Source organism: Cellulophaga baltica 18, from assembly GCF_000468615.2.
GTDB lineage: Bacteria > Bacteroidota > Bacteroidia > Flavobacteriales > Flavobacteriaceae > Cellulophaga > Cellulophaga baltica.
In genome coordinates this window covers 2883571-2941241 of record NZ_CP009976.1, presented here as the reverse complement: position 1 = coordinate 2941241, position 57671 = coordinate 2883571, and the positions used below count along the sequence as shown (strand labels likewise).

Genomic DNA, 57671 nt, shown 5'->3' with positions numbered 1-57671 from the left:
TATAACATGAACAAATTTGTTCACGAACTTTTAAATAGTGAGGACAGGGAAGAACAAATAAAAAAAATAATGGCTGACTTTATTTCACTTACAGATAAGTATGAAATAAAGAGAAATATAGATGCAGAAGAGTGGTTTGACCTAGTATATAATGAGCAATCTGTTGTTAGAAATATTATTTTCGGTACAGACCCTAATAGTACTGATGCTTTAATGACTTATGGAACAGCCGGCTATAGCAAAAAAGTAGAAGATAAAAATCCTTATATAGATGTTTTTTCCTTGACGAGTATATTCCACCCTATTAATAATAGCCTAAAAGGCAATCTATTAAAGAAAATACGATCCAATTGGAATTACTATTTATATTTAGCATTTATTTATTCTATAATAGTATTTGTATTCCGAATTTCGAATATTAAAATCTTTATTACCTCGTTAATTCTAACTGCTGTCGTTTTTATCATTTCCATTGGTCCAATAGATCACAGTAAAACTTATTTTGAAGAAGTATATGTTCAAATCATTTGCTTATTAGTTTTATATACGAGTTTTATTGTCCTGCCCTATATACTCTACAAAAAAAACAAATTTATTTTTGGTGTACTATTTAATCTAGGACTCATCTGTTTTCTTCCTCTAGTCTACACATTACTCTTTTGTGTTTCCTCTCTTCAGGTACTTTCAACAAAAACGGGTAGTGAATATTTTCCAAGATATGTATACAATGATATATTAACAAAACTTGGCGATAACCTGCATCCAATTCTCCTTATTTCTGGTTTTATATTTTTATATTATTCAATTCCATTAATCAAAAAAGCAATTACTAAATAAAAAAAATGTGGTCTTGACCACTCAGTAAACAGCTATGTAAAATCAATCCTTAACAAACCCTGTATTAATTCTAATAATAAAAGCATAGCAACTGCCTATAAATTTTACTAAAACATGAAAGAAAATAGCTTTAAAAAGTACTTAAGAGGCTTACTCATTATAATATCCTATCTTTTTATTTCTCAACATACGTATGCGCAATCCAAAATTTACTTTGATAAAGACTGGAAGACAACAACGAAAGAAAAAGCGGAATTTTACAGGCTTCTAACTAAAAAAAACGACTCCCTATTTCATATAAAAGATTTTTATATCAATGGGAAGCTACAAATGGAAGGGCATATTTCTGAGCTAGAAAATGAAACCCTAGAAGATAAGATAGTTTGGTATACTGCTGAGGGAAAAATAACAAATTCTGCAACCTATAAAAAGGGCATATTACACGGACCGTCTATAACCTATCTAGAAAATGGTAAAATAGATTATACGACCGAGTATAAACACGGAGAAATTTATGATGGTATCTATTCTAGCAGATATTCTGATGCCTATTTTAAGCAGTATTATGCGCATGGAAAACTACTTAAACAAGTAGAATTTAAAGCAAGAAATGACTTCCACAACCTTAAAACACGCGTATTTGGTATGGAAAAAGATACCGTATACTGGAGGAATACGAAAGGAGACAAACTAATAGGTATAGGCATTTACCCAAGTTCTAGTACTGAAATTATAGAAGGATTAAAAATTGAGAATAATTCTTCAATAGCTGTGCATACCCATTATAAAGACAGTAAAAGAGAAGGTATTCAACAAGTTTTTTATAAAGATACACTGCTAGCAGAACAAACCTTTGTAAATGATGTCGTGGTTTTAGAAAGATCTAAAAACCCATTAAATGGTAAAACCGTAGAGATTAATTTTAAAGAGGGTGAACCCTACACCGGTCACCTTTTTCAATTTGATCAGGTCTATGAATATTACTATGAGTTTATTTATGAAGAAGGTATCGTCCTCATCAAAAACCATTATGAATTGCTTGATGGCGTCTTAAAATTAAATCCAGACAAGTCCTATAAAAGATAATGCCTTGATTAAAACTATTGTTAAAAAGGACAATAAACATAAAGGGTTCGGCCTTAAGTGAAAGTCAATACTTCTCCCGTGCTCTATAATTTATTATCCTGAACATTAAAAAAAATAACGTTTCTAATAAAAATACAAACAACAAGCTTTTGCTATGTGCGTAAACGGAAGTAAAAAACTTTCGTATGCTCCACAATACACTTGGCTCCAGCTTAAGTAACAATTACCTAATGAATAAAATACTACCACTATTACTGGTTTTAGCAACAATTTTATCTTGTAAGACAGAAAAAACAACCGAAATAATTGTTATTGGAACACTTCATAAACCAGAACCTAATTTCAACCCTGAGATTCTCTTCCATATATTAGAAAATATTCAACCAGATTTTATATTAGAGGAACTAGACACTTCTTTTTTTACTTCAGATTTTAAACACAAAAGTGTTTCAAATAGTAATGAGCGTATGGCCTCTGAAAAATATATTGCAAAATACCCAAGCACTAAATTGAGACCCTATGAATTTGAAGGAAGAAATGAATATAGGATAAATACTGGCTCACGACCAACAGATGGGTTAACAACAAAACTAATAGATAGTTTAAATAACGTTGATTTATTATCCGAAACAGAAGCCAAAATTCATAATAAATATAAAGCGCTCATAGAACCATTAATCATAGTAGCATCTAAATCTCCTGAAAATTTCAATAACCCATCAACAGACAGCATTTGCGCAGAAAGACAATATTATCAGTATACAATGCTATCCAAAATAACGAATAAAAGAAATGAATTTGCAACACGCTTTCACACGAAACCAAATGGTGAAAAAATAAGTTATCGAGATGGATATCAGTTGGCCGGTGATTTCTGGGATTTGAGAAATCAAACAATGGCCAAAAATATAATGCAGATTTCTGAACAGCATCAAGGCAAAAAAATTGTTGTACTCTGTGGGTTTATGCACCGATATTATATTTTAAGTGAATTGAAAAAATTAACAGCTGACAAAAATATTATCATAAAAGAGTTTTACGAAGAATGAAAGCTTTTACCAATAAAGAGCTAAGCTAAAAACCTACTAATTCTTAAAGACCTTACTTTTCAAAATAGAAATTTTATAATACCGTGCTACCTATAAATTTTAAAACTTTTCAAATTCTGCGGATTTCCGCAAGGTTTCAAATACTATTATGTTTTATATTAGCAACGTAATACTCCCCCCACAAAAATTTACATAGTTTACGGTATGTTTTAATGTGTATTTAGAAACAAGACCAGGAAACATGACTAAGAGAATTAGACGTCCTGTAATTTTATAGGATGATGCTACAGATGCATCATTAGGTGAACGTCATAGTGACAGCTAAGCATTGGTTTGATAGAGCGATTAATTTAAGGCACCTGTTCTTGATATAAAAACTAATCTTAGTGTTGTAAATTTATAATAGCTATAATGAACATATGTTGAATATATAATAGTTGGCTTTAATTTAAAAAAACACACCAAAGTAAATAATGATATATTTTTTAAAGGCAAATAATAGAATAAAAATTGGATATGCAAATGATCCGACTCATAGAATTCCATCTATTCAGACATCCAGTCCATTTGAATTAGAAGTTTTATTAATAATTGACGGGAATTATGATAGAGAAAGAGAACTTCATCAAAAATTTGAAGCATTCAGGAAAAGTGGAGAATGGTTCGAATACTCTGAACCTATTAGGAATTTTATAAGCCAAAATAGTTCTGAAGACAGAAAATACGAGTTCGGATTTGTAAATGAAGCTTTTGCAGGAAACGAACAAATTTTAACAATAAGAAAAAGACATAAGATATCGCTGGAATCACTTGGGTCTAAACTTGATATGACAAGGCAAGGAGTTTACAAAATACAACAAAGTGAGAAATCAGGAGCAATATCAATTAATAGTTTAAAAAAAGTTGCGGAAGCTTTAGATTATACATTTGAATATCGTTTTGTAAAATCTAATGATGAGAATGAAAAAATATAGCCAATAATGTATAACCAAAACGGAGGTATCTACGAATCGCTAACTTTGATTTTAGCAAACTAACTTTAATAAGCATATTTATCCATGCACTTTTTATTTAAAAATAATATATATATGTATCTTTTATTTACATTTTTTATACATATTTGTATACTTTTGTAAATATTATTATATACATATGTATGTTTTCTAAAAAATTATGAGAAACAAAAAACAACTTCTAATTGAACAACTAGACAAAAAATTAGAGAAATTTAAAGATTCAGCAATGGTCCAGATTCCAACAAAAGGATGGATAAACACTATCCGGACCACACTTAATATGACTAGGGACCAGTTAGGGACCAAACTTGAAATGACTAAAGGAGCTATACAAAAGATAGAAGAACGAGAGGCTTTAGGTCAAATAACCATTAACAAATTAAGAGATGTAGGTCAAGCACTGGATATGAAATTTGTATATGGATTTGTCCCAAATAATGGGACCATCGACGACTTAATCCAAATCGAAGCAGAAAAACTGGCCCAAAAAATAGTGTTGCGGACCAATCAAAATATGAAACTAGAGGACCAAGGAATTGGAGATGAAAAAATAGCCAGAACTATAAAGGAACTTGCTAGTGAAATCAAACGAGAGATGAGAAAGTCATTATGGGATTAGAATTCGATTATGAGGATGGACAAACAGCACTAGACGAGGAAGAAAAGGAAGGTCTTAAAATAAAGTCAATTACAACTCAAGGAGAGTTGGATGAATTTGAGCAATTAAACATTGAAAAAGTAGTCGAGTGGACTATTCACACAAAATTTAAACCTGAAAATATATTGACAGAAAAGTTTATTAAAAACTTACACAAAAGAATGTATGGTGATGTATGGAAATGGGCAGGTGAATTTAGAAGAAGTGAAAAAAACATCGGAATATCTTGGACACAAATTGGAATTGAATTAAAGAATTTATTGGACGACACAAAGTATTGGATTGAGAACAAAACCTATTTACCAGAAGAAGTTGCAATTAGATTTAAACATCGAATAGTATCTATTCATTGTTTTCCTAATGGAAATGGAAGACATTCTAGAATGATGGCGGACATCATAATAGAATCAATATTTCATAAAGAAATATTCTCGTGGCATCAATCAAATATGGTTAAATCTGACGAAATAAGAAAAGAATATATTAACGCTTTAAAAAAAGCTGACGATGGAAACGTTGCACCATTAATTAAATTTGCAAAAAACTAAAGCCAACACTAGCAACCATTGTACAACTCCATATTTTATAATACAAAGACATTTATAACCACCTTTTAAGGCAGTTTCATATTTCAATTAGTTAAGTAATTGGTTATTTTTGAGGTGCATAAACATATTAGTATTAACTATGAACATTATTATTTTCGGACCACCCCTTGCTGGAAAAGGAACACAAAGTAAAAAGATTATTAATGATTTTGGGGTAACCCACCTCTCTACGGGAGATGTGTTAAGACAAGAAAAAGCTCAAAAATCAGAATTAGGAATTAAGGCATCTGAATATAGCAGCAAAGGATTATTGGCACCTGATGATTTAGTAGCTCAAATAGTCGAAAAATTCTATCTCAATAACAAGTCTGAAAAAGGAATTTTATTTGATGGATATCCTCGTAATATTGAACAGGCAAAGCATTTGATAAATGTAATTAAGAACGATGGTAGCCATATTGACCGGGTTATATTTTTAAAAGTCCCTAAGGAAGAACTCTTAAAGCGGGCTATAAAAAGAGCTGAAGAAGAAAATAGAACTGATGATAAGGATCGTGAAATTGTAATGACAAGAATTAATGAGTTTAGCAACGCTACAATTCCTGCAATAAATTTCCTTAAAGAATCTGGAGTTGAAACTATTGAGATTAATGGAAACCAATCTATAGAGAATATTTTTGAAACTATAAAAGAGGGTTTACAATAAAACGAAACATCGATAAGTTATACATGAATAGTTAAGTTCGGACCAAAAAGAAAAATTTCTTAAAACTATTCTATGCCCAGCTTTTGTGTGAAAAAAAAATTCTCTTTATAGTAATTTTAAACAATTGATAAGCAATAAATTGTTATTAAAAACCGCTACTACACATGTATAAAAAGCTTAGCAAACATATAAAACATTTACCATGATTATAGATGACTTATTAAAATTTTATAAGAATGAGCTGACTATGAGTTCACAAATATATAAACACAACTTTGCACTAAAAAATCTTTGTATTGTATTAGGTTTTTCTTCATATATATATTTTTGGCATCTATTTATATCTCGTGAAAATATTGGATATATGTTTGCTGCTTTTGGATGTTTTATGAGTTTTCTTTTTCTTAATTTAATATTGAATTCGTTAACTGTTAAAAAAAGACATAGTGATAAATATATTTCCCTTATAACATGGGATATTGCCATGTTTAAAATAGAGTTTGAAAAAAAACTATCTGAAAATATTAACAATTATAGTGATGAAAAACTTATTTTAATACAGGGCGAATTAGAAAAAAAATCGAGTGAATTGAAAACACCATATTTAATAACTTTATCATTTATAACAATATTATTTACTCCTTTATGGGCTTTTTATATTGATAAAACATTAAGCCTTTTTGATGAGAGTTTTATCAAGTTAAGTCTGACTAGTTTAGGATTTTTTATTTTTATCATTTTTATAGCATTTATCCGTTTTACTATGTTTGACTTTAAGGATGTAATTATTAAAAATGATTACTACAACTGTAAAAGACTAAATAATATGATATCCGACTACAGAATTAAAAATAACGTCGGCTAACAAAGAACTGGGTTAAAAAACAAGTAAATTCTTCTTTAACCTGAGACACTAGTATTCCAGGCTCATAGATTCAAAAAACTGATTCTTTGAGCTTTTTTTTGTTTTTAATATGCACCAAAAAATATCCACAAAGACTACTTAGAACGTATTATGAAAAAAATACTTAGCTTTAAAAGCTAATAACCCGTTAACATACCTCTTCTTACATCAAGCAAATTTTTGATCACTTTAATAATGAAAAAGAGTATCCTATTCATTTTAGTTCTAGTTGGTGCCCTACACGCATTAATAGCCCAGCAACACAAAACACATACCACGGTTATAGATTTTAATAAGGATACCGTATTAGATACTCTTATCCACTTTAATGAATATGGAAGTTATTGTGGTGGTAGCGACCTTACCATCATTAATGGTAAAACCAAAGAAAAATTCTTCTTAACAGATCAAGGCTGTTACTCTAGCTTTACGAGATTCATAAGAGTACCCACTGCTCTAAACTCAAAAGCAAATGCTGCTTTTTTAAAAGTAGTAAAAGACACCTTACTGCCTAAAGAAAGAGATAGCTTAGATAGTTCCCTAAAATGGATATGGAGTGGTTCCTTATCCTTACAACAACCCAAAGAACATCCTTTTTTTGACCGCATAGCCACTCCTAAGACTCTTTGGATACCCAACCCACTTACCGTACCAGAACCGTATTACATCACGATTACTGGTGATAGTTTGCAAAAAATAGCGCCAATATTCGGGCCTTCTTATGATGAGAAATTCAATACTGCCTTTTTGGTCTACTACCCATCAATGCTATCTAAAGAGAAATTAGCACATAACACACCTATCCTAAAAAATAATACCTATGAAATTTACAACACACCCCATTCCGTTTACGTAAAAAAAGGAACTAGCTATAAATGGTTGTTTATCTCTGATAATGGTGTTATGGGGGCACCGGGCAAACTTAGATGGGAAGCTATTGAACAAATTCAATTAATAGATAACTACCTCATCATTCATCAAAATTTACCCCCAGATCCTATTTATAATATTTTAATTGTAAATATCGAGACACAGCATGTGGCGCGTTTAAAATTTGAACCTTGCCACGAAACTATGACCAATAAAAGAGGTATGGACACTTTTGAAATTAGAAATAAAAAGCTAATATTCACAGCGTATGGCGATCCTAAGGTGAGAAAAATACCCCTAAAAAAACTCTTCAAAGCTTTAGACCAATTTTAACGAAGGGCCTAAGTGTAGTAATTTATCAAAGGCTTGAGCTTTACCATGCACCTACCCTCTATCTATAGCATACAGCTCGATAGCTTATTGTAGTGCTAATCATTTTATTTAATACAGCTTCATAATATACACTACAACAGCGGCAACTATTCTTCTGAAAAAATTTCTTTTTTGCGTATTCCCAATTTCTTGATTTTTGAATTTAAAGTGGATGTGGGTAAATTTAATAGTTCTGCCGCTCCCCCTTTACCTGAAATTTTTCCATGGCTGCTTTTCAATGTTTTTAAAATAAATTCTCTTTCCATTTCTTCTAAAGAAAGTGTTTGCGCACCCTCAATTACATTGAAATTAGCTGTTTTTTTAGTTAAAGGCGCATATAGATCATCGATAATTTCATGCGGAGACATTAGTATACTGCGTTCAATGTAGTTTTCTAATTCACGAATATTTCCTGGCCATTGGTAATTCATCATTTTCTTCAAAACTCGAGAGGAGAATCTCATTTGTTTTGAGGTAAACTTAGAAATAAAAAAATCTACCAATAGTGGGATGTCTTCTGGGCGCTCTTTTAAAGATGGAATATTAATAGGAAAAACATGTAATCTATAATATAAATCTAACCTAAAACGGCCCGCCTCTACCTCTTCCTCTAAATTTCTATTTGTAGCTGCTATTATCCGGACGTCTAAAGGAATTGTTACATTACTTCCTATTTTTTCAATTTCTTTCTCTTGAAGTACTCGCAATAGTTTTACTTGCGATGCCAGTGACATTTCTCCTATTTCATCTAAAAAAAGAGTTCCGCCATTTGCTTGTTCAAACTTTCCAATTCTTTTTTCCGTAGCCCCCGTGAATGAGCCTTTTTCATGACCGAAAAGAATAGATTCTATTAAATCACTAGGAATAGCTGCACAGTTGACCGTTACAAGCGGATGATGATCTCTGCCTGAATGTTTATGGATGCTTTTGGCGATTAATTCTTTTCCTGTACCACTTTCACCCATCACCAATACAGATGTTCTCATAGGCGCAACATTTTTAATAGCTTCAAAAACGTTTAATAGCGCTGAACTTTTACCTATAATTTCGTTAAACTCTTCTGATTGTTTTTTCTTTAAGATAGGCTTACACTTCTCTGGTACAACTGCCTGGAAATTCTCTTCTATAAGTTTGGACTCCGTTAAATGCAAGACTATAGTTCTTAATCTATTAGATAAATTAGTCAACACCCATAACAATTCGCTTGCGAAAACTTTTTCTTTTTTATTATAGAAGGAGAGTGTCAAGAGATGATCAGTATCTACAACTATAGGAATTTCCAACAAAGATTGAACATGAAAAGAATCAACTATCAATTTTACTAAGCTATTTTTTACTATTAAATCTTCTAACAATTCTTTCTCATAAATAGCAGTTGTGTGTGAACTCTCATGTTCTTTAAAGACTTTCTCTAAATCATTTTTTGTTAGATTAGAAATATTTTTTAATTCATTGATTCCTATAATCTGAAATTCCTTATGACCAATTCTATAAAAACCTAGTATTTTATTTTCTTTGGTTTTTAATGATCTTAGAGCTATTTGCAAATAATCAAAAGGAATAGTCACTTGAAATGCTTTGGCAACATCAAGAAAAACGTCCTCCCATCGGGTACCGTTCAATGTAATTAGAGAAAGTTCTTTCTCAATTTTAGATTGTAACTGATGTTGATAATCAAAACTATGCTTATGGTGGTAGGCTGCTATTTCTAAAGCTACAAGCACATCTTTAGCCCTAAAAGGCTTTACTAAAAAACCATATGGCTTTGTCTTTTTAGCTTCATCAAGTATTGTTTTATTAGAATTTGCAGAAAGGTAAATAAACGGAATTCCTATTTTCTGAAGTTTTTTAGCTAAATCAATTCCAGATAACTTACCTCTTAATCTAATATCAAGTAATACAATGTTAGGTCTTTTTTTTTCAATAGATATCATAGCCATCTCTACAGAAGGCGCGGTTCCTGTAACCAAATACCCTTTTTTCTGTAAAGTTTTAGAAAGATCATTGGCAACTATAAATTCATCCTCTACAATTAATATTTCCAAGTTCATAATCCTAACTTTTCAGTATTGTTTCTCAAATTTACAAGTTTTTAATTTCTGTAGTAAAATTAATCTCAATAGCTACACCATCACAATTTTTAATAATGCAAGTGCCTCCCAATTGTTCTGATAATCCCTTAATTAAAGACATACCTAAGGAAGTAGTATTTCTAAAATCAAAATCTTTGGGCAAACCAATACCAGAATCTTTAATTAAAATAAAACAAGTATTCTCTATTGTTTTCAATCCAATTTCTATAATTCCTTCTCCTTTATGAGGAAAGGCGTATTTAATGGCGTTAGTTATCGCTTCATTCAAAATTAGCCCTACAGGCACAGATTGTTGTTCATCCAATAAAGTATCATCCATATTAAATATAAATTCTACGGAATCTAAAAGGTCAAAACTATCTACCAAATATGCTATAAGATCTTCAATATATGAACTCATTAAAATTTGAGTTATATTTTCATTCTTGTACAATTTTTGATGAATTAAAGATATGGCATATAACCTATTTTGACTATTCCGTATGGCAATTAAAGCTTCTTCACTATTAATATAATCAGATTGCGTGTTCAGCAAGCTCATTACTATTTGAAGATTATTTTTCACACGGTGATGTACTTCTTTAAGCAACCATTCTTTTTCATTTAAAAGCTTTTGTAAAGATGCATTTTGTTGGGCAATTTCTCCCTTTTGACTCGTTAATTTTCGGTTACTTTTTTGTTTATGACTATAACTTTTATATAATAAAATGCTGACTATTACAAACAATATAAGACCTCCAAAAATATAGTTTTTAGTTATCGTTGTTTTCCTCAACTTACTAGATTGTAACAAACCTTCATTAGTCAGTTGCTTAATTTCATTTTCTTTTTTTTCTGTTTCATATTGAATTTGTATTTCTTCAATTTGCCTACTTTTTGTTTCATTAAAAATGAGATCATTTAGTTGTTTATAATTTTGATAACGCTTAATTGCCTCTAAAAAACTGCCCTGTGCAGAATCTATTTTGAATAATAATAAATTTGCCTCTTTAATTTTAGATTTTGCGGCTATTCCACTAGGAACATTTAAAGATTCTAGTAGGTATGTTTTGGCTTTTTCATATTGGCGTCTATCTAAATAAAATGCTCCTACTTCTAGATTAGCTTCTGAGACAAGCACCAAGTACACATCGTCTTTGATTTTTTTAAAAAAATCCATCATGGTCAAATACTCAATCTCCGCATTTTCATAATCGTTTATGGCGCAGAAATACTTTGCATTTACACTGGCATAAATAGCCCTATCATAAAATGTTTTTGGAGGTCTATTTTTATAGACCTCATGCATTAAAAGCCTAGCTTCTTCATTTTTATGAACTGTTATAAGCTCAGAGCACAAATAATTAAGATACCTATACAAATCATTAGTTCCTAAATAGGTATTAGTATCATAATTTTTTAACGCCTTACGATACCACAAAATACTTTTTTCATGCACTCCTAATTCTCTATAATTATCTGCTACAATGCTATAAAAATAGGATTCAAACCTAATATCATTAGTTTCAATCATCCCATCAACACCTTTTAATGCATAGAATAGAGCCTTGTTAAAATCGCCCTGTAATCTATTAATTACAGTTAATAAATTATACGTATGATGCACTCCTATAAACCCAATTTTTTCATATTCATCTACAACATGAATTAATTCATTTTCTGCTTCATCTAATTTCCCCTCATTTAAATGTACATCTGCAATATTTTTAATTGTAGTAATTTCCTTTTCCTTTAATCCTAGAATTTTGTAAAGTTTCAATGCTCTAGTAAAATAATCGACGTTCCGTTCTTTTAGGGGGTTTTTTAAATTTAATATACTATGTATCCTAATCCCTAATTCACTCAAAGTTTCTGCTTCTTTCTTAAGTTGTTTGGTCCTATGATAATATGCTATGGCTTTATGATAATATAACTCGGCTTTTTGAAAATCTTTTTCCTCAAAACCAATTTCTCCATAAAAAAAATAAGTTTCATGAATATATTTGTCATTGCCTATTTTATTACTCAGCTTTAACGCTTTTTCAAAGTAATAATTAGCACTATCTAAATCTACTTTATAGCTGAAAGGTTTATATAAATAGTTACGTCCACTAGCTAATAAATCTTCAATACTATCAATATCTGCCTTTACCCTAGGATGTTGAAAATCTAGAGCTTCTTCTTGTCTTTGCGTTTTTTTTTGACATGCAAGAATCAAAAAAAGTAACAGCGGTAATAGGAATCTGTAGTTTTTTCCCATAAAAGTAAAATGAAGTATATGCCCTCTGTAAAGTTAATTAAAAAATACTCTTAGCATACCTTCAAAAACACTGCCATTATCTAAATAGCTCAAAAACAAAATAGTACAGTCTCTTCTCAAAATCACATAATTGATATGCAACAAAATTCGTCGCTAATTATTGAAATTTCGCTAATTAAAATGAATCAAAAAAATACAATCTATTGTATTACAATTAACTAACCAAAAGGCACGCCATTTGATTTACAATCCGAAAGTTCTAAACTAAAACTTTCTTGTCTTAGTTCAATGCATAGCAGCACCATATAAACCACTTTTGAAAAAAAAATATTTTAATCGTAATCAAAAAAAAGGAACATTATGAAATCAATTTTAAAAACTATAGTACTCACGGGTATTATAAGTGCCCAGAGCATTCAATTGCATGCTCAAGTAACAGATTATAAAACCGACACACATTTAGCTACGGGTGTCAAAGAATTTTTAGAAGTATTGAATGCTCCTGGTGGCACACCTCTTGAGTTATGTTCTAAAGAAGATGCCAGGCAAGTATTATTAGGCGCACAAGCTGGAGTAAAGGTTGATCTTTCTGGTATTGAAGAATCTATAAAAACAATTTCACAAGATGGCTATACCCTTAAATTAAATCTAGTACGCCCTAAAGGGGTTAAAGAAAAACTTCCCGTATTCATTTTCATTCATGGCGGCGGATGGATACTAGGCGATTACCCAACACACCAAAGATTTGTACGAGATTTGGTGGTTGAAACAGGTATTGAAGCGGTTTTTGTTAATTATACCCCTTCCCCAGAAGCCAAATATCCTACAGCAATAAATGAAATTTACGCTGCCACAAAATGGGTAGCTGCTCATGGAAATGAAATTAATGTTGATGGAAATAACCTGGCCGTTGTAGGCAATAGTGTTGGCGGTAATATGACTGCAGTAACGGCATTAAAAGCCCTTGAAAATAAGGGCCCTAAAATAAAGGCTTTAGTCATGTTTTGGCCCATAGTAGCTGCAAATTTTGATACAGAATCTTACAGGTTATATGGTAAAGATAGATTTTTAACTACCTCGGTTATGAAATGGATGTATGACCAATATACGACTGATTTAAAACAAAGACAAGAAGTATATGCATCTCCATTAAATGCTTCTATAGCGCAATTAAAAGATTTTCCTCCAACCCTAATTCAAGTAGCAGAAAATGATATTTTGAGAGATGAAGGAGAAGCCTTTGGCCGTAAGCTAAATGAAGCCGGAGTAAAGGTATCTACTATAAGGTATAATGGTATGATTCACGATTTTGGTTTATTAAATGCTTTAGCAGATTTACCTAGCACTAAAACAATGATATCACAAGCTGCGACGGAATTAAAAAAACATCTTAAAAATTAAGTTTATTAATATTAAAACGATAAAAATGGGAACACTTAAATTAAAAGACGGAACAGAAATCTACTATAAAGATTGGGGAACAGGGCAACCCCTTGTTTTTCATCATGGCTGGCCCTTATCTAGCGATGACTGGGATGCACAAATGCTATTTTTCGTCAATAAAGGATATAGAGTTATTGCCCATGACCGAAGAGGACATGGTAGATCTAGTCAAACTGCTTTTGGCAATAATATGGATACGTATGCCTCGGATGTGGATGAATTGGTTACTGCTTTAAATTTAAAAAATGCTGTCCATATTGGTCATTCTACAGGGGGTGGTGAAGTAATTAGATATGCCGCTAAATATGGAAAAGGAAGAATTGCCAAAGCGGTACTTATAAGTGCCGTAACGCCTATTATGGTAAAGACGAAAGACTATCCAAACAATGTTCCTATGGAAGTTTTTGATGAAATTAGGTTCAACACTGCAACCAATAGAAATCAATATTTTCAAGACTTTACTCTTCCTTTTTTTGGTTTTAACCGAGAAGGAGCAAAAGTATCTCAGGGGGTTAGAGACAATTGGTGGCGCCAAGGTATGATGGGAGGAATAAAAGCACACTATGATTGTATCGCAGCATTTTCGGAAACAGACTTTACCGAAGATTTAAAAAGCGTTGAAATCCCCGTACTTGTAATGCATGGGGAAGATGATCAAATAGTTCCGATAGACTTGACAGCTAAATTGGCTATTGGTCTTTTAAAAAATGGTTCTCTAATCACTTATCCCGGATTTCCACATGGTATGCCTACCACTGAAGCTGCTACGATTAATAAAGACCTCTTAGCTTTCATTTCTGCTTAATAAAAATAAAAAAGTAGTAGTCTTAGCCGTAATTATTATGTACGGCTAAGACTTTTTATTTATAATAAATTTTAACTTTAACACATGTATTCAGAAATAGACCATAATATATCAAAACATGTTTCATTCACTTCCGAAGAATTAAAAATCTTCCATGCTCTTCTAGAGGAAAAATCCGTTTCTAAAAAAGAATTTTTACTAAAAGAAGGTGATTTTTGCGATTTTGAAGGCTTTGTTCTCAAAGGCTGCCTAAGAAAATATTATATTAATGAAAATGGCATGGAAGTTATTGTCCAATTTGCTATTGAAGACAGTTGGATAAGCGATATCGCCAGTTTTTCAGAACACAAACCTAGCCACTTTTTTATTGAGGCACTAGAGGAGTGTAAACTCTTGATACTAAATCCTAGCAAAAAAGAAGAATTACTTTCTAAAATACCAAAATTTGAACGTGTTTTTCGCATACTTGTACAACGTAACCTTTCCGTTACCCAAGACCGTTTGGTTAATACCATTGCTAAAACGGCGCCAGAAAAGTATTTAGAATTTTTAGAGCACTACCCTTCTATTCCCCAAAGAGTCGCACAACATTATATTGCTTCCTATTTAGGCATCTCCGCAGAATTTTTAAGCAAAGTTAGGACAAGACTTTCAAAATCTTAGTGCAAATAAGCCCCAAAAGTTTTTAAAATTTCAAAAGAAATTATTCATATACCGCCATTCATTACTTCGATTAGCGAAATAAAACCACACACCAAACTTAAACAAAATACAAAGTATTAATTACCAGATAATTAGCTATTTGGCATTTATTTTGACCTATAAAAATGAGTTTTTATCTCTAAAATATTGGTTGATTTATGCGTTCAAAAGGCAAGGTTTTTTTCATCACTGGTGCATTTGTAAATACCTCGTGCTGGGATAATTGGAAACTATTTTTTCATAAACATGGCTATACGATTCAGATTCCTATTTGGCCCCACAAAGATGAAAGTAATCAAGTGCTTTTAAAGCGACATCCAGATTTGGTATTAGGACAATTATCCTTAGAGGAACTGTTTCAGTATTTCGTAGCGATAATTGAAAAAGAACAAGAAAAGCCCATCGTTATTGGTCATTCATTAGGTGGGCTTATCGTACAATATTTGCTGCAAGAGAATCTAGCTTCTTTAGGTGTGGCTATTCATTCTATTCCTCCAAAAGGCATATATACACTTCATTTTTCTTTATATAAATCACTATGGAACCCTTTAGGTTTTTTTAAATATAAAAACACAACACACTTAATGTCATTTAAAGATTGGCAATATGCCTATACCAACGGAATGACGCTGAAGGAACAAAAGGATAGTTATGAAAAGTATATTATTCCAGAATCAAGAAGAGTGCTTAGAGATTTATTAACTGTAACCGCTAAGATAGCGTACAAAAAAAAGTTAGCACCATTACTTTTCATTGCCGGAGAAAAAGATCATATGATGCCCGCATCCTTGAATTATTTAAATTATAAAAAATACCGCAAAAATACATCTATAACCAATTATAAAGAGTTTGAAGAAATTAATCATTTCGTATTAGGCCAACAAAAATGGCAAGAAATAGCAGCCTATTGTCTTAACTGGATAGAACAAAATAATACACTTTAAATGCTATGAAATATTTCTTTCTTGTCCTAGTTCAATGCACACGATTTGGATAAGCTGCAATTTTGTAATGTAATATTAAGGCATTCGATAGCGATGCTAAAATGAAAATCATTCAAATAATAAAACTTTAAAAATTAAAATTATGACAACTACAAAATGGTCAATTGACCCAACTCATTCAGAAATCGGATTTAAAGTAAAACATATGATGTTTACCAATGTATCTGGAAAATTTGAAAAATTTGAGGCAACCGCAGAAACAGAAGATGGTTTTTTTACAAATACAAACTTTGAATTTACTGCAGAAACAAATTCTATAACCACTGGTAATGTAGACAGAGACAAACATTTATTAAGTGCTGACTTCTTTGATGTTGAAAATTACCCAGAAATTAGGTTCAAATCTACTTCATACTCAAAAATTTCTGAAGGTAATTATACCCTAAAAGGAGATTTAACACTCAGAGGAATCACAAAGCCTGTACGCTTAGACGCTGAATTTCATGGAACTGCAAACGATCCTTGGGGAAATAAAAAAGCTGGCTTTGGACTTACTGGAAAGATCAATAGAAAAGACTGGGGATTAAACTGGAATTCTGCTCTTGAAGCTGGAGGAGTTCTGGTTGGTGAAGAAATTAAATTAAACATTGAATTACAATTTATTAAAGCATAACCCACAATTAAATAATAATAATAATAATAATACCTAAAACTAAAAATTATGAGAACATTTAAATTAACATTCTTAACTATTGTTGCATTAACAGTAAATGCTTTTGGACAGCAACCTAGTCCTGAATTACTAAGTCCAACAAACCATGCCTTGGTTTTAATAGATCATGAAGGTCAAATGGCCTTTGCTACTTCTAGTATTTCTATTACTGAATTGAGAAATAACACCGCAATTGTAGCTGGAGCATCAAAAATATTTAAGGTACCAACTGTTGTAACAACCGTTGCTGAAGAGTCTTTTAGTGGTCCTGTATTTCCAGAAATTGAAGTGTTTTATCCTCAAGCTACTTCAAATTATATTGATAGAACTACTATGAATACTTGGGAAGATGTAAATGCTCACAAAGCCATTACAGGAAAAGGGAAGAAAAAATTGGTTTTAGCTGGCTTATGGACCAGTGTATGTATTGTTGGTCCTGCATTATCTGCTATTGCTGAAGGTTATGACGTGTATGTAATTACAGATGCTAGTGGAGATGTTTCTAAAGAAGCACATGAGCAAGCAATTACTCGTATGGTACAGGCAGGGGTTAAACCAATGACCTCTATTCAATACTTATTAGAGTTACAAAGAGATTGGTCACGTGGAGAAACATATGGTCCTGTTACAGATTTGGTTAAGAAATATGGTGGTGCTTACGGTTTTGGAATTGTATATGCTCAAAAAATGGTGAAACATTAATATTAATTTAAACAGCCTTGAAAACTCAAGGCTGTTTAACTCTATATACCTATGAAAACAAGCTATAACTTAATAGTTGTCTTTGCTCTTGTATTTATTACAGCCTGCAAAAACAAAACAGAACGACCCGTAGATACTAAAGTAGATTTAATCGTATATAATGCCAAGGTCACTACAGATAAAGAAGGGATATTCTCTGAAGCATTTGCTATAAAAGACGGAAACTTTTATAGAATTGGAACTTCTGATGAAATTTTGAAACTTAAAGGAGATAGTACTCACATACTAGATGCCAAAGGGAAAACGATTATTCCTGGTCTAAATGATTCGCACACCCATCTTATTAGAGAAGGTATTAATTACAACAATGAACTACGTTGGGATGGTGTTACTTCTATTGACGTTGCACTACAAATGTTAAAGGAGCAAGCTGCTAGAACACCCGAAGGCCAATGGATTCGAGTAATTGGCGGTTGGGGAGCTTATCAATTTGAAGAAAAACGTTTACCCACACTTGAAGAAATAAATGAGGCCGTTCCTGACAAACCTGTGTACATTATGTATTTGTATTCCCTAGGATATCTTAATCAAAAAGGCATTGAAACCTTGGGTTATAATGCTTCTACCCAATATCCGGGTGGTGAAATAGAATTAAAAAATGGCCAACCTACAGGGCTTTTAGCAGCAAAACCTAGTGCTTTAATCTTATATAAAACACTCACAAAATTACCAAAATTATCTCCTGAAGAACAAGAAAATGCCACACAACACTATTATAGAGAATTAAATAGATTAGGTGTAACTAGTGCCATTGATGCAGGTGGTGGTGGACAGTATTATCCTAATAATTATAGTATTTCTAAAAAATTAGCTGCTGAAGGAAAATTAAATGTAAGAACAGCCTACTATCTATTTGCTGTTGACAAAGGGACCGAGTTAGATTTTTTTAAAACGTGGACAAGCCAGCTCACTCCAGGAACTAACGACGATATGTTTAAACCAAATGGCTATACTTACCACGGTGCTGGTGAAAACTTAACTTGGGAAGCTGCAGATTTTGAAAATTTTTTAGAGCCCAGACCAGAATTACATGAAAATATGGAAGAAGAGCTTGATTCTATAGTGACCGTAATTGCAAAAAATCAAACCTCTTTTAGAATACATGCTACTTACAATGAATCTATTGAGCGTTTTTTAAATGTGTTTGAAAAAGTAGATAAAATACATCCCTTTTTACATAAGGTTAGATGGACTATTGATCATGCAGAAACAATAAATGAAGCCAATTTAAAAAGAATAAAAGAAATGGGTGGCGGTATTGCTATTCAGGATAGAATGCTTTTTCAAGGGGAATACTTTGTAGAACGTTATGGAGCGGAAGCTGCTAAACACACCCCTCCTATTTCAAAAATAATAGCGATGGGGATTCCTATAGGCTTTGGTACTGATGGTACTCGGGTATCTAGTTATAATCCTATGCTGACTTTGTATTGGGCGGTTTCCGGAAAAACATGGGGTGGTTTGCAATTATATGATGAAAGCAATAAGATTTCAAGATATAAAGCCTTGGAAATTTTAACAAACGGCAGTGCATGGTTTTCTAACGAAGAAACCTTAAAAGGGTTTATTAAAGAGGGCATGTATGCCGATTTTGTAATTCTTGCTGATGATTATTTTACAATTCCTGAGGAAAACATTAAAAATCTAACCTCAGACCTTACAGTTGTTAACGGAAAAGTGGTTTTTGCGAAAAATGATTTTAAGGGATTAGATCCCGAAGTACCAGTTATCATTCCAGAATGGTCTCCTGTAAAATACTATGGTGGATATCAAAATAAAAAATAATGGATACGTACGACACTTTATCTGAAGCAATAAAAGAAAAGCAAGAAGAAGGCTATACGTATGATTTTAATCTTAAAAATTCCTACTTAGAATGCCTTTTGCTACAAGAAAAATATAATGTGACAGATTTTAACGTGGATGCTTTTTATAGGTTTGAAGGTGATTCTAATCCAGACGATTCTTCCATACTATATGCGATTCAAACCAATTCAGGTATCAAAGGCTTATTGGTAGATGCCTATAGTATGTATAGTGAAGCACTATCTTCTGAAATGATTCAAAAACTGACAATACGGTAATTTTATATAATTATGAAGAAGTTAATTAAAATATGCGTTACAACAAATTTAGAGGGGAAACCTGCACATGTTGCCCTGCTATTCTTTAGGGTTTTTATAGCGCTAGAATTAATGATTGTTCATGGTTTTAAAAAAATAGGTATCGGAGTGAATAGCCCTGAAGTGGTGCCAAACCTTTTAGGGCTTCCCGAAAATAGTAATGAATTGATCGCAATACTTGCCAATCTTGGGTTTCCCATATTTATTATTTTTGGCTTCTGTACTAGGGTAGCAACCCTACCCATCTTGTCCGTTACTTTAATAGGCTTTTTTGTAGTACATGTACATGATTCTTTGCTCATTAAAGATGTGCCATTTATGTATTCCGTAGTATTTCTTTTTCTTCTTGTCGTAGGCCCTGGTAATTACTCAATTGATGCTATTATTTACAAAAAATATTCGAAATGAAAACACAATTAATTCCCATTCTCTTGGCTATTATTGCAGGAGCCGTTTTACCTTTTCAAGCAGTTTTAAATATTCAATTAGGCAAAACGGTTCAACAACCTGTATTCGCTGCTTTCGCTTCTTTTGTTCTAGGAGCCATAGGATTGTTTATTTATTTAATCATTATAAAATTTGATTTTTCAACAATAATTCTAACCAGAAATGCTTCTCCTGTGGTTTGGCTTGCTGGTATTTTGGGTGCGTTTTATGTAGCTGCAGTAATTATTTTAGCACCAAAATTAGGAACCGCACTTACCTTTGGATTAGTGGTTGCGGGCCAAATGACCATTTCATTAATTCTTGACCATCATGGTTTGTTAGGACTGCCTGTAAAGCAAATAAACTGGCAACGTATTTTGGGAATTATCATGCTTCTATTAGGGGTTATCATCATTAGAAAATACTAATTTTATGAATCTCTCTTGGTCACTTTTCATCTCATTTCTTTTATTTTCTTGTCTAATTTATTCTCAAGAAAATAAACAAATCCAATTTAAACTGCTAGGGCAGGATGATGAGGTGTCATTTTTAAGTGAAAAGGAAAGCAAATCAGTGTATGAAAAATTAAAATGGATTGATTTAAAAAACAATAATTCACTCTCCTTTGGTGGTAGTTATCGGTTTCAGGCAGAAAGCTTTATCAACGAAAATTTTAATCATCAAGGCGCTCAAGATAATATTTGGTATTTAAATAGAATACTTCTCCATGCGCTTTTTAAAATAAATCAAAAATTTGATGCCTACATAGAATTAAGTTCAAGCACTGCAATTGGCAAAACGAATGTTTCACCCGTAGATAAAGATCTTTTGGCCGTAAACCAGGCATTTGCTGCCTATCATTTTAATAGTAATTGGAGTTTACTACTAGGAAGAGAAAACCTAGGGTTTGGTAGTAGAAGACTTGTAGATGTTCGTGAAGGACCTAATGTTAGACGCTCTTTTGATTTGGCACGCATAGACTATAAAAATGAAACAACAAAACTCACCACATTTTTTGCTATACCTGTAAAAAATAAAGAAGGCGCTTTTGATAATGATTATGTAAAGTCTTCTGAAACTTTTTCTGGAGTTTATCTAAGCAAAAATTTCCATAAGTATATAAATTTTGATATATATGGCTTCTATCAAAAAGATGATGATGTCACCTATGCCATTGGTACTGCAGATGAACGGCGTTATACTTTTGGCGGCCGATATTTTGGATCCTACAAAAACGTCACTTTCAATAACGAAGCTGCCTATCAATTAGGGCTCTTTGGTAATAATAAGATTAATGCTTACACGCTATCTTTAAACGCCGAATATGCCACCAAATTTATCGGTGACAAAACTACAATCGGACTTAAAACAGAGTTGATTAGCGGAGATAAGAATAGGAATGATAATCGTCTAAATACTTTTGACGCGTTGTACCCTAGAGGTGCTTATTTTGGTAGAGTTGCACGTTTTGGTCCGTCTAATTTAATAGATATACATCCGTATATCAATACAATTTACTCCAAATATTATGTAGAGATAGATTATGATGTGTTTTGGAGGTATTCTAAAAACGATGGAGTTTATGATGCTGCATTGTTTTTACAATATCCTTCAACAAATACTAGTGCATTTATTGGGCACCAAATTGGTACCGTGACTGGCTGTAATTTCACGAATCGTTTAAATATTGAGCTAGAAACTAATATAATTATTCCTGGTAATTTTTTAAAACAAAATGGGGCAACAGCCTCACTCTTTCACTCCGTATTAACGGCAGAATATAAATTTTAAAACTAATGCTTACTTGTCCTAGTTCAATGCACACGGTTTAGAATTCTAGTAATTTTGAATAACAAATTAAAATAAAGAAATCATGGATAATAAAATACAGGGATTACACCACATTACTGCCATAGCAGGTGATGCCAAAAAAAATTTTAAATTTTATACAGAAATATTAGGTCTTAGATTTATTAAAAAGACCGTAAATTTTGATGACCCTAAAACCTACCATTTCTATTTTGGAGATGAAATAGGGAGTGCAGGTACCATACTTACATTTTTCCCTTGGGGTACTGGCATTCCTCAAGGAAGAAGAGGATCTGGTATGGCTACTGAAATTGGTTATTCTATACCTAAAGGAAGTATTAATTTTTGGGTAGATCGCTTTGAAAAACACAATGTTATCTATAACAAACCTGCCGTTAAATTTGGAGAAAAATACCTGACCTTTTTAGATCCAGATGGCTTAAAATTTGAGCTTATAGAAACTGATGATTCTAGAAAACCATGGACAACAAATGAAGTTACTTTTGAAAACGCAACCCGAGGTTTTCATAACATTACACTTACTCTAAATGATATTAAGGGAACAGCTAAGGTACTCACTTCTATCTTTGGATATACGCTAGTTTCTCAAGAATCTAACCGATATAGATATGCTATCGATAGTGTTGATAATGCTGCTATTGTTGATTTAGTACAGATCCCAACAGAAAAAAGAGGACATGTAGCAAACGGGACTGTGCACCACGTAGCTTTTAGAGTAAAAGATGACGAAACTTTAATGATGTTTCGTGAGAAAGTAGAAGCCGCTGGTTTAAATATTACCCCACAAATTGATAGAAATTATTTCCATTCGCTTTATTTCAGAGAACCAGGAGGTGTTTTATTTGAAATAGCTACAGATAATCCTGGATTTATGGTAGATGAACCTGTTGAAGAATTAGGTAAAAATTTAAAACTCCCTGCTCAGTATGAATATCGTAGAGATGAAATAGAAAATCATTTAGTAAAATTAAACTAAGATATTATGAAATATCAACCGTTAAAATATATTTATAAAGCTACCGAAAACCCTGAAGCAAGTACATTGTTACTGCTTCATGGTACTGGTGGAGATGAAAATGATTTACTTCCATTAGCAAAGAATTTTGGTTCTCACTTTAATATTTTGAGTGTTAGAGGTAATGTTTTAGAGCATGGAATGCCTCGTTTTTTTAGACGCTTAGGAATGGGGGTTTTTGATGAGAAAGATGTAGAATTTAGAACCCATGAATTAGTATCCTTTTTAAAAGATACTGCAAAAAATGAAGGTTTTGATACCACTAAAATAATTGCTCTAGGATATTCTAATGGTGCAAATATCGCAGGCGCTATTTTAGTACACTATCCCAATTTTTTACATGGAGCCATACTTTTTAGACCTATGCTTCCATACCAACAAATGCCATTTTTTAAAACAGATAAAAATGTAAATGTATTTATTAGTTCTGGAAAGTTAGACACAATGGTAAGCAATTCTGAAATTGATATGTATACCTCCCTTTTAAAAAAAGGAAACTTTATTGTTGAACATCACAGACTAAATACAGGCCACAATTTAAAGGAAGAAGATATATCCTTAGCTGTAAAATGGACACAAAAATTATTCTAAATGAATTTTGTTATTACACCAGTATATGAGAGCAAAAAAGAGGCATCTCATTTTGAAAACCTTAAAATTCTTTTAAAAACGCAAGGTAAAATAGGTTTCTTATTTGGAGCAATAAAAAGTGAATTTGTAGGCTTTATGCCTATTCAAAATAATAAAATTGCCAATTATTTACTAAAATATAATCCTGTGATATCTTATAATTAAGAAGATATCATAATCTCATTTTTAAAACTAATGTTATGCTAGAGCCACAAAATAATGTTCCAAAACTAAGCGAAAAGCAACTACTTGTATTAGCAAATTACGGAACCAAAATAAAAGTAAAAGCAAACGCTGTTTTAATAAATGAAGGGGTTAAAAATTTTGACTTTTATGTAATCCTCAAAGGAAAAGTGGCTATATATGACTCTTTTAATCCAAAGGAGCCCGTGGCAATACATAAAAAAAATGGATTTACGGGAGATAGTGACATGCTCTCTGATAGGGCTTCAATATTTAGAGCAGTTGCACTAACCGATATAGAAGTACTCAAAATAACACAGACAGCACTAAAAAAAATTCTTCTCGAAGACGCTAGTCTAAACACCTTGCTAATATCTGCCTTTTTATTACGAAGAGAAAATATTTCTAAAAACGAAGGAGGAGTCATATTGATAGGTTCAAAATTCTCTTCAAAAAGTTTTGAAGCACGAGATTTTTTAACTAAAAATCATATTAGGCATATCTGGGTAGAGCTCGAAAAAGACGATAATACCAAAAAAATTACTAAAAATTTCAACCTCAAAATAGAAGATATCCCAATACTTATCAGTACAAATTTAGAGGTCCTTAAAAACGTAACTATAGAAGATATTGCTTTTAAAATGGGCTTAAGTTCTCCTATTCAAAATAGAATATATCAAGTAATGGTTGTTGGAGCAGGTCCTGCTGGCTTAGCAGCTAGTGTATACGGAGCATCAGAAGGTTTAGATACTATTGCTTTAGATAAATTAGGCCCTGGAGGCCAAGCAGGTACAACCTCTAAAATTGAAAATTACTTAGGTTTTCCAACCGGAATTTCTGGGAGTGAATTAGCAAATAAGGCCTATTTACAAGCTCAAAAATTTGGTTGCACCATATCCATACCCTGCGAGGCAAAAAAGCTTAGCATCTACCCTACTTATTTTGAACTCACTTTGAGTGATAACTCTACTATTAGATCCAAATCGGTTATTGCAGCTACCGGTGCAAAATACAGAGATCTTGCAATTGAAAATATTTCTTATTTCAAAGGAAGAGGCGTTTACCATAGCGCTACGGCTATGGAAGCAAGTAATTGCAAAAAAGAAGACATTATCGTAATTGTAGGAGGAGGCAACTCTGCAGGACAAGCTGCTATTTATATGGCCGATTATGCCACAGAAATTCATATCCTGATCCGTGGAAAAAACCTATCTAAAAGCATGTCTTCATACCTGATTAATAGGATTGATAGTAATCCTAAAATAAAAATTCACCCACACACAGAAATTTTCAAATTAGAAGGTGATAATTATTTGGAACGCATTCACTTAAAAAATAATTTATCGAAGGAAGTTAAATCCATGGATGTAAACCATTTATTTCTATTTCTTGGAGCAATCCCAACGAATAATTGGTTGCCTTCTGCTGTTTGTAAAGATTCTAAAGGGTTTATTATTACAGGAAATGATTTAACAAAAGAACAATTGGAAGATTCTAAATGGCTTTCAGAAAGAAGTCCTTTTCCTTTAGAAACTTGTATTCCAGGACTCTTTGCTACAGGAGATTTAAGAAGCGGATCTACTAAAAGAGTGGCATCTTCTGTTGGAGAAGGTGCTATGGCCATAAGTTATATTCACAGTTATCTTAAAAATAATTAAAATGACAACAACTAGATTAGAAGCTTTTAGTGATGGGGTTTTAGCCATAATCATTACTATAATGGTATTAGAATTAAAGATTCCTGAAGGACACGATTTCAGCAGTCTAAAACCCTTATTCCCCACTATAATAACCTATGTACTTAGTTTTATTTATATTGGGATTTATTGGAATAACCACCACCACTTATTACATCTAACCAAAGAAGTTAATGGGAAAATATTATGGGCCAATTTACACCTCTTATTTTGGCTTTCGCTATTGCCATTTGCTACTGGGTATATGGGCGAAAATCATTTTGAAAAAATACCCACGGCTATTTATGGTTTTATATTATTGATGGCTAGTTTAGCATGGACTATATTGCTCCTAACCATCAAATATTCCGATAAGAAAAAATCCAACCCCTTTACCCTTTTAAATTTTAAAAAAATTATTATTTCAAATATTTTTTATGCCATCGCAACCCTTATCAGTTTCTTTTTTCCTCTAATTGCAGGTATTATTTATATTGGGATTGCTGTTTTATGGTTTATTCCAAATAAAAAAATAGAAGAGAGCAGCTAAATATATTCGAAAACTTACGCCAATTCTAGAAACTTGGGTATTTCTTTGGCCAAAATATCCTCCATAAAAATACTATTAGCTGTAGCAACAAAGCTTACCTGTTTTACGCTCCCTTTGTGTAAGTTCCAATACATAAGCGTATAGCCCGTAACTGGAGAAACCCAAACGCCTAGTTGTTGTTGTTGTTGTTGTTGTTGTTGTTGTTCTGCTTCCTTCTTTGTTTTCTTAGCTTCTGTAAATTCAATATACAGTAGTTTAGAAAAATCATGAGGGTTCACATACGTGTCAAAATGATCATACAGTTGCTGCGTAGGATAACTCTTTTCTAAATAGGTCTGTAGCTCTTTGGTGAGTCCCTCTCTTACCGTTTCAAAGTCTGTAGCTCTCTTATATAGCTTTAGGGTTTTAAAGCGCCAATTCCCGTCTTCTTGTACTAACTCTCGCACTAAGGGAATCGCATTTTTATGTGGATATCTTATAACCAGTGGTAGTTCATGATAATAGCCTAAGAATTCAGAATCTTCGGCTTTAAACAAGCTTAAAAAATAATCCGATTTCTCTAAAACCTCAGCTTCCGTAAATGGCGCTTCAAGCTTAAAAAACACCTCATTATAATCCCACAAGAGCGCTACGCCTAGAGGTTTCATTTTGGCTGAAATAACATCGTGAATTTCTACCAGCTTAATGCGGGCTACGTACCGTTCCTGAAAAGTGAATCCATCTGGATAATCCGGAGGAAGATCTGTTTGTGTTGCCACAGTCTTCGCATCAAACTTAATAAAAAGTTCTACCCTAGGCTCTTTTTTCTGATATACGCTTACGCTAAAACAATTAGGGTTCATGTTGCCCGTATTAAAAAATCGCCTTAAATCAGTATACGCTAAAAGGTCTCCATAATTGGCTGCTAAAAAGGTTTCGAAGTTTTTAGCAGCAACCTTTTCCGATACCATATATTTTGCTTTCAAGCGATAAAAAACCACGACCAATAAAATAACGATGCCTAATAACACCTCTTTAAATCCTATCTCCATAAAGTCAAATGTACTCTATCATTTTCTAATGGCAATCACGGAATTCCGTGAGGAGATACTACCTAAAAATCGGCCACTGTATCTTATAGACAATCATTCTTTAGTATTTACAAACCCAACTATAGTAAAGTTTATACATCATGAATGTTCATACGGAACATAATTTTGAAACGAAACCATAACCTTTCCAATTAAAATAAAACACGGTAAAATTTAGCCATCATGAGGTAATTCCGTGATCATAGTATGCATGTATAGCTTTTACATTTGATACATTATTAACCCTTCAAATTTTACTAGTATGAATTTTAAAAATTTCACCAAAAGAACCAGCGTACGTACCGCTTTGGTTTTACTTATTACAACATTTAATGTAGCTTTAGTGGCTGCACAAAGTAATCAACCTAATAAATTACCCTCGCAAAGAGCTGAGAGCGATTTTTTTACAGACAATTCTAGGAGCGTTCCGGATGCTCGTAAAAAAACACTGACGAATAGTTCTGGAGACGACTCTGCTACCTTGCAGAATTTAATAAACACCCTCTCTCAACAAGGTAGTGGGCAAATTACCATTCCTGCGGGAACTTGGCAATTGGGAGAAATTGAAATGAAGTCTAACATTCATTTATTCATTCATCCGGATGCTATCATTAAACCAACGCTTACCGCTGGTTTACCTAATTACTCTATTTTTAGAATAGGATACACCAATACAAAATCTACAAATGTTAGTATTAGAGCTATTAGTGGAGTATTCACCATAGATTTAACAGGACTTGCTCCTGAAACCAGGATTACACCTTTTAATGTTAAGGAAGCCGAAAATTTTATGGTAGCAGGCTGTAAAGTAAAAGACAGACAAACCATACATGCTACTTTAAATTGTTCTGCTAGTCAACGTGCGGGTATTTGGAGGGGACCAAAAAATGGTCTTATCAAGAATATTACCGTGCAAAATGCCCATGGAGGTTATGGTGCTATACAAGTTAGAACGGGAGAAAACTTGTTCTTTAAAAATATTAATTCACTATCTGGTGGGGCAACGTTACGTATAGAAACCGATGATGTATCTGCCTCTGGAGGAAGAATTCCTCAAACGACAGCTATAGTAAACGACATATCTGGATATAATATTAGATGTAAAGATGGTAATGCGGCCGTTATGATACAACCTTGGGGAGCAAAAAACGGATGGTTTGATGTAGAGAAAATTGAGGCGATTGGCTGCATGGCTGCTGTACGAATAGATAAAGCTTATGTGGAACTTAATGCGCCTAGTATAGGTACTTTTAGTAACAAATCTCGTATCACAGATATTTCTAAAGTTACCTATGGCATTAAAGCACAAGTAAAACAAGGTGTTTTTCCTTGGGTTCCCTGTACCCTTAGAACCAATAGTTCTATCTTAAAGCCTAATCCTATTCCTAATATGGAAACCTATCATCAGGGACCTAGTATTGCTCCCATCTTATATAGAGCCTCTAGTGCCACAGCAAACGATCCTAGATTTTACAGTGTAAACATACCAACGGAAAACGCAATAAGATCGGTAACTACTGGGTTTCCTAATAATTCTTTAATTATATCAAGAGAAAACAATCAAGTTGGGTCTTGCCCTAGTTCCAACCAAGCAAATACTACGGTTGAGGAAGATGTAAATGTATACCCAAATCCTGTTTCAGGAAATACGGTTACCATTAGTGTCAAATTAAAAAATAAGGGTCGGTTAAATTTACGCGTGTTTGATTTTAGTGGTACGGTTGTTTATACAAACCAACTAGGAGAATTTAATGCCGGAGCACATGAATTTACATACACAAAACAAGCTTTAAACATCAAAGAAAAAGGAATGTATATTGTTGAAATAAGTAACAACAGTAACATTTTAAAAAAGCATAAAGTTTTAGTTCAAGACTAATACTTTAGGTCTGTAAAAATTTAAAAGTATCATGAGGCGTACTTACTCGCTTCAGGTATTTTAAATACCTACAAATAAAAAGCAGTTTATCCTATTTAGCGGGATAAGCTGTTTTTCTTTTTTTCATTATCATGAAAAATAAAGCAGTCAGCAAGCAAGTAAGTATCAGCCCTATCCAATTAGAGGTCGTAGGACTCATATTAAAACCAATGGTTGGATCATAAAATATATATGAAAATATTACTGAAGTAATAAAGAATGCAGGTACTAAGGCAATGATGTACTGCTTCTTGTTTTCGTATAGATAAACGGTTCCTATCCATAAGGCGATAGCGGCAGTCACTTGGTTAGACCAAGAGAAATAACGCCATAACAGTTGAAAATCCATATTGGTAAGGATAAAAGAAATAGCAAATAGAGGGATGGCTACAGCAAACCTATTGCGCAACACTTTTTGATCTATGTTTAAGTAATCTGCAATGATCATACGGGCGGCTCTAAAAGAAGTATCTCCTGACGTAATAGGCAATACAATTACCCCAATAATAGCCACCGTACCTCCAACGGTCCCTAATAATATAATGGCAATTTTATTAACAACCGCAGCAGGGCCACCTTCTGCCAATAAAGCACTAAGCTCTTCTGTATCTAATAAACTCATAGAAGCCGCTGCCCATATCATAGCAATAAAAGCTTCCAGAATCATCATCCCATAAAACACTTTTCTACCGTCCTTTTCATTGTCTATCGTACGTGAAATTATAGGCGACTGTGTGGCATGAAAACCAGATAAGGCGCCACAAGAGATGGTTAGAAAGATAACTGGATAATACGGTATTTTTTTAGGATGTAAATTTTCCAGCGTTAATTCTGGCAATGGATTCCCATACATAAACATCCCAATACAAATCCCGATGGCACTAAGAATTAATAACACGCCTAACACAGGATATATTTTTCCTATTATTTTATCTATAGGCAAAACCGTAGCAACAATATAGTAGACGAAAATTCCTAAAATGATCACTTTTAAATAATCAGAATCACCTAGTAAGGCATTAATCATTTCGGCAGGTGCCGTAACAAAAACGGTCCCTACCAACACTAAAAGTAATAGCGTAAATAAGTTTACCACATGGCTAAAGGCTTTACCTAAGAACCGTGATGCCATAGCTGGCAAATGTGCTCCTCCATAGCGTATGGAAATCATTCCTGTAAGGTAATCATGAACTCCCCCTGCAAAGATAGACCCAAATACAATCCATAAAAAAGCAGAAGGTCCGTACAATGCCCCCAAGATTGGACCAAATATGGGTCCGACTCCCGCAATATTCAAAATTTGAATAAAAGAGTTTTTGTTGCTATTCATAGGAACAAAATCTACCCCATCTTGTAAAGTATGTGCTGGTGTAGTTTTGTTGGCATCAGATTTAAAAGTTTTGTCTACGAATTTACCATAGGTGAAATAGCCTAGTATCAATAGAATAAAAGCCGTTATAAATGTGATCATATTTTGTGTTATTGGTCTCCAAAAAACAGACCGCAAGGAACGTTCTAGTCTTTTATGGTATTCATCAAAAAATTTATACAGGGGACTAAAATAGCCCATGCCCTAAATTAGGCGCGCTAACTTACAAAAGTTTCCGTTTTTAATACGATAAGTGTTAAAGTGTTGTGACAAGTATTTTTAGATAATAGAATCAATAGATCATAGTTGCTATGCAGCGCCACAATTCTAGTTTTTTTTACGATAGGTTTAGAAAGTACTTACTACAGGTAGATCATCTTTAGAGAATTTCTTGAATACTCTATTAAATCTAGGTCTCGTATTTTCATTAAAAAAACAAAATATCCCTTTTTTCAGGGATGTAGAAACAAGGCATTCCTTCTAAATTGCAAAAGAATTTAGGCGGGTATAAAATAAGATAAAACAGAATCTGTTTATAACATATGCACACACCACACCACATAAGAATTAAAAACATTAACTACCTACTCCTCCTCCTACTCGTTGGTATTACTCCTCTTTGTGCGCAACTAAAAAACACACCACAAGACTCCCTCCTATTTGAACAAAACAATTTTAAAATAACCACCACAAAAGCAAGCTATAAGGATGTTGTTATCTATGATACCAAAATAGATAGTCGCAACTTTTTTACGAATAACATAACCGAGCCTACGGGATGTGAAGTGTTTTATGCTTCTTACTACCACCCGCTTTCTTTAGTGGGACCTTATTATAGTTACGAATATGGTGAGGCTACGCAAGAAGCTTGTGGCCCTATGGGCAATATCCTAGGCATTACAACGGTAGACGTACGTACCCAACAAAAAGTACCACTACAGGACCTTTTTACAGAAAAATCGGTTTTAAAAGCCCTAAAAAATGATTCTTGGATCAAAGAACTAGCGCAACTAAATAACATTCAGATTTCAAAAATTAAAACCTATAAAGCATTCCTCTATTTCTTAAGCGAAACGGCTTCTATGCAATTTCTAACACCCAGTTTTACGGTCTTAGATTATAATAGCGCTACCAATACAGCACAAGTACGTTTTGTGGCACAAGAATACATGGGATATGACCACCACAAACATTTTCAATTAGGCCTTACACTACGCCCTAAAAAACACCTAAAAGCTATTTTTAAAAATCAACTAGCTTTTACACTAGGGGCCTATAAAAACGGACTAATAAAATAAAAAACACATCAAAAGAATAGCACCACTATGATTCCATTTGAAAAAGCACAAGCATACATTAAGAAACACAAAAAAGAGAAACTAACAGACACCGATTTTAAAAAATTTTCTCGCCCTTATGAAATATTAGGATTAATTATTGCCGATTTATTGAAACCTAGGCAGCAGCATGAAACCATAGCTATTTTCTCTAATGTTTTTGATGATGCTACGACGGTAAACCCGTGGACAACCGAAGAAGGGATGCGTTTAGGCTTAGTGTTATACGGAGAAGTGCAAACCCCCTATTTAGCAGCTATGTGGAGTGTGTTTGATTATCTTCCTTATCAAACGGGTTACAATAGAAGGGCTTTTAGAGCCAAAGTAAATACCCAGCACCTGTATAACAAATTAAATTATTTCAGAAGCTTTTTAGCTTTTAGCCGTAAAGGTTTTGGGGCCTTATCGCTAGTAGAGCAGTTTCAGTACAGCACCTACTATGATCATAAGAACAGTTACTTTTTTGGAACGGTATTACAACATAAACCAGAATTAGTCCTAGAGGTGGTTAAAGATATTTTACAAGCCGAAGATGAAATTGGCGGGGTAAGCAGGGATATCATCAAAGGTTTATTGCTCACCCAGAAAGAAGAGCATTGGGAATTGGTTTCTAAATTACTATTGGCTGCACAGCGCCAAGAAGGCCTAAGACAAACCATACTAGAATCTTTAGATGAAACGAGTCATGGTGCCTTAAAGCATATTATCGGGGTTATTTTAGAGCATGATTTAACGCGTTTTAGTAGTGTGGTAAGAGCTGTAGATACCTGGTTTGGTTTTGGTTGGGAAGCTCCTAAAAAGGCCACCATAAAAAGAATTCTAGAACTAAGTCAGCAGTATATTTTAAACCTAAAAGACATTGACACCCTTTTAAAAAGCGATGACAATATAGAAATCTATGTGGGTCTATGGGCGATAGCCTTAATTGATGTAGATGTGGCCAATCAAAAGGCATTAGAATTAGTCTATACTACAGATACGTTAGAGAAAAAATTACTAGGTCTTTACTTTGTGAGTCAGACGCAACGTACCAATAAATCTATTGTAGATTATTACAAAAAAGAGCTAGGGAAAAACCCTGCTTTAGATTATTGGCTTACCGTAAATTTACCAGCCTTAGAAATAGACGAAGAACTGTTTACCCGCATACAAAAGGTAGCAGAAGGGCTCCCCAAAGAAGGCAAAGTGTATGATGGCAAAGTATTCTCTTGGCTGAGCTTTACGGTACAACCTAATTTCTTCTTCAATTTTATGATCAGAAATGCCAAAGAGGACCAATTATCTTTACTCGCCGCGAACATAAGCAACTTACCTTCAGAGGTACGTGAAAGCTACATCAGAAAAATATTCCCTGATCATTACACCTATTCATTTGGATACAATTATGGGAATACCACACCCAAACAATTAGCCTTATCTCCGGATGCTTGGCAACGAAATTTAGCACACCAAGCCATTAGAGATAGGAATGAATCGGTCATGGCTACCGGCATACAGGTATTTCATTACATGCCCTTATACCAAGAAGATTTAGCCATTGTAGAAGACCTATTAGGTCGGAAAAACAAAAGCCTCCGTGCTGGTTTAATCAAATTACTCATTAAACAACCTGAAAAAACCTTTAAAGAAAGTACACAACATTTAATCACTGCCAAGAGCGTAGACCAACGTTTGGCAGCACTAGAAATGCTAACCCTTGTAGCAGAAGAAGAAAAATATCCAATATTTGTACAAGAACAGATAGCCTTATTCAAAGAGCGTCCAAAACATAGTAAAAATGAAAGTGTTCTTTTAGGGAAGTTCTCTAAGACAAAAAATGGATACGGGTATAGCAATGGTTTTGGCGCTGTAGATTATCACAATCTCTCTCCTCTATATACGCCACAACGTAAGTTTGATGATAAAAAAAGCTTTTTTAATAAGCTTGGGATTACTACAGCTAATTTTAAGTTTAGAGCTTTTATAGACGAGCCTAAAATAGTTACAGCCGTTAATAATTTAATCGCCTTAGTACAGGAGCATAGAAATCACGAATATCAATTTGAAGCGTATGACGGCGAAACCAGCACCACTTTAATCGGCAATAGTATTCAAGAAATTAAAAGAATTAAAGACGAGGTTGGCCCTGAAGTACATTTACAAAACATTCCCTTAGCAGCGGTTTGGATAAAATGGTATGAGGAAAGCAATCTTAATGATTTTGAGATGTTTTCCGCCATTCGATACATCAATAGAATTAATGCGCCCTATGGTAATTATAAAGCTTTAGAAGAATACACCAAACAATATGTACCAGACTTAACGCAAATTAATTTAACGATTCCTGAACGTAGCTATTACAGTACAAATTCTAGGTATACAAAAATATTAAAGCGCTTATTTAATGCCTATGCAGATAGGGCCGCTGTACTAAGTTTTAAATTAGATTTATGGGAAGATACGATTGCCAATTTCCCTGAAGACCTAAAAACAAGTAAGTTCTCCTATGGCAATAGGTACGGACATGACAACTACCATTGGATTGATGTTATTGACGGATTGGTATGTGTTATAAATGAAGAAGAATTAAAAAAGTTTGCCGATGAGGCGCAGTTAAAACGATTCTGGGATATAAAAATGTTTTTGGTAGCGCAATACATTGGATATCCAAAACCCATTACAAATATAATTGACGCCACAGAAAAAAGAAATACCAGTAGAGGTCTTGTATTACCATTTACAACAATCTCTTTACTACTTTTTCAAAAGAATTTAATTACTGAAGACGATTTACTTTTTCAAGCACTAAACTCCGCTGAGCTAATGGCTATGCTAGATGGTGCTCAGAATTACAGAATCCGGAACGGTAATTTAGATATAAGCTTAATTCCAAAAGGCATTTTTAAGGATTTAAAAACAAATATACTTTCGGTAGAATTAGAACGTGGAGATCTAGCTACAGAAGCATCAGAATACATTTCTAGCCTTAGCAAAGTAGAAGGTGTGGCGTATGTGTTTAAAATACTACAGCGTATGGGCAAGGATACTTTTGAGCGTGGCTATAGTTATTATGGCGATACGAAAAAATCTAAGTTCAGTGCTATCTTAAAAAAGAGTGTACTTAAAGAAACAGAAAGCTATGCCGATTTTGCTACGCTTGCAGACGAAGCCAACATTCCTAAAAAACGTTTGGTAGAACTTGCCTGTTATGCTACGCAATGGGCCGGTTTTGTGGGCGAATATCTAGGGTTAGAAAAATTAGAAGACGCCGTTTGGTGGTTCCAAGCGCACGCATCTGATTATATGAGTAGCGAAAAAGAAACCATTATTTCTAGGTACTCTAACATTCCAAAATCGGACTTCTCTATTGGTGCCATAGATATAGATTGGTTCAATAAAGTGTACAAAAGCATAGGAAAAGCCAATTGGAAAATACTCCATGATGCCGCAAAATATATTACAGATGGTAATGGTCATAGACAAGTAAAACTGTACTCTAGCGTAATGCTAGGGGAGGTAAAAATTACCGAAACCTTAAAGAAAATTACAGAAAAAAGAGATAAAGACTATGTGCGTGCTTTGGGCTTAATCCCCTTGAGTAAAACCATACCAGAAAAAGATTTATTAAAACGCTACAACTTATTGCAACAGTTTTTAAAAGAGAGCAAACAGTTTGGAGCGCAGCGTCAAGAAAGCGAGAAAAATGCGGTAGAAATTGCCTTAGATAACTTGTCCAGAAATGCCGGTTTTCAAGATCGCGTACGTTTTAGTTGGGCTATGGAAAGTAAAGCAACCATCGCAATCATGGAAAATGCAGTGCTCACCTTTGATGATGCCGTTATAGAATTGGTCATCACAGATCAAGGAAAAACTGATATTGTAGTTACTAAAGGCGATAAAAAACAAAAGTCTATTCCCGCTAAGTATAAAAAAGATAAACAAGTATTGGCTTTAAAAGAAGGGAAATCTTATTTATCAAAACAATACAGCAGAACCCGTTTGTCCCTAGAAAATGCTATGGTAAACGAAGATAAGTTTACCGCAGCAGAGATTCATAAAATAATGCAGCACCCTATTGTAAAAGTAATGCTAAGCAAATTGGTGCTATTTTCTCCTGAAAAAGAAATTTCTGGTTTTTATGCTAACGGCGTACTAACAGATACTGAAGGCAAAAAGCATAGTTTAAAAGAAGATGCTGTTTTGGTCATCGCCCATCCATCGCATTTATACAAAGCCGTACAATGGGATCTGTACCAGAAATACCTCTTTGCAGAGCGTTTAGTACAACCCTTTAAGCAAGTTTTTAGAGAATTGTATTTGGTGACTAAAGATGAGCTAGAGCTTGGTGCAAAGTCAGAGCGTTACCAAGGGCATCAAATTCAGCCGCAAAAAACGGTTGCTTTATTACGCGGTCGTGGTTGGACGGTGAGCCATGAAGATGGCTTGCAAAAAGTATATCATAAACTTGGGCTTATGGCAACAATGTATGCCATGGCTGATTGGTTCTCCCCTGCAGATACCGAGGCGCCAACCTTAGAACATATTGTTTTCTACTCCCTAGAAAATTACAAACCAATTCCGCTAAAAGATGTGCCTACGGTAGTTTTTAGTGAAATTATGAGAGACATAGATCTTGTGGTAAGTGTTGCCCATGTGGGTGGCGTAGATCCAGAAGCCAGCCATAGTACATTACAAATGCGTGCTGCTTTGGCCACCGAATCGGCACAGCTATTTAAACTTAAAAACATTACGGTTAAAGAGCGTCATATCTTAGTGGCAGGTACTTTGGGCGAGTATAGCATACATTTAGGAAGCGGCCAAGTGAGCAAAAATGGCTTATCATTAGCCATCCTTCCGGTGCATAGTCAGCATAGAGGGCGTATGTTTTTACCTTTTGTAGATGACGATCCAAAATCGGCAGAGATTATTTCAAAAATAAAACTCTTATCCGAAGATAATAAAATCCAAGATCCAACAATTTTGGCACAAATAAATAGCTGATTTTTAAATAATAAGGGCGTTCCCCACTTTGGTGGGGCGGGCTTTTGTTGCAAGTCCTCATGCTATCGCATTCCGGGCTTTTCACGACAATCCCTAACGCAATAAAAAATAGAAGTATACATGGAAGCGCTAACAATACAACTCAAAAGATTAGATAAAAAAAAACAGAAGAAGTTAATGTTCTTGGATTTTTAAGTCCCACAGAAATAAAAGATCCAACAATTTTGGCACAAATAAATAGCTAATTTTTAAATAATAAGGGCGTTCCCCACTTTGGTGGGGCGGGCTTTTGTTGCAAGTCCTCATGCTATCGCATTCCGGACTTTTCACGACAATCCCTAAGGCAATAAAAAAATAGAAGTATACATGGCAACACTAACAATACAGCTCAAAAGATTAGGTAAAAAAAAGGGAAGAAGTAAATGTTCTTGGATTTTTAAGTCCCACAGAAATCCAAGATCCAACAATTTTGGCACAAATAAATAGCTGATTTTTAAATAATAAGGGCGTTCCCCACTTTGGTGGGGCGGGCTTTTGTTGCAAGTCCTCTTGCTATCGCATTCCGGGCTTTTCACGACAATCCCTAACGCAATAAAAAATAGAAGTATACATGGAAGCGCTAACAATACAGCTCAAAAGATTAGGTAAAAAAAAGGTGAAGCAGTTCCCCTTAACCTTTGAAAGTACGCCAAAAACATTAAAAGAATTATTGGAGGCTTGCGTAAAAAACCAAGTAGAAGCATTTAATAAAAAAAGACTAGAAGTAAATGTCGTCGGTTTTTTAAGTCCAACAGACATTCAAGAGCAAGCCGAAAGTGGCAAGGTCGATTTTGGGGAACTAACTAATAAAGATCTTGCTGTAGTACAAGAAGCTATAGACAATGTAATGGTCGCTTTTAAAGACGGCTTATTTGTGGTTTTTGTAGATGGTGATGAAATTACCACGATAGAAGCACCATTAACCTTAACCGATGAAAGTGTTATCGCCTTTATCCGCATGACCTTTTTAGTAGGGTCTTATTGGTAGAAACAATCGCTTAATTATAATAGAACCTTGATTAAAAATTACACCATATGAAACAATACACAAGTGCCCTTATTTTTGGAATAGCCATCGTAGTAGCTTCAATCTTTCTAGGAAAAGCATATACGGACAGAGCTAAAGTAGCTGGGGAAATTCAAGTAACCGGATTAGGAAAAACAGATTTCTCTTCAGACCTTATTGTTTGGGAAGGTAGTTTTAATGCAGAAGATGAAGATCTGAAACAAGCATATTTAAACTTAGAAAAAAATAAAGCGACAATAAATGACTATTTAACTAAAATGGGAATTAAAACCGAAGAGCTCGTCTATAGCGCCGTAAAAACAAATCAAAAAACCAAACAATTATACAATACCAATGGAGAGTATGCTGGTGAAGAATTTGTAGGCTATAGCCTTACGCAATCCGTACAAATAGAATCTAAAGACGTAGATAAAATTGAAAAAGTATCTAGAGAAATTACAGAATTGCTGAATCAAGGTGTGCAGTTCTATTCAGAATCTCCTAGGTATTACTATACCAAACTGGCCGATTTAAAAATTGAAATGATTTCTAAAGCTACAGAAGACGCGAGATTACGCGCAGAAAATATAGCCAAATTTTCGGGAGGGGATTTAAGCCACCTAGAATCTGCTAAAATGGGAATCTTTCAAATTACAGGTCAAAATTCTGGTGAAGATTATTCTTGGGGTGGAACTTTTAATACTAGCTCTAGAGAAAAAACAGCCTCTATTACCATGAAGTTGGTGTACAAAGTAGACTAATAACTCCCCTAGCCTTTAAGGAGATCATCGGAGCGGCATAGGCCATATTCGGTTTTCTATTATTTTTTAAAATAGCTGAATACCGTGATAAAAAACTTTATAGGCACCCTTAAATTTGTTATAAACAAAAAAATAAATACAGCATGAGTACTACAATTTCAGGAAAAGAAAAAACCAACGAAGAAATTGAAAAAATTGTGGAGCAAACGGAAAGTGGACTTCATAAAATTTACCCAATTCTAAAACCTGGAGATTGGATTGGTCTAAAAGCAGGCGCAATTAAATCTACATTAATAGGTGATGAAGAAAATCCTAAAGTAGTAATAGGCTTTGGGTATGACACTCCTGATAATTTTGTATTCTTAACGCACAAGCATTTAGAAACTATGGATGCCAATAAAGTATTACAAGAGGCATTTCAGAATTTGGAAAACTACAATACTGAATTTGAATATTCAGAAACTTTAGAAAATAAGGTACTCACCTCTAGCGGACTAGACTTTTCCAGTGAAAGAATTTTATCTCCCAACCACATGTTAAAAGCACATCAAATGCTCAATTCAGAAGAATTGCTGGTTACTATTCCTAGAAGAACATGCATGATGGTTATCTCTAGAGATGCCGGTGAGGAATTATTAAGCTCATTCGTGCACTTACATCAACAAGCCTGGGAAGATGATAGTTACGGGAATGCGCCAATTGCCAATATGTTATTTGTAATAAAAGAAGGGAATATTGCTGGTACCATACCTTTGGATAACTAACAAGCATACTATAGTTAAAGTAATTTACCGCTAGTCTATATAGTCATAACTAGCGGTAAATTCACTAATACTGAGCACCAAAAGAGGCTATTGCGGGAAATGTAAAAATAGTTAAAATACTAACAGATGTCAGAGAATATAGATAACAGCCCAGAACAGAACAATTTTAAAACCCTCAGCAAAGCTGAATGGAATAGCTTCGAAAGCCTTTTTGAATCACACGCAGGTTTATCTTTTGAAAAACAGCTTATTTTTGGCGACTTTATTGGTTCCCATGGTTGGCAACTAGATTTAGGAAAAGGAAGTATTCTCTTTGGAGACTTGGAACTTCCTATTCAAGTAATAGGTTCTTTATCTTTTAATAACAACTCTTGGATGTGGGGCTGGGCAAATACGCAAAGTGGTATTCCTGAAAACTTATTAGTGCAATCTAGAAAGCTCAAAGCGTTAGGAGAAGAAAAAAATATTAAAGAATTTACGGACAGTCATTTTAATGTGGAGGAAGGTTTCGAGCACAAAATAGGAATGCTGGCCTGTGGCCATTTTTCTTCCAGAAGTTATTACTGTGCTAATTACGGGCAAGGAACGCTCGTAGTTACGATAGATGATGATCGGATTCCTGAGATTGAAATGGATAAAATAGAGAAAGTATTGACTTGTTTTCCTCAATTAATCGCAGGAATAACGGTACAACATAAAAATGCGCTCCTTAATTATTTAATAGATCGTGGTTTTAACATACACCGAACGGAACATAAAATAGAAGGTCTTAAAAATGCAAAGGTTTTAAGTGCTGAATTTGATGCTTTAAACCGATTAACTTCCTTAACTGGGAAGATATAAAGCCGCTTGTTTTTCACAGAAACCAACTGTAAAAAAGCATCATAATTATGATGCTTTTTTATAGTTGGTTTGAAGATATTTTTTATTTTGATACAATAATAAAATCAGATCTTCTATTGACTAAATGTTGTTGCTCTGAACAAGAAACTCCATTACTACATTCATTCTTTAAATGATTTTCGCCATACCCATAGGCACTTTCAACTCTGCTCGCAGCTATCCCTTTTAAAATTAAATAATCACGAGTAGCTTTTGCTCTATTATCGGACAACTTTAAATTATAAGCATCTTTTCCTCTAGCGTCTGTATGTGATTCAATTTTTATCTTAATGGCCGGAAATTCTCTTAGAACAAACAATACCTTCTCTAATTGTATTTCTGCTCTTGGCGTAATGTTATACTTATCGTAATCAAAATAAATAGGCTCTACAATAATCTTTTCAACACCATTATCATTAACTACTAAACTTTCAAAAGGAGTTAGATACACTTTATTATTTGTTGATTGAGCTTTAGGGTTTTCATCCGTAGTTACTGTAACCGACTTTTTTGAGTATTTTTTCTTAGAAAACACCAATTTATTCGTGGTGTTACACGGGAGAATAAAGTTATAATAGCCTTCCATATCTGTTTTGGTTGCTAAAACCAAACCTTCTTCCGAATCGTATATTTCTACAGTAGCTTCATACAACGGTTCTCCAGTTTTTTCATCAAACACAGTTCCTGAATATTCCAAGCAATCTGTAGGCTGTATACCTTCATAATAATAAATATCATCATCTCCTATGCCTCCACTACGGTTAGAAGCCATATATCCATTATTTGAGGCTACTTCGCGTATATAGGAAAAATCATCCATATTACTATTGATAGGTTCTCCCCTATTTAATGGTAATGAAAATTCTGCTTCTGAAAGTATGGCCGATGCAAAAATATCCAAACCACCTAATCCATAATGTCCATCAGAAGAAAAATATAACACATCATTCACAACATAAGGAAACATTTCACGTCCTCTAGTATTAATGGTTGGCCCTAGATTAACAGGCTCTTTTCCTGCATCTCCCGAGCTATTGAGCTCTACTCTATAAATATCAGATGCTCCATAGCCGCCAGGCATATTAGACGTAAAATACATGTAATTTCCATCTGCCGTAATTGTGGGATGTCCACAAGAATATTCCTTGCTATTAAAACTCATAGAAGTAATATTCACCAATTCATTTGCTACAATACTTCCTTTTAATATTTGCATATTAGAGAGTCCGTCTGCATTTGCACTTAGCTTATTTTTCTCTATAAAATTTCGCGTAAAATAGACGGTCTTAGCATCCCATGATAATGCAATAGTAGCATCATGAAAATCTGATTCCATATTTTCTAAAAACTTTACAGGCGTATAGTCCGTTTGCTTGGGGTTCGTTATGTACAAATCTAAATACGGCTGCTGGTTCCAAGGATAAAGCTTGCTAGATTTTAAGGTATCCCTAGCAGAGGCAAATACCAAACCATTGATATATAAATAAGGTGCAAAATCTGATTTTTTACTGTTAAATGATGCATTTTCAATGCTAAATCTGGGTTTTTCTTTAGATATACTATCCAAATATGCTTTTTGTGCCAATATCATTTTTAGCTTAGCAGGCTTCGTGTAATATGCTTTGAGTACATTATCGGCCTCTTCTATTTCTAAATCTGCTTTGAGACATTGTACCAATTTAATAAGATTACCCTCCTCTATTTTTTTACCCTGAATAGCATACAATCTGTTGTACCATTCTTTAGCGTTATGATAATCATTTACATTAAAATAACAATCTGCTAATTGCTGTATTATGTGTAAGGAAGGTTTCTTCTTATCTGAGGCAAGTTCTTCATATAATTTTATAGCCGCATCAAATTTAAACTCCTTAAAATGATCATCTGCTCGTTCTTCTTTACTTTGTGCTAAAACAACCGTAGAAGAAAATATAATAAATAATAAAATTACGTTTTTCATAGTATTGTTTTTTAAAAGAATCTTGGGGATAATGCTCTTTTATTACGATCAAAAATGCTGTATTTTAAAATAATTTCATGAGAACCATCATTGTAATTATTTAAATCTGTAAGCGTATAATCATAAGCATATCCTATAAAAAATTTTTCTGATACGTTAAATCCGGCTAAAGCACTTACGGCATCATCATACCTATAAGCAAGTCCTAAGCTCAATTTTTCATTGATTAGAAAGTTACCAGAAACGTCTACCGTTATAGGAGCTCCTGCAACATGCTTGGTTAATACTGTTGGTTTAAATCTTAAGCGTTCTGACAAATCAAAAACATAGCCTCCCATGAAATAAAACTGACTTTTTCTATTGGTAATTAACTCCTTATCATCAAATATTTGAGAATTCAAAATATTCTGAGTAGACAAACCTGCATACCAATTTGTACTGTAAAAAAAGGCTCCTAGCCCAAGAATAGGCCGTGTGGAATTTAGGTTTTCTTGAAACAATGGGTCTTGGTCATTCTCGTAAATGCCTTTTGAATAATCTATATTTAAAAGGTTTACACCTGCATTTACCCCCAGAGATAACTTGGTATAATACCCTGTTTGTATTTCGTAAGCAAAATTCCCATTAATTTCTATGGCATTAGAAGCTCCTAAATTATCATTGGTAGCACTGAGGCCTAATCCTATATTTTCTTTTAATTTTCCATGAATAGAAAATGCTTGGTTCTCAGGAGACCCGTCTATGCCCACCCATTGCGAGCGGTGTAATAATAATGCTTCAATTTTAGAACTTGTTCCTGTGTAACCAGAGTTTAAAACCATGGTATTATACATGTACTGCGTATATTGAGGTGGCTGTTGCGCAAACACCAGATATACAGGTACCAGAAAACAAAAGAGCAACAGTTTTGTAGGTATTTGAAATGCGTTCATAAGTATTGATTTTGGTATAACTTAAATTTTGAAATTGACAAAAAAACACAGTTTATTATCGGACTAATTGTAACCAACCCATCAGGTCTTTTTCTAATTCAGGAATATTGATCACATAGTAGTACGTTCCTGAAGGCAAATCATCTCCTGAATTAAGAACGCCCGAAACTGTAGCAATACCATTCCAATTATTTTGATAGTTTTCGGTTTCGAAAACGAGGTTTCCATTACGGTTATAAATTTGTACACTAGAAGAATAGTTCAGAATTCCTTTCACTACAAAATAGTCATTAAAGCCATCATTATTCGGTGTAAACTCATTATAAACCAATATCCCAAATTCTTCACCCAATACCTCGCCACACGTAATTGTAGCCACGGTCTCACTGACACTTGCTCCACATCCTGTTGTGTTTTCATAAGAAACACTAAGTGACGTATCTTGTAAATCATCCCACAGTATTGTAACGAAATTATCCGTACTTGTCCCGCCTTCAGCGATTGTACCTCCTTCCACCTCCCAGATATAATTTTGGCGATTATCTTCTGTCGTGTAGCTATATTCCCGATCTATACAAACCTCCTCGCGTTCTCCTGTGATTGTTGCCATGTCTGATGCTACAATACTCACATTGATGATTAATCGTTCTGTACTTTCACAACCATCCACAACAGAAGAAATATAATAAGTACCTGCCACCAACGGACTAGAAGGATCTAAAACAGTTCCTTGCGTTTCACTATCATAAAAAACTACATCTGTCTCATTTACTTGAATATCACCAATTGTAGCCTCACTACTTTCACAAAATTCTTGATTAATTTCAGAAGTTGTAGGAGCAGGAACACTACTGATGCCTACAGTAATCTGCACTCTTGGTAAAATGGAATTAGGAATATTTAAAATTCCAGCAAAATAAACACTTCCGTCTATCAAAGGCGTATTTAGGTCTGCTGCTACATTGATATCTAAGGCATCGAAAAGGGCTAGATTAGGGTCGATAATTAAATCTGCTAAGGTTGGATTATCTGATGCACAAAACTCTTGTAAAGTAGCATTTACTGTGATATCTGGTAAATCTATCAATGCATTCCCTGAATTGGTACAGACACCACCTTCTACAAAAACATCAAGAATATTATCTAAATCGGTTACCAAATCAATTCCATCAACCGTAATATTAAAATTTAAATCGGCGTCTAAAATGCCGGTATATAGCGTGTTATTCACCAAAAGATTGATGACATCTCCTGCAACAACATCACCAGTTACTGCACCAGAAATAGTGGTAGCACTATCAGCGCCAAAGAAACCAATAATTTCATCCAATAAGATGATCCCAGAATCTACATCTAAATTTACTAAAGCACTGGTACTAGAATCAACAACAGTAACTTGAACTTCTTTTAAGTCTCCTACAATATTCTCACAACCTGCACTTGCTTCTTCTAAACTTACATAATACGTGTATGGACTATTTGTTTCATCTAAGCCTGTAACGGTTAAACTCCCATCTATAGCACTAATGGTATAGCTTACCCCGCCATCTACCATACCATCCATAATTTCCACCGCTTTATTTTGATCTAAATACCATAAATATTCTCCTTCAATAGCGCTGGAAGGATGAAGAATAACAGCACTAGAAGAACAAAACGGAAACTCATTACCTGAAACACTAATGTCATTTGCTGTAGGAGTAGCTACCACAGTTACAGGTACTTCCAACCTAGGAGATGCTATTAAACATCCCGGTGTTGCCGCCGCTACATAATAGGTTTGATCTTCCATTAAAACGGGTGTAGTATATGAGTCTCCTGAATTTAAAGTGGCTAATAAATTACCCCCAACTGCAGCATCATACCAACGTAATTCAGAAGTACTATCTTGCGTAGTGGCCACTAAATTAGCCGATGATCCTTCACAAATTGCTATTGAGGTTGATGACGCATCTAAAACCGGTACTGCTGGCGCTAGAAATACTTCAAAAATATTCATATTCTGCGGTAGAGCGACATTTAATAAAGAAGATAAACCAAGTGTAACTTTATCTATGCTCGTGCCAGGATTAAAACTAAAGGTAGTAGCATCTCCGCTTTGTAGAAGTGTTAAAACATCTAAACTTAATAAGGAAGTTAGTGTAGCTGAGAACTCTTCGTTCGCACCATTCATACCGTTTACAGTAATGTTATCCAGAATACCAAGTTGCAGTAAAGAAGGGTTTATAGCCATGGTCATATAAATTTGATCTGTAGGATTAGACACCGAATCAAAATAAAATGTCTGTTCTATGGTAGCGGCTACTGCTATAATTCCTAAACTCATCTCTGAAGCAGTACTAGGATTGCCATCCATAGCAAATTCAGGATTTGTTACTCCTGCCCCTCCAAGGTTTAATAAATCTAAACTAAGACCGCTTCCATTAAAAGAGGTAAAAGAAGGTGTTCCACAATCTATAGTACCTTCCCCATGGAACGCGCCAAAAACAGCCAAGTTTTTTGTATTATTAATCCCTATTAAAGAACCCAAATTATTTGTGAACCGAAGTCTATCATAAGGAAGATTAGGGGTCATTGCTACAAAATAATCTCCAGCTTGGTCCACAACAATCCGCGAAGATGCTGCTGCAAAATTAGTGGCATTATTTGTGTTCGCTTGTAGAACGGTAGTAGCACCATTCTTAGCTTCTACCAAAAACTCTTGATTTCCTAATAGCACTGTACCACCTATATTGGCTAGTAAATTTCCTAAGTTTCCTCCTAATAAAAATGGAAGCAACTCGTCTTCAGAACTTACCTTTATATAGCTGGTAGTATTTGCTAAAAGCGGAGTAGGATAACGTAATTCTAAATACCCAGCGTATGCACCTAGTCCTAAAGCCAAACCAGAACTAGCTCTTATGGAAGCACTCGTATTTAAGTCCTGATCCGTACTATTTGCTGCATTATCTACATTACTTTCACTAGCTACAATAGTAGCATAGGATCTGTTCTGCGAGAAAACGGATTGAAGTGATAAAAAAAAGATAATTAAAAGCCCATTAGAAAGCTTTTTTCCGAAGTGTAAAGATGTAGCCATATCAAAAGTTTTAAGTTAAACTTTGTAAGTTTTGGACTACAATAATATTAATTTGTAAGAATTTTATTTCGAACAACTATTTAATTTCGATGAAATGCATGGCAATTTGTTGTATAATATTGCTTATTTGTGGTGAAAGTAAATTTACAAGGAGTATAAAACCATAAAAATATCCAATAAAAGCTCCTATAAGCTAAAGTATGAATTAGTAATTAACACTTAATACCTCGGAGTGTTAAGTGATTAAGTTAAATAAAGTAACAAGAACTAGAGATAATTCCGTCTGAAAAATATCTGAATATTTTCAATCCGTTTATATTCAATGTTATTTATAAAATAATTGTGTAAAATAAAGAACTCCATCCGCATCTTCTTCTACACTAATTGCTGTATAGGTAAAATCTCCTTCCATAACTTTTTTATGAGCAGGACTATTGATCCAAGCATTTACAACACCTCTAGCCGTTGTAAAATCTTTGCCTACATTTTCAGAAACAAAATCGGCATGCGCTTTAATCGTTAAATCCGTAGATCTACTATTAAAATTGTCATGACTTATTTCCCCTTGCGCAATCATATATTCATTATGGGATACTGCAAAATCATATGCTACTGCGCCAAAAAGAACTACCTCTAAACCTTCAGAAACTCTATATTCATTTACTAACTCTAAAACTTCTTCTTCAATAGTTGATATGGAAACATTTTCATATATAGCTACTTCCTGTTCTTGGGTAGCTGTTGAACACGATGTTAATGTGAATAAAGAAGCAAGGAAAGCGATTGATAAAAATTTAATTCTAAACATAAGATACTTATTTCTGTAGGTTAATTCCACCACAAAGAAACGTCCTATTTCAATATTTGTAAGCGTAAAACACACGAATGGACCGTTATAGTCGACGAGTAGTAATAAACTGTATTTCAGTGAATTACACAAGTTTCAAAAGGTCATTCATCGTCATTAAAACGACTTTTAACCATAAAAAAACCACTCATCGAAGGCAAGCTGTTATTCATCGTTAGTAGCACAAAAGACATCATCGATGAGGCTACCAAATTTTCCGTTTAAAAGAAGGATAATGAAAAAAGGTTACCTGTAGCATTCTTAAAATACAGGTAACCTTTGTAAGACAACTAGAGAAATACTACCCCTAAAAATTCACATTTAAGTAAATAGACAACCTATTTTTTAGTTCCACTTTATCATTATTTAAATTTTGACTAATAGGCAACATCGAAACAACTCCTAACGCGTATCTACTGTAAGCTGCTTCTAGACTAACTTTACCTAGAAAAATATCGCCTTTCGTATTTGCTACCAGTGCACCATATTCTTTATTAGACTCATAGATTTCTCCTGCTACTCCTAGAATAGGCGTTAATGAGAAGTTATTATCTACATAATAGGTTTTAAAAGCATTTAGCGCGTAGTTAAACTGATTCCCAAACTGATACTCTTTTGGGTTTTCTGTTTTTATGGTATAATTTAAGAGCGTACTTACCCCCCAATTCCTATAATTAAATCCATAATTAGCGGCTAATACATAATCCCAACTTCCATTCCCCAACTGAAAACTAGGGTTAACACTACCTGTATTATTTGCTTTATCAAATGTTCCTGTAGGTATTTTCACCCCACCTCCTACTTGTACATAATGTTCTGGAGCTATGGCTACAATACTATCTGGTCTTACTTTTAATACATTATACATTGCCAAAACACTTACATCTCCTAAACCATTAATATGCTGCGTGGTATTGTCAGAAAATTTTCTGCTATGAAACTGGTAAGGCACAATCACATTTACCACCGTTCTTTTTAATACTGGAAAGTTACCCCACAACTGCATGGTATTAAAATTTTCATCGATCCATGGAGAGTCATTAAAAATTCCGTCTCTAGAGCGGTACTGTTGCCCTATGTACCTTACGCCTATAAAATTGTTGTTTAATCCGGTACCGTACCCCATACTGCCGCCACTGCTCCCGCAACCACAAGTATCACAAAAATCATATACATTATCCAGGACGTGAAAATGTCCTAAACATATGATTGGGTCCGGATCCACACTAGGAAATTTGTCATTAGCCGAGGCCTGTGAGAAACCAAGTATGCTAATTACAAATGCTATGTATAGGTACTGTAATCTAAAATTCTGCAAATCGTTCATCATCAATATATTCTTCATCGGTTAATGTATTTAAAAACGCAACTAACGCTATCTTATCCGTATCAGTTAATGGTATTCCTATAGCATCGTTATGCTGAAGTTCTGGATCTAAGGTTGCAGATGCTACTACCCCATCTGTATAGAAGTCCAATACGGCTTCCAAACTCCCAAATCTCCCATCATGCATATAAGGTGCCGTTAATGCCACATTACGCAAGCTAGGCACCTTAAACTTGTATTTATCAGCTTCTAAACTGGTGGCTAAATAGCGTCCAGTATCATCTAGTTTTGCATTTGGTGCCAAACCATTATTCCTGAAACTATTATCCGTAAACAAATCTGAAGCGTGGCAAGAAGCACAATTACTTTCAAAAACAGCCAAACCTTCTTGTTCGGTTATTGATAGTGTAATACCATCTTCATTTCTAACATATTTATCATATTTAGAATTGGAAGAAACCATCATCACCATAAACTGAGATAAGGCTTTTAAAAAATATTCCATAGTAACTTCACCATCTACAAAAGCTTCCGAAAATAACTGTTGATACTCAGTGTCTGCAGCTAATTTAGCAAGGACATTTGTTATCGTCTCATCCATTTCTACTGCATTGGTAATTGGAGCTATAGGAAAGAGGTCTAAATGATCTATGGCACCGTCCCACATAAAATGCGACATGTATGCCATATTTTGTATAGAAGGTGTATTCCTTGTCCCCTCAAGATCATCTACTCCATGACTAAATTGGTGTCCATGATGCGTAAAAGCCGAATTCTGTTCATGACAAAATCCACAAGAAATATAGCCTACCCGTGACAGGTTTCCATCATAGAACAATTTCTTACCTAGTTCAAATCCCATTTCCGTAGGTGGATTCGCTTCTAAGTCATACACTAATGCTGGAAAATTACTAGGCTGCTCAAAAACTAAAGCCTCGTTAACGGCAACATATTCGGCATCATTTGAACAAGAAAAAATCAGGAGCAAACTAAAAAAAATAAGTGTTTTTTTCATTGATATGCTATTAATACCTGCAATACAAGAACCGTATTGCAGGTAATTTATATGATTTCTTAATGTCCGTTTCCGTTATGTACATGATCCACAGCAAACATTTCTGAAGTATTTACAGCTACTAATGGTGCTTTTTCTGCATCCGTCATTAAAATTGCTTTATCGGATAACTTAAGATTATTGGTAGCTACTAAGATTTTAGAGGCATCTATTTTCAAATGAATGTTAGCATCCATTTCATCACTTACCATAACAGTAGTTGGTAAGGCTAGACTAACTTCCTCATAATTCACCAAATCTCCAATTCTACCTAAATGAACTTTAAAATCGGTTTCTTCTGTAACCGATTCAGAAGTAAAAGTACCTTCATAATTGATATACTTGTATCCTGCAGTCCATGACCATGTTAAATTATGCGCTTCTGCACGGGTCCATAAATCTCCTTGGCCTTCACCGCCTTGTTGGAATTTCTCATCATCTATACCCACACCGAATTTTAAGGTCGTATATTCTCCTGCAGGAATATTAGGCAAAGCGATATCTTCTAAATCTGCCTCTTGACTGATAATAAAATAACTATCATCTTTAGGAAAAATATATTCATTTCCATCAACGTCTATTAAGCTAAAATTACTCACAATGTAGCTTAGGCGAGTTACCGTAAGTACTTCTCCATTAGTGTTTGCTGCATTCGTGGTTCCTAAAATTAAATCGTTCCCTGCATATCCATTGTCAAAAGTTACCGAAACCTCTCCAGTTCCCGTTAATCCCATGGCATCATCATCGTCATTATCACAAGAAATAGCAAGTATAGAAATCAGTGCCAATAAGGCTATTTTAAAATTTTTCATTTAATTATTTATTAAGAATATTGTGTAAGTGCGTATAGCGCTTATAGCGCTAATACCTTGTTTTTTTTAAGTATTCAAAATGTAAGTTTTGAATAAAACCTAGAAATAGAAAAGATTACAGCATATAAAAATTCGTACAGCAAGAAAGGCCAAAATGTGGATTCTCCTGTTGTTTGAATAAAAATGCTATGGTTTACTTCTATTAAAAAATACTACGCAATAGGTGGCTTAATAAGGTTGTTGTAGAAATTAAATGAATATAAGGTTTCGCTATATGTCATAGGCAAAACTACATATTCCGTTGTATTAGAAGGGGCATTAAAATCTGCAGAATACGCTGAGAAATAGACTAAAGAAAAAGCATTTTCAATAGGCGTTTTTTTATTTGCATCATTCGCTTTAGATTCCTCCGCTAATTTTGTCATTAAATAACATTTACCATTACAGTTTAGTTCTGGTTTATCTTTATTAATACAAAGGACTTCTGAGATATAATCATAATTAAAAACATACTCCATTAACGGGAAAGTAGGTTTTAAGCAAATAAGAATTGCTATTATGATTAAACTATGTTTCATACTACAAATATATGTTTGAAATAATTCTTCTCTAAATAATAAGGCTTAATTTTTAGTATATTTTTAAGAAAATAAGTGAAACCCTTAAACTTCTATGCGACCCCACATCAAGAACGAGTGAAAACCAAATAGTCACCTAGCTATTATCTTTTATTTTTGCACAAAACCCATTAGAAATATCTCTGGTTTCATAAAGTATATTAAGAAATCCCTTTCATGGTTAAATATGTAGTGACCCAAACAATTAGCGAAGAAAAAAAGATTCCAATAGTGTTGGCTAAAAAAGCTTTTTTCTTTTCTATTTTAAAGAGGTATGTAGCTATACTTCCAGCATAAACACCTGTTCCTGGCACGGGTAACATTACAAAAAATATAAGCCCCCAAAAGCCGTATTTAATAATCTTATCACCAGAGCCCACTTTTGCCTTTCTAGCAACATAGATAGCTGATTTTTTATAAAATTTCCAACGAAGAAAGTAATGATTGATTTTATCTAAAAAAAACATCATTAATGGAAATACAAGAACATTGGCCGAAAAACAAAGTAAAAAAACCAAATAAATATTTAACCCTCTTAGCATGCCAAAAGGAATTCCCACTTTAGCTTCTCCGAAAGGAGAAATACTCCATAGCATGGCGATAATATAATCTATGATCACTTTTTTTCCGCAAAAATAAGGTTAGATAATGTACTAAGTTGTAATAAAATCATAAAATAATTTTAAAAGTAGTTCGTGCGTGGATTTTTCTTAATATATAAGGTATTTTTGTACTCTAATTTGCATGCATGTTTCATATTTTTCAAAAGAAAAAATTTTTAGTTGATCTCCTTAATGGTTTTGTTGATATTCATAATCATATACTTCCTGGAATTGATGATGGTGCAAAAACCGTAGAAGACTCCATGAATTTAATTCATGAATTCAAGCAACTGGGTGTTCATAAATTTGTGGCTACGCCCCATATAATGGACAATTATTATCCGAATAATTCTAAAACTATTTCTCAAGCATTGGCGCTTTTAAAAAATGAGTTAATGAAAAAAGGAATGACTCAAATTTCAATTGATGCTGCTGCGGAACATATGATTGATGCTAATTTTGATCACTTGTTAGAGCGTTCTGAGGTCATGCCTATCCGTAATGAATATTTATTAGTTGAGATGTCTTATTTACAGGCTTCAATTAACTTTGAAGATGCTATTCAAAAAATAGCTACTTCACAGTATTTCCCAATACTAGCACATCCAGAACGTTACAATTACCTACATAAAACTAAAAAATATGCGCAGTATAAGGAAATGGGTATCCTATTTCAATTAAATATGTTGTCTTTAGGAGGCTATTATGGGGATTCTGTAAAGAAATGTGCTTACCAACTATTGGAAAATAATCAAATTGATTTTATCGCTTCAGACGTCCATAGACTTCAGCACATCAGTGAACTTAAGAAAATTCAACTCAATCAAAAAACAATTGATTATTTACTTCCAATATTAGATAGAACAGTGAATCATTTTAGTTAAGCCCAAAATTTCCACCATTTCTTTTCTTCAGCAGCATACCCATATCCGTATTTACCACCATAGCCTAGGTCAGAATTTTTAACATCATTCACGACAAATGACAAGTTCTTCAGTTTTCCTTCAGCTTGTAATTTTAATGGAAATTGAATGACGCTATTTTCAGTCACTCCTGCTCTCGTTACGTATAAAATATGATTAGCGTACTCACTGATGATTAAAGTATCAGAAACAACCATTAAAGGTGCTGTATCTACAATTACGTAATCATATAAACTACTCATTTCTTGCAACAAGCCTTCAATTCTATCACTCATTAAAAGTTCTGCCGGATTTGCTGGTATTTTTCCAGAATAAATGATGTCTATAGTATTTGTATTCACTAAAAGCGAATTGATAATCTCTTTAGAGGAGATGTTATCATCTTTTAGATATTCTGTTAAGCCTATATTGTTTTTCTCGTTAGAAGCGTATTTTAGCTTATCTATATTTTTTTGATTGTCATTAAAGAAGTTTCCAATTTTAGGGTTTCTAATATCAGCTCCTATTAATAACACCTTCTTATTGGTATTTGCCAGAATCATAGACAAATTAGACGATAAGAACGTTTTACCTTCCCCTGAAACACTGGAAGTAATATAGATAACATTCCCTTTTTCGTCTCCTACCTTGTTATTTTTGATTAAATAATCTAAGTTGGTCCTTAAGATTCGTAGTGATTCTGCCAATACAGATCTGTCATCATTTAATACCATCTTAGAATCACTTCTAGATATTTTAGGTAACTCAGCTAATACGGCATTATTAACGGCAATCTTCTCCAACTGTATTTTATTAGAGATCTTATTATCCATTAAATCTTTGAGATATATAATAGAAAAAGGAACTAAAAGGCCTAAGATAAAAGAAGCTAAGAATATAATTGGTTTTTTGGGAGATACCGGTGCCTTACTGGTATTATATGCCCACTCAATAATTTTAGATTTAGCACTTGCGGAAGCAAAAGTAATTTGTGACTCTTCCCGCTTTTGTAACAAATACAAGTACAAAGATTCTGTTGTTTGCTGCTTTCTTGTAATATCTCTTAAGGCTCTTTCATTACGAGGAGCAGAATAAATCTTTGAGTTAATAACAGACCGTTGGCTACTTAAACTGTTTACTTGTAAACCCAGATTATTAGTCATACCACTTAAACTAGATTGCATGGTACGCTTAAGCCCTGCTAACTCCTGATCTAAATTTACAATAATTGGATTTTTCTCATTAGAACTTTTCAATAAGCGTTTTCGCTCTAAAACAAGTTCATTGTACTTATTGGTCGTATTGGCAATAGAAGGATCTGACAATCCAATATTGGTTGGTAAAATATCATAACCACTCTGCGTATCAACAATCTCTTTCATGGAGGAAGCCATTTGCAACTGGGTAGTCATATTTTGTAATTGTTGCTCGTTTGCAGCACCAACATTTAAATTTATATTAGCTTCTGATGCTATATCTGTTAAGCCTTTATCTGTTTTAAAGTCTTGTGCATTTTGATCTACAGATGCTAGATTATCATAAATACTCGTAATTCTATCGTTGATGAAGTCAGAAGTCCTATCTGCAATTTCTTTTTTATCTGCTACCGCATTTTCATTATAAATAATAACTAGATTATTTAGAATATCTCTAGCCTTCTCCTGAACAGGATCTGTTAACGATAAATTGATAATATTAGACTTATCATCTGCAGGCGAGATTAAAATCTTTTTCTGATATGCTATAACAACATTTTCTAGGGGAGAAACTTCAACTCTTAGCGTTTTACCAATATATTTCTTAAAAAATGGCGGGTTCGGAGTTATAATTAAATCCCCTAATTTAGAAGGAATGTTTTTCCCAAAAGCATAGGTTTTACTTCCCTTACTCTCTCCTTCTATCAGCGAAAATTCATGGTCATTTTTAATAGTAATCAATAAATCCAATTTTGCATTATACAAAAGCGAATCTGCACCAATAAAATTTAACTTCAGGGGTTCGTTTTTATAGATCTCAGAATCTTTTATGGTTCCTTTTACCATAAATGACGTATTCAATCCTAATTTTAAAACAACATCCGTAATATTAGATCTAGATTTTATAATCTCTATTTCATCCTCAATATTATTTTTACTTCCTGAGAAAAGATCAAGATCTTGAAACACATCCATGGAAGATCCGGACTGATCATCTTCTAATATCTGAATTTTACTCTGTGCGGCATACTGCGGTACAGAATACCTGATAAAAAAGAAGGCACATACTAATGAAATTATAACGCACAATAAAAACCAGTACCAGTTTTTACTGTACTTCTTTATGATTTCATTTAAATCGGAATTCTCCATTGAGATTAAATAATAATTAGAATTTATATAACTAAAATAATACTACAAAAAATTAATTACGCGTAAGTAATAATACTGTAGAAGTTATTAAAACAGAAGCAATTGAGATGGCAATAGTGGCTCTGTTATCTAAAGCAGAAGAAGTAATAGCAGACTTATTAGGCTCCACATAAACTACATCATTTTGCGTTAAATAAAACACAGGAGATTTCATAGCCTCTTTGCTTGTTAAATCTATTCTATGGTGAACAAAGGTACCATTGAACTCGCGAATTACTAAAATGTTCTCGCGCATACCCTTTATATTTAAGTCACCCGCTAAACCAATAGCCTCTAATATGGTAATTTGCTCTCCATTTACAGGGTAGGTGCCTGGTCTATTTACCTGTCCTAAGATGGAGATAGAAAAGTTCTGTAATCTAATATTGATAATTGGATCTTTCAGGTAATCTGATAATTTCCCTTTTAATAGTTCTCTTAATTCATCAGAAGATAATCCTGATATTTTTATTTGGCCAATTACAGGAAAATCTATATTACCATTTTGATCTACCAAATAGTCTACTTGTTGCGGTACTCCACTACCTATTCCTCCAGTAGATCCACCTCTAAATAAGTTAAAAGGAGCACTCGCTTCAGGGTTTAATGTAGAAATAAAAATACTCACAACATCATCTACCTTAAACTTAGGTACAAATTGTGTTTCGTCAATAAGCGTTTCGTAATCACTGATGTCTTGAAAATAGACAACATCTTTTTTAGAACCGCAAGAAGATAACAGTAAAGTGGCTGCACACAATACTAAGGCAAATTTCATTTTTAATGTAGTGTTTAACATGTTCTCGATTATTAGTATATAATTGTTTTAATATAAGTATCTCTAAGACTGTAATACGTTTTTCTCTAAACTAGACGCATCAGTATCGTTTTTTGTTTTTTCTTCTATTTCATCATCAACTTTACAAAGATCTGAATTTTTAGAAATATATTCTGGTACTATTTCTTTCATTAAACGAACAACATCTGCATCAAAAAACATGTTAGATACGCAAAGCTGATTAATATTTGAACGTACCGTAGTATAATCTAATTCCCTTACTTTACCAATCATAATTTTTTTATGGTAGGTAGGCAGGGTGTTCTCTCCATTTGCTAAAAGCTCTTCGTATAATTTCTCTCCTGGACGTAATCCCGTAACTTTTATATCAATATCCTCTGGATATTTTAGTCCCGAAAGCTTGATCATATTCTTCGCCAAATCAAATATTTTAACGGATTCTCCCATGTCAAAGATGAAAATTTCTCCTCCAGATCCCATGGAACCCGCCTCTAACACTAATTGTGAGGCCTCAGGAATGGTCATAAAAAATCGAGTAACATCCTGATGTGTAACGGTTAACGGCCCTCCGTTTTCAATTTGTTTTTTAAATAACGGAATCACAGATCCGTTTGATCCCAAAACATTACCAAAACGTGTCGTAATAAATTTAGTCTTGTTTAATTGCTGCATACAGCTAATGTACATTTCTGCAATTCGCTTGGTAGCCCCCATGACATTTGTTGGGTTCACCGCCTTGTCTGTTGATACAAATACAAATTTATCTGCATTATAGTGCGCAGATAAATCACATAAAACTTTGGTTCCTGCTACATTAATTTTAATGGCTTCATAAGCATTGTATTCCATAAGCGGAACATGCTTGTACGCGGCCGCATGAAAAACAATATTAGGGGTGTGTTCCTGAAAAATAGTGTTCATTCTATTTTTATCTCTCACATCACCAACAATTGGAATAAAGTTATGAAATCCATTTTGCTTTAATTCTTGTTGTAAATCATACAGGGCAGATTCGGCCTGATCAATAACAATCAAGGTTTTGTAGTTATAAGTACATATTTGTCTTACAATTTCACTCCCAATAGAACCGGCGCCACCGGTAACCAAAACCGTTTTATTTTTTAACTCTTCGGCTATATTAGAATTCTTTATATCAATAGTCGCCCTATCTAAAAGATCTTCAATTTGTACTTGTTTAATTTGCGATAACTTTAGCTCCCCATTGATCCAATCTTCTACTGGTGGGACAATTTTAACCAATACAGGATAATCTACCAAGCTCTCTACTAAAACGCGTAATTTTTTGTGATCTATATTTTGAATAGAAAAAATAACTTCTGAAATATCTTTCTTTAAGATAAAACTTTCCGTTAAGGCACTAGGATTATACACTTGAACCCCATTGATATGCTTTCCTACCTTTTGCTCATCCTTATCTATATATCCAACAACCTTTACTTTACTTTTAGAAGTATTGGTCAATGCGTTATACGTTAAGATTCCCGACTGTCCGGCACCATATATCAAAACATTTTTTGAAGTACTATTGTAATTATTCATCACAATATTAAAATACAAAGCTTTAAATACATATCGTGAAGCCGTTAATGCTATAAAACTTATCAAACTATGAATAATAATGATGGTTAAGGGAACCGTAAAACCATTAAGAAAATCATATTCTCTGTTCGTAACTACCAATACTATGGTAATAATACTCATCAAACAAATAGCATTAAAAATGTTATACACATCTCTAACCCCCGTATGCCGTACTACTCCTTTATAGGATCCAATAATAAAAAAGGAAACTAGAGAAATTAAGGCAACGAAAGGCAACTGAACAAATAACTTATTAATATCAAAATTCATCGTTAGATTGAATAAAATAAAATAAGCTAATACAAAGGAAAATGATACTAGAATAACGTCAACGATAAGTACTAGCCATTTAGAGGCGTACTTACTTGCTGTTGAATTCAAATAATTTTGAATCATGAGAATACTGTTTTAATTAACTGTATGATAGATAAAACTTCTTCTTTTGT

General features: G+C 33.6%; 50 protein-coding genes (2 of these 50 only partly in view). 33 read left to right on the top strand and 17 right to left on the bottom strand.

All coding sequences use genetic code 11. The annotated features are described in order from the left end of the window. From M666_RS12585 to M666_RS12545, 9 genes are all read left to right on the top strand, one after another. Nucleotides 1–837 carry the 3' portion of a syntaxin family protein gene (locus M666_RS12585; RefSeq protein ID WP_151198051.1) on the top strand. It extends 663 nt beyond the left edge of the window, so the window shows 837 of its 1500 coding nt (coding positions 664–1500); the start codon falls outside the window, past its left edge; it ends in the stop codon at nucleotides 835–837. Between the two features lie 114 nt (nucleotides 838–951). Continuing rightward, the gene (locus tag M666_RS12580) at nucleotides 952–1923 is read left to right on the top strand and encodes a toxin-antitoxin system YwqK family antitoxin (protein ID WP_029446133.1); all 972 of its coding nucleotides are present in this window, start codon (nucleotides 952–954) and stop codon (nucleotides 1921–1923) included. Nucleotides 1924–2153: 230 nt separating this feature from the next. Next, nucleotides 2154–2972, top strand: a complete 819-nt coding sequence (locus M666_RS12575) for a hypothetical protein (RefSeq protein ID WP_039326393.1) — start codon at nucleotides 2154–2156, stop codon at nucleotides 2970–2972. A gap of 473 nt (nucleotides 2973–3445) precedes the next feature. Continuing rightward, complete coding sequence (locus M666_RS12570) at nucleotides 3446–3946, top strand: GIY-YIG nuclease family protein (protein ID WP_029446131.1); 501 nt, start codon at nucleotides 3446–3448, stop codon at nucleotides 3944–3946. Between the two features lie 199 nt (nucleotides 3947–4145). Then, nucleotides 4146–4607 carry a mobile mystery protein A gene (locus M666_RS12565; protein WP_024480361.1) on the top strand — a complete coding sequence of 154 codons (462 nt, stop codon included), beginning with the start codon at nucleotides 4146–4148 and terminating at the stop codon, nucleotides 4605–4607. Then, the gene (locus M666_RS12560; RefSeq protein WP_024480360.1) at nucleotides 4598–5194 is read left to right on the top strand and encodes a mobile mystery protein B; all 597 of its coding nucleotides are present in this window, start codon (nucleotides 4598–4600) and stop codon (nucleotides 5192–5194) included. The genes M666_RS12565 and M666_RS12560 overlap by 10 nt, the downstream gene beginning before the upstream one ends. A 139-nt stretch (nucleotides 5195–5333) precedes the next feature. Next, entirely contained in the window at nucleotides 5334–5900 is a 567-nt protein-coding gene (locus tag M666_RS12555; RefSeq protein WP_029446130.1) for an adenylate kinase family protein, read from the top strand. 202 nt (nucleotides 5901–6102) lie between these two features. Beyond that, nucleotides 6103–6765 carry a hypothetical protein gene (locus M666_RS12550; protein ID WP_029446129.1) on the top strand — a complete coding sequence of 221 codons (663 nt, stop codon included), beginning with the start codon at nucleotides 6103–6105 and terminating at the stop codon, nucleotides 6763–6765. 234 nt (nucleotides 6766–6999) lie between these two features. Beyond that, on the top strand, nucleotides 7000–8007 hold the full coding sequence (locus M666_RS12545; protein WP_029446128.1) for a hypothetical protein: 1008 nt from the start codon (nucleotides 7000–7002) through the stop codon (nucleotides 8005–8007). 146 nt (nucleotides 8008–8153) lie between these two features. Here the strand turns inward: M666_RS12545 and M666_RS12540 are convergent, their stop codons facing one another. After that, entirely contained in the window at nucleotides 8154–10097 is a 1944-nt protein-coding gene (locus M666_RS12540) for a sigma 54-interacting response regulator (protein ID WP_029446127.1), read from the bottom strand. Between the two features lie 31 nt (nucleotides 10098–10128). Then, the gene (locus M666_RS12535) at nucleotides 10129–12378 is read right to left on the bottom strand and encodes a tetratricopeptide repeat-containing sensor histidine kinase (protein WP_029446126.1); all 2250 of its coding nucleotides are present in this window, start codon (nucleotides 12376–12378) and stop codon (nucleotides 10129–10131) included. Between the two features lie 360 nt (nucleotides 12379–12738). Here M666_RS12535 and M666_RS12530 point away from each other — a divergent pair, with 360 nt between their 5' ends. From M666_RS12530 to M666_RS12455, 16 genes are all read left to right on the top strand, one after another. After that, nucleotides 12739–13779, top strand: a complete 1041-nt coding sequence (locus M666_RS12530) for an alpha/beta hydrolase (protein ID WP_029446125.1) — start codon at nucleotides 12739–12741, stop codon at nucleotides 13777–13779. 25 nt (nucleotides 13780–13804) lie between these two features. Then, a complete protein-coding gene (locus tag M666_RS12525) occupies nucleotides 13805–14626 on the top strand; it encodes an alpha/beta fold hydrolase (RefSeq protein WP_029446124.1) in 822 nt (273 codons plus the stop codon). A gap of 84 nt (nucleotides 14627–14710) precedes the next feature. After that, entirely contained in the window at nucleotides 14711–15289 is a 579-nt protein-coding gene (locus M666_RS12520) for a Crp/Fnr family transcriptional regulator (RefSeq protein ID WP_029446123.1), read from the top strand. Between the two features lie 197 nt (nucleotides 15290–15486). Further along, a complete protein-coding gene (locus M666_RS12515; protein ID WP_029446122.1) occupies nucleotides 15487–16272 on the top strand; it encodes an alpha/beta fold hydrolase in 786 nt (261 codons plus the stop codon). A gap of 142 nt (nucleotides 16273–16414) precedes the next feature. Further along, the gene (locus M666_RS12510) at nucleotides 16415–16945 is read left to right on the top strand and encodes a YceI family protein (protein WP_024480349.1); all 531 of its coding nucleotides are present in this window, start codon (nucleotides 16415–16417) and stop codon (nucleotides 16943–16945) included. A 48-nt stretch (nucleotides 16946–16993) separates the two neighbouring features. Beyond that, nucleotides 16994–17686 carry a hydrolase gene (locus M666_RS12505; RefSeq protein ID WP_029446121.1) on the top strand — a complete coding sequence of 231 codons (693 nt, stop codon included), beginning with the start codon at nucleotides 16994–16996 and terminating at the stop codon, nucleotides 17684–17686. Between the two features lie 51 nt (nucleotides 17687–17737). Beyond that, nucleotides 17738–19531, top strand: coding sequence for an amidohydrolase (locus M666_RS12500; protein ID WP_029446120.1), 1794 nt, complete (start codon nucleotides 17738–17740; stop codon nucleotides 19529–19531). Continuing rightward, nucleotides 19531–19830, top strand: a complete 300-nt coding sequence (locus M666_RS12495; RefSeq protein ID WP_029446119.1) for a hypothetical protein — start codon at nucleotides 19531–19533, stop codon at nucleotides 19828–19830. The genes M666_RS12500 and M666_RS12495 overlap by 1 nt, the downstream gene beginning before the upstream one ends. Before the next feature lie 12 nt (nucleotides 19831–19842). Beyond that, a complete protein-coding gene (locus M666_RS12490; protein WP_029446118.1) occupies nucleotides 19843–20277 on the top strand; it encodes a DoxX family protein in 435 nt (144 codons plus the stop codon). Continuing rightward, nucleotides 20274–20723, top strand: coding sequence for a DMT family transporter (locus tag M666_RS12485; protein WP_029446117.1), 450 nt, complete (start codon nucleotides 20274–20276; stop codon nucleotides 20721–20723). Before M666_RS12490 ends, M666_RS12485 begins: the two co-directional genes overlap by 4 nt. A 4-nt stretch (nucleotides 20724–20727) precedes the next feature. Beyond that, the gene (locus M666_RS12480; protein WP_029446116.1) at nucleotides 20728–22086 is read left to right on the top strand and encodes an alginate export family protein; all 1359 of its coding nucleotides are present in this window, start codon (nucleotides 20728–20730) and stop codon (nucleotides 22084–22086) included. A gap of 82 nt (nucleotides 22087–22168) precedes the next feature. Continuing rightward, nucleotides 22169–23101, top strand: coding sequence for a ring-cleaving dioxygenase (locus M666_RS12475; protein WP_029446115.1), 933 nt, complete (start codon nucleotides 22169–22171; stop codon nucleotides 23099–23101). 6 nt (nucleotides 23102–23107) lie between these two features. After that, entirely contained in the window at nucleotides 23108–23731 is a 624-nt protein-coding gene (locus M666_RS12470; protein ID WP_029446114.1) for an alpha/beta hydrolase, read from the top strand. Then, complete coding sequence (locus M666_RS12465; RefSeq protein ID WP_029446113.1) at nucleotides 23732–23935, top strand: hypothetical protein; 204 nt, start codon at nucleotides 23732–23734, stop codon at nucleotides 23933–23935. A gap of 35 nt (nucleotides 23936–23970) precedes the next feature. Further along, on the top strand, nucleotides 23971–25611 hold the full coding sequence (locus M666_RS12460) for an FAD-dependent oxidoreductase (protein ID WP_029446112.1): 1641 nt from the start codon (nucleotides 23971–23973) through the stop codon (nucleotides 25609–25611). 1 nt (nucleotide 25612) lies between these two features. Next, nucleotides 25613–26179: a TMEM175 family protein gene (locus M666_RS12455; protein ID WP_029446111.1), complete on the top strand. Its 567-nt coding sequence runs from the start codon at nucleotides 25613–25615 to the stop codon at nucleotides 26177–26179. A 14-nt stretch (nucleotides 26180–26193) separates the two neighbouring features. Here M666_RS12455 and M666_RS12450 read toward each other — a convergent pair whose 3' ends face one another. Next, entirely contained in the window at nucleotides 26194–27210 is a 1017-nt protein-coding gene (locus tag M666_RS12450; protein WP_029446110.1) for a hypothetical protein, read from the bottom strand. Nucleotides 27211–27511: 301 nt separating this feature from the next. Here M666_RS12450 and M666_RS12445 point away from each other — a divergent pair, with 301 nt between their 5' ends. Next, the gene (locus M666_RS12445) at nucleotides 27512–29128 is read left to right on the top strand and encodes a T9SS type A sorting domain-containing protein (protein WP_029446109.1); all 1617 of its coding nucleotides are present in this window, start codon (nucleotides 27512–27514) and stop codon (nucleotides 29126–29128) included. A 91-nt stretch (nucleotides 29129–29219) separates the two neighbouring features. Here the strand turns inward: M666_RS12445 and M666_RS12440 are convergent, their stop codons facing one another. Next, nucleotides 29220–30638, bottom strand: coding sequence for a carbon starvation CstA family protein (locus tag M666_RS12440; protein ID WP_029446108.1), 1419 nt, complete (start codon nucleotides 30636–30638; stop codon nucleotides 29220–29222). A gap of 440 nt (nucleotides 30639–31078) precedes the next feature. On the opposite strand from M666_RS12440, the gene M666_RS12435 reads away from it, so the two are divergent. The 6 genes from M666_RS12435 to M666_RS12410 all read left to right on the top strand — a co-directional run bounded on the left by M666_RS12435 (nucleotide 31079) and on the right by M666_RS12410 (nucleotide 40266). After that, entirely contained in the window at nucleotides 31079–31834 is a 756-nt protein-coding gene (locus M666_RS12435; protein WP_029446107.1) for a hypothetical protein, read from the top strand. A gap of 27 nt (nucleotides 31835–31861) precedes the next feature. Beyond that, entirely contained in the window at nucleotides 31862–36853 is a 4992-nt protein-coding gene (locus tag M666_RS12430; RefSeq protein WP_029446106.1) for a DUF4132 domain-containing protein, read from the top strand. A 610-nt stretch (nucleotides 36854–37463) separates the two neighbouring features. Further along, nucleotides 37464–37880 carry a hypothetical protein gene (locus M666_RS12425; protein ID WP_029446105.1) on the top strand — a complete coding sequence of 139 codons (417 nt, stop codon included), beginning with the start codon at nucleotides 37464–37466 and terminating at the stop codon, nucleotides 37878–37880. Between the two features lie 47 nt (nucleotides 37881–37927). After that, nucleotides 37928–38659 (top strand): SIMPL domain-containing protein, encoded by a 732-nt coding sequence (locus M666_RS12420; RefSeq protein WP_029446104.1) that lies wholly within the window; start codon nucleotides 37928–37930, stop codon nucleotides 38657–38659. 143 nt (nucleotides 38660–38802) lie between these two features. Beyond that, nucleotides 38803–39423, top strand: a complete 621-nt coding sequence (locus tag M666_RS12415) for a hypothetical protein (protein WP_029446103.1) — start codon at nucleotides 38803–38805, stop codon at nucleotides 39421–39423. 126 nt (nucleotides 39424–39549) lie between these two features. Next, nucleotides 39550–40266, top strand: coding sequence for a DUF6882 domain-containing protein (locus M666_RS12410; RefSeq protein ID WP_029446102.1), 717 nt, complete (start codon nucleotides 39550–39552; stop codon nucleotides 40264–40266). Between the two features lie 82 nt (nucleotides 40267–40348). Here M666_RS12410 and M666_RS12405 read toward each other — a convergent pair whose 3' ends face one another. The 9 genes from M666_RS12405 to M666_RS12365 all read right to left on the bottom strand — a co-directional run bounded on the left by M666_RS12405 (nucleotide 40349) and on the right by M666_RS12365 (nucleotide 51553). Then, complete coding sequence (locus M666_RS12405) at nucleotides 40349–42265, bottom strand: OmpA family protein (RefSeq protein ID WP_029446101.1); 1917 nt, start codon at nucleotides 42263–42265, stop codon at nucleotides 40349–40351. Nucleotides 42266–42276: 11 nt separating this feature from the next. After that, nucleotides 42277–43197 (bottom strand): PorP/SprF family type IX secretion system membrane protein, encoded by a 921-nt coding sequence (locus M666_RS12400; protein ID WP_029446100.1) that lies wholly within the window; start codon nucleotides 43195–43197, stop codon nucleotides 42277–42279. 55 nt (nucleotides 43198–43252) lie between these two features. Next, nucleotides 43253–46276, bottom strand: a complete 3024-nt coding sequence (locus M666_RS12395) for a T9SS C-terminal target domain-containing protein (protein WP_029446099.1) — start codon at nucleotides 46274–46276, stop codon at nucleotides 43253–43255. 325 nt (nucleotides 46277–46601) lie between these two features. Then, the gene (locus tag M666_RS12390; protein ID WP_039325722.1) at nucleotides 46602–47084 is read right to left on the bottom strand and encodes a CAP domain-containing protein; all 483 of its coding nucleotides are present in this window, start codon (nucleotides 47082–47084) and stop codon (nucleotides 46602–46604) included. 346 nt (nucleotides 47085–47430) lie between these two features. Continuing rightward, nucleotides 47431–48468 (bottom strand): transporter family protein, encoded by a 1038-nt coding sequence (locus M666_RS12385; RefSeq protein ID WP_226989910.1) that lies wholly within the window; start codon nucleotides 48466–48468, stop codon nucleotides 47431–47433. After that, nucleotides 48428–49465, bottom strand: coding sequence for a cytochrome-c peroxidase (locus tag M666_RS12380; protein WP_029446096.1), 1038 nt, complete (start codon nucleotides 49463–49465; stop codon nucleotides 48428–48430). The genes M666_RS12385 and M666_RS12380 overlap by 41 nt, the downstream gene beginning before the upstream one ends. Before the next feature lie 59 nt (nucleotides 49466–49524). Continuing rightward, the gene (locus tag M666_RS12375) at nucleotides 49525–50316 is read right to left on the bottom strand and encodes an MbnP family protein (protein WP_029446095.1); all 792 of its coding nucleotides are present in this window, start codon (nucleotides 50314–50316) and stop codon (nucleotides 49525–49527) included. Between the two features lie 212 nt (nucleotides 50317–50528). Then, nucleotides 50529–50894 carry a hypothetical protein gene (locus M666_RS12370; protein WP_024480325.1) on the bottom strand — a complete coding sequence of 122 codons (366 nt, stop codon included), beginning with the start codon at nucleotides 50892–50894 and terminating at the stop codon, nucleotides 50529–50531. 200 nt (nucleotides 50895–51094) lie between these two features. Beyond that, the gene (locus tag M666_RS12365) at nucleotides 51095–51553 is read right to left on the bottom strand and encodes a COG2426 family protein (protein ID WP_024480324.1); all 459 of its coding nucleotides are present in this window, start codon (nucleotides 51551–51553) and stop codon (nucleotides 51095–51097) included. A 128-nt stretch (nucleotides 51554–51681) separates the two neighbouring features. On the opposite strand from M666_RS12365, the gene M666_RS12360 reads away from it, so the two are divergent. Beyond that, nucleotides 51682–52419, top strand: coding sequence for a tyrosine-protein phosphatase (locus M666_RS12360; protein WP_029446094.1), 738 nt, complete (start codon nucleotides 51682–51684; stop codon nucleotides 52417–52419). On the opposite strand, the gene M666_RS12355 is transcribed toward M666_RS12360, so the two are convergent. The 4 genes in view from M666_RS12355 to M666_RS12340 are tightly spaced (at most 52 nt apart) and all read right to left on the bottom strand, a layout consistent with a single transcriptional unit that may run on beyond the window. Beyond that, nucleotides 52416–54785: a GumC family protein gene (locus tag M666_RS12355; protein WP_029446093.1), complete on the bottom strand. Its 2370-nt coding sequence runs from the start codon at nucleotides 54783–54785 to the stop codon at nucleotides 52416–52418. The genes M666_RS12360 and M666_RS12355 overlap by 4 nt on opposite strands. A 52-nt stretch (nucleotides 54786–54837) precedes the next feature. Beyond that, on the bottom strand, nucleotides 54838–55623 hold the full coding sequence (locus M666_RS12350; RefSeq protein WP_024480321.1) for a polysaccharide biosynthesis/export family protein: 786 nt from the start codon (nucleotides 55621–55623) through the stop codon (nucleotides 54838–54840). A 42-nt stretch (nucleotides 55624–55665) separates the two neighbouring features. Continuing rightward, the gene (locus tag M666_RS12345) at nucleotides 55666–57621 is read right to left on the bottom strand and encodes a polysaccharide biosynthesis protein (RefSeq protein WP_029446092.1); all 1956 of its coding nucleotides are present in this window, start codon (nucleotides 57619–57621) and stop codon (nucleotides 55666–55668) included. Next, a protein-coding gene (locus M666_RS12340) for an aminotransferase class I/II-fold pyridoxal phosphate-dependent enzyme (RefSeq protein ID WP_029446091.1) crosses the window boundary here: on the bottom strand, nucleotides 57618–57671 show its final stretch. Its footprint extends 1071 nt past the window's final position; 54 of the gene's 1125 nt are visible here — the last part of the coding sequence; its start codon lies beyond the right edge, outside the window; the stop codon is at nucleotides 57618–57620. Before M666_RS12340 ends, M666_RS12345 begins: the two co-directional genes overlap by 4 nt.

Coding starts and splice junctions, on each gene's coding strand:
- M666_RS12390 (WP_039325722.1), bottom strand. CDS start 47,084: ATGTTTAGAATTAAATTTTTATCAATCGCTTTCCTTGCTTCTTTATTC.
- M666_RS12425 (WP_029446105.1), top strand. CDS start 37,464: ATGGAAGCGCTAACAATACAGCTCAAAAGATTAGGTAAAAAAAAGGTG.
- M666_RS12515 (WP_029446122.1), top strand. CDS start 15,487: ATGCGTTCAAAAGGCAAGGTTTTTTTCATCACTGGTGCATTTGTAAAT.
- M666_RS12525 (WP_029446124.1), top strand. CDS start 13,805: ATGGGAACACTTAAATTAAAAGACGGAACAGAAATCTACTATAAAGAT.
- M666_RS12465 (WP_029446113.1), top strand. CDS start 23,732: ATGAATTTTGTTATTACACCAGTATATGAGAGCAAAAAAGAGGCATCT.
- M666_RS12475 (WP_029446115.1), top strand. CDS start 22,169: ATGGATAATAAAATACAGGGATTACACCACATTACTGCCATAGCAGGT.
- M666_RS12500 (WP_029446120.1), top strand. CDS start 17,738: ATGAAAACAAGCTATAACTTAATAGTTGTCTTTGCTCTTGTATTTATT.
- M666_RS12430 (WP_029446106.1), top strand. CDS start 31,862: ATGATTCCATTTGAAAAAGCACAAGCATACATTAAGAAACACAAAAAA.
- M666_RS12510 (WP_024480349.1), top strand. CDS start 16,415: ATGACAACTACAAAATGGTCAATTGACCCAACTCATTCAGAAATCGGA.
- M666_RS12410 (WP_029446102.1), top strand. CDS start 39,550: ATGTCAGAGAATATAGATAACAGCCCAGAACAGAACAATTTTAAAACC.
- M666_RS12455 (WP_029446111.1), top strand. CDS start 25,613: ATGACAACAACTAGATTAGAAGCTTTTAGTGATGGGGTTTTAGCCATA.
- M666_RS12350 (WP_024480321.1), bottom strand. CDS start 55,623: ATGTTAAACACTACATTAAAAATGAAATTTGCCTTAGTATTGTGTGCA.
- M666_RS12555 (WP_029446130.1), top strand. CDS start 5,334: ATGAACATTATTATTTTCGGACCACCCCTTGCTGGAAAAGGAACACAA.
- M666_RS12485 (WP_029446117.1), top strand. CDS start 20,274: ATGAAAACACAATTAATTCCCATTCTCTTGGCTATTATTGCAGGAGCC.
- M666_RS12440 (WP_029446108.1), bottom strand. CDS start 30,638: ATGATCACATTTATAACGGCTTTTATTCTATTGATACTAGGCTATTTC.
- M666_RS12375 (WP_029446095.1), bottom strand. CDS start 50,316: ATGAAAAATTTTAAAATAGCCTTATTGGCACTGATTTCTATACTTGCT.
- M666_RS12545 (WP_029446128.1), top strand. CDS start 7,000: ATGAAAAAGAGTATCCTATTCATTTTAGTTCTAGTTGGTGCCCTACAC.
- M666_RS12445 (WP_029446109.1), top strand. CDS start 27,512: ATGAATTTTAAAAATTTCACCAAAAGAACCAGCGTACGTACCGCTTTG.
- M666_RS12565 (WP_024480361.1), top strand. CDS start 4,146: ATGAGAAACAAAAAACAACTTCTAATTGAACAACTAGACAAAAAATTA.
- M666_RS12480 (WP_029446116.1), top strand. CDS start 20,728: ATGAATCTCTCTTGGTCACTTTTCATCTCATTTCTTTTATTTTCTTGT.
- M666_RS12470 (WP_029446114.1), top strand. CDS start 23,108: ATGAAATATCAACCGTTAAAATATATTTATAAAGCTACCGAAAACCCT.
- M666_RS12495 (WP_029446119.1), top strand. CDS start 19,531: ATGGATACGTACGACACTTTATCTGAAGCAATAAAAGAAAAGCAAGAA.
- M666_RS12560 (WP_024480360.1), top strand. CDS start 4,598: ATGGGATTAGAATTCGATTATGAGGATGGACAAACAGCACTAGACGAG.
- M666_RS12360 (WP_029446094.1), top strand. CDS start 51,682: ATGTTTCATATTTTTCAAAAGAAAAAATTTTTAGTTGATCTCCTTAAT.
- M666_RS12580 (WP_029446133.1), top strand. CDS start 952: ATGAAAGAAAATAGCTTTAAAAAGTACTTAAGAGGCTTACTCATTATA.
- M666_RS12575 (WP_039326393.1), top strand. CDS start 2,154: ATGAATAAAATACTACCACTATTACTGGTTTTAGCAACAATTTTATCT.
- M666_RS12355 (WP_029446093.1), bottom strand. CDS start 54,785: ATGGAGAATTCCGATTTAAATGAAATCATAAAGAAGTACAGTAAAAAC.
- M666_RS12385 (WP_226989910.1), bottom strand. CDS start 48,468: ATGAAGAATATATTGATGATGAACGATTTGCAGAATTTTAGATTACAG.
- M666_RS12370 (WP_024480325.1), bottom strand. CDS start 50,894: ATGAAACATAGTTTAATCATAATAGCAATTCTTATTTGCTTAAAACCT.
- M666_RS12415 (WP_029446103.1), top strand. CDS start 38,803: ATGAGTACTACAATTTCAGGAAAAGAAAAAACCAACGAAGAAATTGAA.
- M666_RS12345 (WP_029446092.1), bottom strand. CDS start 57,621: ATGATTCAAAATTATTTGAATTCAACAGCAAGTAAGTACGCCTCTAAA.
- M666_RS12450 (WP_029446110.1), bottom strand. CDS start 27,210: ATGGAGATAGGATTTAAAGAGGTGTTATTAGGCATCGTTATTTTATTG.
- M666_RS12420 (WP_029446104.1), top strand. CDS start 37,928: ATGAAACAATACACAAGTGCCCTTATTTTTGGAATAGCCATCGTAGTA.
- M666_RS12530 (WP_029446125.1), top strand. CDS start 12,739: ATGAAATCAATTTTAAAAACTATAGTACTCACGGGTATTATAAGTGCC.
- M666_RS12490 (WP_029446118.1), top strand. CDS start 19,843: ATGAAGAAGTTAATTAAAATATGCGTTACAACAAATTTAGAGGGGAAA.
- M666_RS12405 (WP_029446101.1), bottom strand. CDS start 42,265: ATGAAAAACGTAATTTTATTATTTATTATATTTTCTTCTACGGTTGTT.
- M666_RS12540 (WP_029446127.1), bottom strand. CDS start 10,097: ATGAACTTGGAAATATTAATTGTAGAGGATGAATTTATAGTTGCCAAT.
- M666_RS12505 (WP_029446121.1), top strand. CDS start 16,994: ATGAGAACATTTAAATTAACATTCTTAACTATTGTTGCATTAACAGTA.
- M666_RS12570 (WP_029446131.1), top strand. CDS start 3,446: ATGATATATTTTTTAAAGGCAAATAATAGAATAAAAATTGGATATGCA.
- M666_RS12520 (WP_029446123.1), top strand. CDS start 14,711: ATGTATTCAGAAATAGACCATAATATATCAAAACATGTTTCATTCACT.
- M666_RS12400 (WP_029446100.1), bottom strand. CDS start 43,197: ATGAACGCATTTCAAATACCTACAAAACTGTTGCTCTTTTGTTTTCTG.
- M666_RS12460 (WP_029446112.1), top strand. CDS start 23,971: ATGCTAGAGCCACAAAATAATGTTCCAAAACTAAGCGAAAAGCAACTA.
- M666_RS12550 (WP_029446129.1), top strand. CDS start 6,103: ATGATTATAGATGACTTATTAAAATTTTATAAGAATGAGCTGACTATG.
- M666_RS12395 (WP_029446099.1), bottom strand. CDS start 46,276: ATGGCTACATCTTTACACTTCGGAAAAAAGCTTTCTAATGGGCTTTTA.
- M666_RS12535 (WP_029446126.1), bottom strand. CDS start 12,378: ATGGGAAAAAACTACAGATTCCTATTACCGCTGTTACTTTTTTTGATT.
- M666_RS12380 (WP_029446096.1), bottom strand. CDS start 49,465: ATGAAAAAAACACTTATTTTTTTTAGTTTGCTCCTGATTTTTTCTTGT.
- M666_RS12435 (WP_029446107.1), top strand. CDS start 31,079: ATGCACACACCACACCACATAAGAATTAAAAACATTAACTACCTACTC.